This window comes from Ensifer sp. Root954 (genome assembly GCF_001429005.1).
GTDB lineage: Bacteria > Pseudomonadota > Alphaproteobacteria > Rhizobiales > Rhizobiaceae > Ensifer > Ensifer adhaerens.
In genome coordinates, this window is the sequence record NZ_LMJM01000004.1 from 1 (window position 1) to 43,719 (window position 43,719).

A 43,719-nucleotide genomic window follows, 5' to 3' on the forward strand; every position below is an offset into this window, starting at 1 on the left:
ATACAGCAACCCAAAACCGCTGGAGCAAACTCAAAACTGGATAAAACTTGGGGGCAAGGTCACCAGGGTTCTCTTCCGGTGCTGGCCGGAGAGAGACGTTCTCACTGTCGCCGAGTAGAGCCCGGGAGGAATGTTCAGCCCGTCAATGTGGACATCACTCTGCGCTATGAGGCCTACGATTTTTCCTCGCCTCGGCATTTATACTCCTCGCGGATTTCTTCGGAGCGGCGCTGCTCTTATTCCACGGCGCACCAGTCGCGAATATGCGAGATTGCAAACCGCATCTGAAGCCCGCGATATTCTACGACCAATTTGTCCGCTTCGCGGCGCATGAACTTGGCAACGTAGTTGCGAACCGCACCCGCCTCGTCGACCACTTCGAATACATACGTATCAGGTATCGATAGTGATGGGTTTGACGGCGCAAATCGCTAGATCCTGTATCCAGAGCCCCTCTAGGGCCGTCGGAAGAAACATTTTCGCCGACGTCCCCTTAAGCCCAACCCCTCGCATTGCCCGTGCAGAGCGACTGTGCTATAGGTAGAATATAGACATTTAGGAACCATGGTCGACAAGAATGGCGCTGAGCATCAAAGACCACGACACTGAACAGCTGGCCCGCACCCTTGCCGAACGGACCGGCGAAAGCATCACACTCGCAACCAAGCGCGCGCTCGAAGAGCGCCTGCGACGGCTTGGCTCTGACTTGCGCAAAGCCGCTCTCCTCGAGGACCTCGAAGCGATCCAGCGACGCTGGAACGCTCGGCCCGTTCTCGACAGCCGCACAGCCGACGAAATTCTCGGCTACGACGAGAACGGACTGCCATCCTGATGGTCATCGATACCTCCGTCCTTGCCGCCATCGCCTTCAATGAGCCGGAAGCGGCGGCTTTCCGCGAGCGCATTGCAGACGACCCCGTCAGGCTCATCTCCGCCGCGACCGTCCTAGAGGCTGCCATGGTGATCGAAACTCGACTTGGGGAGGCCGCAGGCGCCGATCTCGACCTCTGGCTCTACAAGGCAGAAGTCGAAATCGTCCCAGTTACAGCCGAACATTCCGATCGTGCGCGGCGCGCCTGGCGTCGCTATGGTAAGGGACGTCATCCGGCCAGCCTCAACTACGGCGACTGCTTTTCCTATGCTCTTGCGGCGCTTTCGGGAGAACCGCTCCTCTACAAAAGCAACGATTTTTCGCAAACCGACATCGAGGCGGCGTGAGGACGAATTCCTGGTGGCTCGAAGCGGCCCAGCAAAAGCGCCCACGGACGTGTCGGCGACCACACAAAGCGGCAAGCGGAGCCAGAGCGGAAAATCCTGCTTGATCGACGAGGTATGGCTGTGCGCCGTAGAAGGCATTCCGGGTTCGGAGCGCCGCGTGATGTCGGCACACGGCGATCTCTATATCAACGGCCTGCCGAAATGAGCGAACCCGCCTCAGAATCCGTCCTCAAACGCGCTGAAGAACTCAACGCGCTCGACGCCATCCTGCCCTTCGATCGCCGCGGTCGGCTTGCGGCCCTCCTAACCAACGACGATGTCGCCACGCTCAAGCATCTGGCCAGCGAGGGCGAAGTCATTTCGTTTCGAGCCCTGCTACTTGGACTTTTGGAGAGCGGGACGGCTCGGCCTCCCACCGAGCGCCGGAGATTTGCGAAGCGCTTCGTCGCCCCTCAAGCTTGGTTAATTCGTTCGCCGCCGTTGGAAGTAATCTGGCGGGACCTGTAGCTCGATGGTTAGAGGCCGCTCAATGGGTCGCAGGTTAGAGTCCTGCCGGGCTCACCATGCCCTTAGGATCGAAGTCCGCCGTCCATGCTTTTTGGGTCCCGCCCGATTGATCTCTCTTGGGCGTCAATCCGAAGTGCTGCAGTGTAGCCGCTTTGGGCCGAAAGAAGCCATCGCGCGCTATTGGCCGCTGATTTCAACCAGTCTCGGGTGCTGATAAATAGTAGGACGGCCAGCGTGATCTCGCGGCAGCAACGTGACGTCAATCGGTCGCCCGACCCCGTTCTAAAAATAACGGCGATCGCGTCCCTGAGGACTTTTGACAGGCCGGGGACATTTAGTCCACCCAGACTCTGCCCGACTAGCACGACTCTTTTGTTCGCCGGGTTTTGAGCTGGGGACCTTGTCGCCAAACCACTTCAGGATGGCGTGCACTGCGACTGACGCGCTGAGGCGCCAGTCGTAGAGGAATTGCAGGACCGAGCTTAAATATGGATGGCCTGCCCAACGGTCGGAGCCCCACCGCGATGAATGATCAAGTCCGTCGGCCTGATTGCACTGAAACCGCCTGATCCGTTGCCGCTGGTCATCAGGTCAAGCGGCCATCGAAATCAGTAAGCCGGTGCGGCAATGTCGGGTCCAGACAAGTTGGCGACATTTGAACATCCGCTATTCGCGGAGTATTCGAACGACGCTGCGAACGGACGCGTGGCAGGTGTTCACTTCCAACGCTTATGACGCTCAGACAAATGTAGGTACATTCTAATTTAACGTGCGACACGCCAATGATTTCAATGGTTTCCCCTTGGATATTTTGGCATGTCTCGACGCTATTCACAGCTGAATCTGGCCGATCGACGCCGCCTCTTCCACTTTGTCGAACGAAAAGGACAGCCATAGTCAGACCCTCGGAGGCGCCTTCATTGACCGCAATATAGTTCCAGTGCCTGCAAGTTTAACGCGGTCGACTGTCAACGTGGATTTCACCTTGACAACCGCGTCATGAGACATCACTCTCGCAACTAAGATATCAGTTTGCGGAATGATATGTCTCAAATTGTCGAAATTCCTGCCTTACCCCTTGAAGAATTGCTTCGTTCCTTTCCGAAGGAGGGACCGGGCAACACCACGGCCAAGGTCTATCGGCTGCTTCGACAATTGATCGTCGAAGTCAGGCTTCTGCCCGGACGGGCGTTGCCCGAAAAGGAAGTGGCCGCGATCCTCAACGTCTCCAAAACCCCGGTGCGTGAGGCGATCATCCGGCTATCCGAGGAGGGCTTGGTCAAGGTCGTGCCACAGGGCGGCACCTTTGTCGCGACGATCGAGGTGCAGCGCTACATCGAGGCCTGCTTCATTCGTTTTCGCCTCGAGTCGGGCGCAGCGGCAGAGGCCGCCAAGCGGCATACGCTGGAAGATCTTGGCCGATTGGAGCTCTCTCTCAACCAGCAGATCGCGGCTGTCGCAAACGAGGACTACACGCGTTTCTTCGAGCTGGACGAGGACTTTCACCGGGTGATCTTTTCGACGGCGCGGCTGAGCGGCGTCTGGGCCTTTGTCAATCAGGCCAAAGGCGAGATTGACCGGATGCGCCATCTGAAGATGGTGTTCGGCGTGCGCAGGACCGGCGAGGTCATCCACGAACACCGCGACATCATCGATGCGATAAGGGCCGCATCTCCGGATGAAGCGGTGGCCGCTATGACCCGGCATCTTGGCTCTCTCGAAGCCAAGATCACAGAGCTTTCACGCGATCCGAAACTGTGGAGCTACATCGAATCGATCAATGCAACCACAACAGAAAAACGGAAACCACGGCGCAGCCTGACCTGAGGTAGGCGCCGTCGGGAGGAAAACTGAAATGTCTGCAGTGGAATTGAACGACGTAGTGAAACGCTACGGCGCACTCGAAGTCGTGCACTCTGTAAACCTGAATGTCGAACGCGGGGAGTTCGTCGTTCTCGTCGGGCCGTCGGGATGCGGCAAGTCAACGACCTTGCGGATGGTGGCGGGCCTGGAGGAGATTTCCGGCGGAACGGTCTCGATCGGCGGGCGGCTCGTCAATCGGGTCGCGCCAAAGGACCGCGACGTAGCGATGGTGTTCCAGAACTACGCGCTTTATCCCCACCTCAATGTCGCTGAAAACATCGCCTTCGGCCTGCGCGTAAGGCGTGAAAAGAAGGACGCAATCGAAGCGGCCGTCAAGGAAGCGGCGGCTATCCTCGACCTCACGCCCTACCTTGCACGCAAGCCCGCGGACCTGTCGGGTGGCCAGCGGCAGCGCGTTGCCATGGGGCGGGCGATCGTCCGCAAGCCGCAAGTCTTCCTGTTCGACGAACCTTTGTCGAACCTCGATGCCAAGCTTCGCACCCAGATGCGCGCAGAGATCAAGCGGCTTCACAAACGCATGGGCGTCACCAGCATCTACGTCACCCACGACCAGATCGAGGCGATGACGCTGGCAGACCGCATCGTCGTCATGAACGGCGGCCGCGTCGAACAGGTCGGCACACCGATGGAGCTTTTCCTCAAGCCGGCCAATGCCTTCGTTGCAAGCTTTCTCGGTTCACCACCCATGAACCTCCTGCGCGCAACAGTCGTTTCCGTGGACGGTGAACTGCAGGCGCGCATAGACGCTGCCGACGCGGAAGCCGCCCTCCTCAGATTACCGATGGCAATCGTTACATCCCTGCGCGCCGATCAACGTATCCTGGTCGGCCTCCGGCCCGAGCACGTCGCGGTCGGCAAGCAAGCGAGCGGAGACGTCCAGGAAATCGCCGCGACAGTCGACCTCGTGGAGCCGCTTGGGTCCGAGGCTCTTCTGCACACCAGGATTTCCGGCCAGCCGATCGTCGCCAAGATCGAAACGCCCGCCGATGTCGAGGCGCTCTCGCAGATCGGCAAGCTGCAGATACCGGTGGGCCGTCTCCATGTTTTCGACGCCGAGAGCGGCAAAGCCGTCAACGGTCATGCGTGAGGCGAGGATGACATCGATGATCGCCGGATATTTCAAGCGCCTTGGCGAGGACCTCCGGAAAGACTGGCAGCTTTACCTGCTTATCCTTCCGATGCTCCTTTGGTTTATGCTCTTCCTCTACAAGCCCATGGAAGGGCTGCAGATTGCGTTCAAGGATTTCAGCCCGTTCCGCGGTATCGCCGGAAGTCCCTGGGTGGGTCTTGAGAACTTTCGCACCCTCCTTGGCGACCAGATCTTCATCCGCGCATTCGTCAATACGATCACCATCAGCGGCCTCGGGCTGATCTTCGCCTTCCCCGTACCTATCGTGCTCGCCATCATGTTCAACGAGCTCCAGAGCGAGTTGGGCCGCAGGTTTTCCCAGACCATCGTCTATCTGCCCCACTTCATCTCCGTGGTGATCGTCGCGGGCATTGTGATCAACCTGCTGTCTCCCACGACAGGCGTGGTCAACCTCATTCTGTCGAGCCTCGGCCTTGACCGGGTCTACTTCCTCACCCAGCCGGAATGGTTCCGTACCGTTTTCATCGGATCGAACATCTGGAAGGAAGCAGGCTTCGAATCGATCGTCTATCTCGCGGCGATCGCCGGCATCAGCCCGACGCTCTATGAATCGGCCCGGGTCGATGGCGCATCGCGCTGGCAGATGATGTGGCGCATCACGCTTCCGTGCATCCTTCCGACGATCATCATCATGCTGATCATCCGCATCGGCAACCTCGTCGAGGTCGGGTTCGAATACATCATCCTGCTCTACCAGCCGGCAACCTACCGCACCGCCGACGTCGTCTCGACCTACGTCTACCGGACGGGTCTGCAGGGTACGCAGTACGACCTTGCCACCGCCGCCGGCCTCTTCAATGCGGTCATCGCCTTCGCTCTCGTCTTCGCAGCCAACCGGATCAGCCGGAAGGTTTCGACAACCTCGCTCTGGTGATCGTCATGGCTAGCTTCAATCTCTATTCTCGCGGCGACCGGATCTTCGGATATGCGAACGCGACCCTGATCGGGCTCTTCGTCCTTTCGACGCTCTACCCGTTCATCTACATCCTGTCGGTATCGATCTCGTCGGGTGCCGCAGTCACCTCGGGTCAGGTCGTGCTGTTGCCGAAGGACCTGACACTTGCGGCCTACGAATTCGTTCTTTCGGATCGGCTCTTCTGGATCGCCTACGGCAATACCTTCATCTACACCTTCGGCGGCACGGCGGTCAGCCTCGCGATCATGATCCCTGGCGCCTATGCGCTGTCGCGTGCCCGCCTAAGGGGGCGCAAGATCCTCAACATGATGGTCGCGTTCACCCTGTGGTTCAACGCCGGCATGATCCCATTCTTCCTCAACATGCGGGATCTCGGGCTGCTCGACTCTCGGTTGGGCATCATCATCGGTTTTGCCTGCAACGCCTTCAACGTCATCTTGCTGCGCAACTTCTTCGAGGCCGTGCCGAAATCCTTCGAGGAGGCCGCCAAGATGGATGGCGCCAGCGAGTTCCAGCTGCTTTGGAAGGTTTTTATCCCCTTGTCCAAACCGGCGATCATCACGGTTGCGCTGTTCTGCATCGTTTCCAGGTGGAACAGCTACTTCTGGGCCATGGTGCTGTTGCGCGGCGAGGAGAAGATCCCGCTTCAACTCTACCTCAAGCGGATCATCGTCGATCTTACCGCCAACGACGAGTTCGCAAGCAGCCTGTTGACGTCTCGTTATTCGTTCGAGACCGTCACCGCGGCGATCATGATCGCTTCGATCATTCCAGTGCTGCTCATTTATCCAAGCATCCAGAAATACTTCAACAAGGGCATCACCCTTGGCGGCGTGAAGGAATAACGGCCGTCTCAGTCAGTTCTGTTTAAGGAGGAGAATGGAATGAGATATATTCGAGACACGTTGGCGCTGCTTGCCACCTGTGCGTTGCTGCAATCGGGCCCTGTCTATGCGCAAGACGCTTCGACGAAGATTACGGACGACCCGCTCGAGCTGACGATCCATTTCCATTTCCGTGACAAATACGTCTACACGGAAGACTGGCCCGTCGAGAAGAAGGCGGCCGAATGGACCGGGATCCACGTGAAGAATGTCGCCTCGCTTGCGACCAGCAGCAGCCGGGATGCGTTCAACTTGCTGATGGCCTCCGGCAACCTGCCGGACATCGTTGGCGGCGACGTCACCGGCGGGCTGAAGGACGACTTCATTCGCTATGGCATGGAGGGCGCCTTCATGCCCCTGGATGACCTGATCGAGGAGAACGCCCCCAACCTCAAGAAGTTCTTTGATGAGCATCCTATCGTGCGCCAGGCCATCAGCGCACCTGACGGTCACATCTACTTCATCCCCTACGTGCCCGAAGGCGAGTTCTCGCGTGCCTGGTTCATCCGCCGGGACTGGCTCGACAAACTGGGCCTGAAGGTTCCGGAAAACGTCGACGAACTCTATGCCGTTCTCAAGGCTTTCCGCGAGAAAGACCCGAACGGCAACGGCAAGAAGGATGAAGTTCCCTACTTCGCGCGCGAGCCGATCGAAGCAGTCCGACTGATCAACATGTGGGATGCCCGCGTGTCCGGCTCGGAACGCTACGGCGACTTCATGATCGAAGACGGCAAGGTCGTGCATCCCTGGACAACGCCGAACTATAGGACCGGCATTTCCAAAGTTGCGCAGTGGTTCAAGGAGGGCTTGATCGATACGGAGGTGTTCACGCGTGGAGCTCGGGTGCGTGAATACATGCTCGGCAACAATATCGGGGGCATGACGCACGACTGGTTCGCAAGCACGTCCAACTACACCGACGCTCTGAAGGACAGCGTTCCAGGCATCGACTTCGCGCCGATGCTGCCGCCGAAGACCGTGTCCGGGAGGCGCTTCGAGGACAGCCGGCGTGCGACCGTTCAGCCGGCAGGCTGGGCGATCTCCTATTCGAACCAGCACCCGGTCGAGACGATCAAGTACTTCGACTTCTGGTTCTCCGAAAAGGGCCGGATCCTGTCGAACTGGGGCATCGAGGGCGAGACCTATGACATGGTCGACGGCAAGCCCGTCTACAAGCAGACCGTCCTTCACAACCCCAAGCCGGTGAACGCCCAGATGTGGGAAATCGGCGCCGGCGTGCCGCGTGGCTATTGGGCCGCCTATGCCTCCGAGGAGCAATGGACGAACAAGATGGCTCTCGACGGGATCGCCATGTACGAGAAGGAACCAGGGCTTCTGCAGCCTGAGTTTACCGGCGTCTCGATGAACAGCGACGAGCGCGCCGTTTACGACAAGTACTGGCCGAGCCTTCTCACCTACATGATGGAAATGCAGCAGACCTGGGTCCTCGGAGCCCAGGATGTGGATGCCTCCTGGGACGGCTACGTCGCCCGCCTCGACCAACTCGGCTACGCCAAGGTCTCCGAGGTGATGCAGGCGGCCTATGACCGCCAATACGGAAAGAACTGATCCGATTATCGGGCGCGACCGGGTCGCGCCCGCCTCTATCACGTATTCAAAGGACGTCATTTCGATGCCCAAAACCGCTGAAGCACCCCGCCTGCAATATCTCGATGAGCCAAAACCGGGGACCCTGACGATCGGCTATCAGCCGGCCGGCGAAAGCTCTGTCGAAAATCCGCCCCGTTTCAGCTGGCTGCCGGCCCTGAACGACGATGCGCGCTATGTGGTGCGGATCTCGAGCGATGCGGGCTTTGCGCCCGAGCGGACGCTGGTCTTCGACAATATCGCCTGGAACTTCCTCACCCCGGATACAGCGCTCGAACCCGGTTCCTACTGCTGGTCATTTGCCCTTTGGAACGATGCCGAAAAGCGCGCGGCCTCCGATTGGAGCAGCGTGCGTGAATTTACGCTCAAGCCGGGCCTTCCCGAGACGGCCTTGCCGCGCGCGGCAAAGCGGCGCGACATCATGGATCTTCGCCATCCCCGCCTGTGGCTCAATCCGGATGGCATCACCAACTTCCGCGGCCGGTTGCAGGAGGATCCTGATTGCTGCGGCTGGAAGACCTTCTACGTGAACTCGGTGGAGCCGTGGCTCTCGCGGAGCCTGATCGCCGAACCGCAACGTTACCCGGATAATGTGCGCACCGCCAAGCTCTGGCGGCAGATGTATATCGACTGCCAGGAGGCGATCTACGCCATCCGGCACCTGGCGATTGCAGGTGTCATCCTGGATGACGCAGACATGATTGCGCGGGCCAAGGACTGGCTGCTGTCGGTCGCGACCTGGGATCCGCAGGGAGCAACGGCCCGCTCCTACAATGACGAGGCGGCATTCCGCGTAGTGACCGCGCTCGCCTGGGGCTACGATTGGCTATACGACCATCTCGATGACGGTGAGCGAGAGCGCGTGCGTCGTGTGCTCCTTGCGCGGACACGCGAAGTCGCAGACCACGTGATCTGGCGTGCGCGCATCCATGTTTTCCCCTATGACAGTCACGCGGTGCGCTCGCTTTCGGCGGCCCTCACGGCGGCTTGTATCGCGCTGGCCGGTGAGGAAACGGAAGCCGAGTGCTGGCTGGACTATACGGTCGAATTTCTTTTCACCCTCTATTCGCCCTGGGGCGACAGCGACGGCGGGTGGGCGGAGGGTCCACACTACTGGATGACCGGCATCGCCTATCTGACGGAAGCCGCCAATCTCATCCGAAACTTCCTCAAGGTCGATCTCTATCGGCGGCCGTTCTTCCAAAAAACAGGTGATTTTCCGCTCTACACGAAGGCGCCGGGTACGAGGCGGGCCTGCTTCGGAGACGACTCCACCCTCGGCGATCCGCCTGGTCTCAAGGTTGGCTACAATGTCCGCCAGTTTGCCGGCGTCACCGGCAACGCCCATTACCAGTGGTATTTCGAGCGGCTGAAGGCGGATGCCGCCGGTACCGCCATGGAATTCTATAACTACGGCTGGTGGGACCTCAATTTCGACGAGCTTGTCTATCGGCACGATTACCCGCAAGTCGAGGCAAAGGCGCCTGCCGACCTGCCGCCGGTCAAGTGGTTCAGGGAGATCGGCTGGGTTGCGATCCAGAAACACATGGACGATCCCGATCGCCACATCCAGTTCCTGTTCAAGAGCAGCCCCTTTGGTTCCTTGAGCCACAGTCACGGCGACCAGAACGCATTCCTGCTCTATGCCTTCGGCGAGGATCTGGCGATCCAGAGCGGTTACTATGTCGCCTTCAACTCGACCATGCATCGCAGCTGGCGCCGGCAGACCATATCCAAGAACGCCGTCCTCATAGGCGACAGCGGGCAATACGCCGAAGGCGACAAGGCGATCGGCAAGAAGGCGGGAGGTCGGATCACGGCGGTGCGCGAGGAGCCGACGCATGTCTTCATCAGCGGCGATGCCACGGCGGCCTATCGGGCGAACAATCCGCTGGTCCTCAGGGTCGAGCGAGACATCCATTTCGCCAGCAGCGACTTTCTCGTCATCGTCGATCGCGTCGAATGCATCGAACCACAGCCCCTCAAATGGCTAATGCACTCCGCCCATCAAATGGACGTGGGCAGCAACAGTTTTCGTCTGACCGGCGAACGGGCGGGGCTCTACGGGCAGTTCGTGTTTTCAACCGCAGGGCCGCCGCAGATACGCATGATCGAAGGTTTCGAAGGCGTCGATCCAACCGAAATCGAGGGCCTGGCCACCCAATATCACATCGAGGCAACGCTTCCAGCGTCCACCAAGCAGACCCTGGTGACGCTTCTCGTTCCCTATGCCCTTAGCGAACCCCGGCGGGTCTTTCACTTCGTCGATGACCAGGGCTTCAGCGCCGACCTCTATTTCACCGATGTCGACGACAACCAGTTGCGCATCATCATCCCCAAGAACTTCTGATCGGAAAGGAAATGTCATGAACGGACTGAAGGACAAGGTCATTTTAGTAACTGGCGGCGGCCGCGACATCGGCAAGGCCTGCGCCGAGAGGCTTGCCCGCGACGGCGCGAAGGTCGCAATCACCTACCTTGGCTCGGCGGCTGGCGCCGAGGAGTGCGTGACGGCGATAACGGCTTCCGGTGGCAAGGCGATCGCCATCAAGGCGGACATGACCGTGGCCGCCGATGCACAAGCGGCTGTCGACGGGGCAGTTGCCGCGTTCGGTCGGCTCGATGGGCTGGTGCATGTCGCCGGCGGACTTTTGGCGCGCAAGACCTTGCAGGACATGGACGAGGCGTTCTTCCGGCAGGTGATCGACGTCAATCTCACTTCACTCTTCAATGCATCCAAGGCGGCCGTTCCGGCGATGGCCGACGGTGGCGCGATCGTCACCTTTGCCTCACAGGCCGGCCGCGATGGCGGCGGCCCTGGTGCGTTGGCCTATGCCACCTCGAAGGGGGCGGTCATGACCTTCACGCGTGGTCTTGCAAAAGAACTCGGACCAAGGATCCGCGTCAATTCGGTTTGCCCGGGCATGATCTCTACGACCTTCCACGACACGTTCACCAAGCCGGAAGTGCGCGAGCGTGTCGCTGCCGCAACCCCGGTCAGGCGCGAGGGCCGATCGGACGAGGTCGCCAATCTGGTCGCCTTCCTTGTCTCCGATGAGGCGTCGTTCATCACCGGCGCCTGCTACGATGTAAACGGCGGCACGCTGCTTTCCTGATATGGTCATGACAGTGCGATTTCCGATCCATGGCAAGCGCGTCGCCCTCATCGGCACGTCGCTTGTCCAGCAGAACCACCACGCAGGCGACAGGCACATCCACTCCTGCGCCCGCGGGTGGGCGACATGGGCGGAGGTTCTCTCCGCCGGCCAGCTCGACATTACGGTGTTTCACGATCCGCGCGTATTTCCCGGCTGGGAGCCAAGCGGCAGGATCGGCGTCACCCGTGGCTTCGGCGGACTGAACGCCGGCGTTTCGGGGCAGAAGGCCCGGGACATCGCACAGCGTCTCGAGGAGGTCTTGAAGCTCGATTTTGACCTGATCGTCGTCGATGCCGGCACGAACGACATGATGGTTGAGACAAAGGAAGTCATCCAGTCTATCCGCGAAGCGGTCGTTGATCGACTGATAGCGGCTGGAAAGACGGTGATCCTGCTGCCAATCCTGGCGCGTGGCACGCAGAAATGGGTCGCCGGCGGATCGGAACGGGCAAAAGCACACTGGATCAACCAGAAGAGCCTCGCCTTTGCAGCCATGAGACCGCACTGCCACGTCTTCGACTGGAATTCCGTCTGGGTGGACCCTTACTCTGCCGATGGGGCGCCACACGATGATTTCTCCGACGACGGCACGCACTTTTCGGTTCCGGGCGGTTACGCGGTCGGCAAGGCGTTGGCAGCCTATCTTAGTGGCTTCCTCGCTCCACCCGCTCCTCGAATATGGGCGCAGGACGACCGTTTCGATGCAGTCAACAACCCGATCGGCAACATCCTGCCAAATCCTCTTCTTGCCGGGAACGGAGCGTTGGCCGAGGGATTGGCCGTTTCTCACGGTCGAACGACTGCAAGCCGGATCATCTGCCAGCCCGACCGCATGGCGAACTGGCAGGAGGTCGGTGTGGCGATCGACGGGTGCCGCGTGGATCTCCTGCCGGACGCTTTCGTTAATCCGCTGCCGGCGGGCACCTGGGTGCAGGCAAGCGTCCAGGTGGAAGTGCCCGCGCACGGTGACTGGCGGGACATTTCGCTGATCCTGGAAGATGGTGCGGCGGAGGGCCTGGTGTCGCAGGCGCTCGCTCCGTTCGATCTCGGTGATGGAAACCTCGCACCCTTTCCGAGGGAGGCGTGGTCGGGCGTGTTGAGGACACCTCCGATCAAATTGAAGACGCCGATGCAAGATCTCCGGCTTGGGCTCAACCTGCAGGTTGGTCCGACAAGACAACCATCAAGCATGCAGTTTTCAAGCCCCGAGTTGCGTCAGGTCATGCCTCCACAGAGCCAGCTGTTTTGACGTGAATGGCCATGGCTCGTCGCAACACGCGCTGAACGCGGCCCACAGAGGACCAAATCCGGAGGCGATACTCCAAAATCCCATGAGTTCCGATTTACGTGGCAGGGCTTTTGGCTTGGCCTGGAATGCGTTCTCGTGGTCTTTCTGCTAACCTCGACGACCAGAACGCGCAGAAACTCGCGCCCACGGCAAGCGCTGCAATGATCGCTCCAACCCACGGCAGGGCGTGGACTGAGAGGTTTGCAAGCGCGATCCCCCCAACTGCCGTCCCGAGCCCTACACCGATGTGCATTGTCGACAGGTTCAGGCTTATGCCGGTATCGGCCGTCTCCGGCCCGGCTGAGTTCAAGAAGCTTTGTACCACCGGCGAGATCATCCAGCTGATGCAGGCCCAGATCATCAGCACGCTGAACATCACCCATGAGCTGCCCTCGACCAACGGTATCGCGACAAGGGCGAGCAGGTAGGCCGTCGGCGTGAGCAAAAGGACGTTGCGCGGCGAAAACCGGTCGGCAAGCCAACCACCGAGATAGCCACCGCTCACGCCGGCAATACCAAGGACCGCAAAGGCTATCGCGATGTTTTCCGCGGCAACGCTGGCAATCTCAACGAGGTAGGGGCCAAGAAAGGCGAACAGCACGAAGTGCCCGCCAATCATCAGAATGGAGACAAACTGGCCCGCAACGAGAGGCGGCTTTCGCAGGTGGTCCAGATACCTTGGAAGCGCGGCTTTACGGCGAGCGGAGACCGGAACATGCCGCCAGCTTGCCAACCACACCAAGCCGGCAAGCAGGGACAGTGCGATGAAGACGCCCCGCCAGCCGATAAGTCCGCAGATGAAAATTCCCGCGGGAACGCCGAGCACCAGCGAGCCACTGATCCCCATGAAAATGATGCCGATGGCTCGACCTTTCATGTCTTTCGCGACCAGCTCGGTCGCCAACATCGTTGCCAGAAGGCAGACGGTCGCGCTCGCCATGGCCATGCCGATGCGGGCGACGACAAGCGTTGCGAAATTGGAGCTCGCTGCCGCACAGAGATTGCTAACGACGAACAGGCCCAGAGCACAAAGAAGAAGGCGCCTGCGCTCGATCTTCATCGTAAGGACGAGCGCCAAGGGCGCCGTCAAGGCAAACACGATCGAAAAAACGGCCGTCAACTGCCCGGCAAGCGCGATCGAAACGCCAAGCTCGCCGGCGACATCGGAGACGATGCCGACTATGATGTTTTCGGCGGTTCCTGTGGCAAATGTCGCAAATGCGAGCAAGACAACGATAGGGTTCATGCGCCCGTTCTCCCTGCATGATGACCCATGCGGGCACGAACCAGCGATCGCCCCGACATGGAATGGACATGTCGGGTTTCGAGGCAGAGCTTCGGTTATCCCTATGGCAGCTTGACTAGCACGTCGGTGCCCGAGCCGGAAGCCCCTCTCGGCCACCTATACGAGCACTGCGCCGTCAGCCACCCGCGTGCCGTCGCGGCCGATTGCACCGCAGAGGCCAGGTCACGACACCTCCCGCAAAGACAGCGACCCAGACGACGACCGGTTGCAGCGGCAGCCTGACGGCGTGATACAGCCACTGCCAAGGAGCGACTTCCGGCGCACTCAGGCTGTCCAGCGCATGCTTGATATTGGCCGGAAAGACGAGCACCGCATAAAGGGCGAGCGCAATGCCGGCATATTTGCGAAGAGCCGGGATCAGCAGACCGATCGCTCCTGCGATCTCGCAAAGTCCTGTCAGCAAGATCACCTCTGGCGCGTCAGGCACCCACGAAGGGGTGATGGCGACAAAGGGCGCTGGAAAGGCCACGTGCAGAACGCCCGCCGTTCCATAGAGCGCGACCATGCCTGCCCTGCACCTCAACCGCCAGAGATCAACGCTCGCCATCTGCCGCGATCCGCTCTTCGAGCGTCCTTGCCACGGCGCTCAGATCGACTTTCCGGCCACTGATCTTTTCGATCGCCGCGACGGCCAGATCGCTTGCGACATAGTCCGACTTGTGCCCGAGGTTGTGCACGACCATAAGCCTCGCGCCGCGGATATCCCGGGCCAGGTGCCGTGCATGCACATTGGGTGAGACAATCCTGTCGACATCGCCGGTGATGATGACCGTCGGCGCCTTGATCTTGCGGTATTTCCGACTTGCCGTCCGGGTCCAGTCGTTGAGTGCCGCCACTTCCTGGGCATTGTGCCGGAAGGCTGCGGGCCTGAGGGCCTGCAGTGTCCGGGCTTCACGCAGATAGTTTTTCGGCATTTTGTTCGGCGCAAATGTCGCGCGGGTCGCGCTGCCGATCGCAAGAAGGCCGATTGGCGGGGCGATCAGAGTGCTGAAGAGCGCACCCGACACAGGAACGGCTGCTGCGTCATAATACCAGGCGACGCCGCCGTTCCAGGGGTAGACGGCTGGCGACAGGAAGACGAGACCGACAACCCTTTCGGGATGACGCACGGCAAGGGCCGCTGCGATCGCGCCGCCAAAGGAGTGGCTGACAATGATCGCCTTCGGAATCCCGCGCCTTGCCATAAGACTTGCGATGGCGTCCGCCTGTCCGTCAGGCAGTATGTTTTCAGGTCCGCCGACATCCGAGCCGCCATGTCCCGGCCGATCGACGAACAAAAGTGTCGCTCTTCCTTCGAGCTTCCCGCGAAAGGCATACATCGGGTCGTAAAGACTGGCGCTGGCACCGTGGATGAAAACGATCGGTGGCAGGCTCGTCTGCTTGCCGGGTTTAAGAAGTACGCTGTTCAGACTGAAGCCGCCGACATCGATGCGAACCGGCCGCGCCTCGTCCGCGATCGCCCTGAGCGGCTCGAAAATGGTCCCGATCAAAATCAGCAGGCTTAGGACTACCTGAAATCTTGCGCGCGCTTTCATGTTGCTCCTGAAGAATAGCGACCTTCAGGAATATACGTGTGAGAAGCGCAATCGGTTTTGGTCTCTAATCCGGTGTGGTTCGCGACAGCATCGAACACTATCCAACCGTCTATGCGGCGGAACTCCGTCGCATCGCCGAGAGCAGCGTCAAGGTGCGATGCCGAGTGACGTGTCGCGAGCCCGCATTCCTACCGGCTCGCCGGCGCGCGACCATAGAGCAGAAGCATCAGGATAATCACCACACCGTAGATGATCTGGCGCCCGGCTTCGGGCATCTGCGTAACGGAAAGGATCGATTGCAGGAGCGTGATCAGAATGACGCCCGCCACCGTACCGAGATAGGATCCCTTCCCGCCGAGGATTGACGTTCCTCCAAGGACGACCGCCGCAATGGCCGGAAGAAGATAGGCATCACCCATGGATTGCGCGGCCTTAGAGGCATAGCCCGCGAGCAGCACCCCGCCAAGGGCCGAAAGCCCGCCCGAGGCGGCAAAGGCAATCATGACGATGCGGCGGGTGTTGATGCCGGAGAGATAGGCCGCACGCTCGCGATTGCCGATGCCGTAGACCGCGCGCCCGAAGCCCGTCCGGCGCAGAAGAAAGACCATTGCCGCGCCGATCAGCGCCCAGATGAAAACCACGTTCGGAATACCGGGAACCAGAGCACCGGTGGCGAGATAGCGCATGGCTGCGGTGGCGGAATCCTGTGGCGAGAAACCGCCCGTGTAAACCACCATCACGCCTTGGGCGACGGCATTGGTCGCCAGCGTCACGATCATCGAGGGGATGCGCAGATAGGCAACCCCGACGCCGTTGATGAGCCCGATGCCGATGCCGCACAGGACGCCGAAGGGAATGGCAAGCGCTGTCCCGACCGGACCGTAGGCCGCGGCGGCACAGGCCATCATCGCGCCCGTGGCAACAGTCCACGGCACCGAAAGATCGATCTGGCCGAGCAGGATGACGAGCATCATGCCGGTGGCGATGATGCCGAGGAAGGACGCCACCTTCAATTGTTGCAGCAGATACTCCGGCGACAGGAAGCTGCGCGAATAGAGGCTGCCGAGCACAAGCAGCAGCAGGATGCAGCCGAACGCAGTGACCACCGCCGGGTCGAGATTGCGTATGAAGGTCGATTTGCGTCCGGTTGCGCCAGTCATTGCCGTCTCGCTCACAGGAACCACTCCAATCTATTGCGCACCCTGAAGAGCGCAAGGGCCCCGAGGCTGATGGCCGCCAGCAGGATCAATCCCTGGAACAGCGGTTGCCAGAGCGGATCGAGATCGAAAACGAACAACAGGTCGCCGATCGTGCGGAATGCCAGCGCACCGAAGACCGCGCCGATGGCGCTGCCCTTGCCGCCGAACAGCGAAACGCCTCCCAGCACCACGGCTGCGATCGAAAACAGCGTGTAGGCGTTGCCGCTGGCGAGTGCTGCGTCGCCGGTATAGGTAAAAAAGGTGAGAAACAGCCCCCCGAGAGCGGCGACCAGACCCGCAAGCGTGTAGGCGAGCAACTTGCCGCGGCGGATCGGCATGCCGGACATGTAGGCGGCCGTCTCGGAGGAGCCCACGGCATAGGCTGCACGCCCATAGACCGACCGGCTGAAGGGCACCCATATCACGACGACTACCGCTGCAAGCGCGACGAGGCTCGCCGGCACAACTGCGAAAATCCGGCCGGTCAGGGCATCCGCGAGCCCCTCGTTGACGGATCCGCCGGGAAAAGGCCGCAGCAACAGGGCAAAGCCGAAATAGACCGCCCCCGTTGCGATCGTCGCCACGATCGGCTGCAGCCGCCCATAGATGACAATGGCGCCATTGATCGCGCCGCAGGAGGCCCCAACACTCAGGACGACGAAGACGCCGAAGGCCGTCTCAAGCGGCGAGCCAACGACCAGCCACGAGGCCAGGCAGTTGGTGAGAAGGAAGATCATGCCGACCGAGAGGTCGATGCCGGCGGTGATCACCACCATGGTTTGAGCCATCGCGACAAAGGCAAGCAGCACGCCTTTGTTGGCGGCCGTCTGGATAACGTTGGCGGTGAAGCCGGCCGGATGGTTCGATGTGTAGATGATGAACATCACCACGAAGATCGCAACCGCCGCCAGCGTGCCCCGATACTCCGTCAGTCGGTACCGCCAGTCGTTCATTGGATGGGCTCCCGGTGGCTTGGGTCTGCGGACGGAATGTTGAGTGCGCTCGCAATCAGCGCGCGCTCCGTTATCTCAGGGCCCGCCAACTCCCGTTTTACCGCCCCGTCATAGAGCACGAGGACCCGGTCGCAGCAGCCGATGAGTTCGGCATAGTCGGTCGAATAAAAGAGGATAGCCGCGCCTTCGTCCGCCAGACGCCGCAAGAGCTGGTAGATCTCCTGCTTGGTGCCGACGTCAATGCCGCGCGTGGGGTCGTTGAGAAGGACGATGCGCGGCTGCCGCATCAGCCATTTCGCAATGACGACCTTCTGCTGGTTGCCGCCCGAAAGCGCCCCGACCGGCGCGTCAATGTTGCCCGCCTTGATGGACAGCAACGTCATCATCCGGTCGATAGCGCTCTCTTCTTTGGCGCGATCGATGATCCCGCCGCGCGTCAGCCGGTCGAGAGAGGCGAGCGAGAGATTGTCACGCACCGTCATCGGCAGCATCAGCCCCTCGGTCTTGCGGTCCTCGGGAATGAGCGCCATGCCGATGCCGTGCCGGCGCGCCTGCGCAGGGCTGCCGATGCTGATCGCTCTGCCGTCGACGAGAACCGTGCCGCGCAGCCCGCGCAAGACCCCGAACAGCGCCAGGAGGAGGTCGCGCTGTCCCTGCCCGTCCAGCCCGCCGAGACCGACGATTTCGCCTGCACGCAATGAAAACGAGATGTCGTGAAGACGGTTCGCCCAGGACAGATTTCGCGTCTCAAGGACGGGTGCCGCTGGTGCAAGCGGGCCCGGCTTGGGTGGATAGACGCTATGATATTCACGACCGATCATCATCTCGATGACCTCGCTGTCGCTCCTTGTCCCTGCCGCGTAGCTTGCAACCTTGCTGCCGTTTCGAAACACGGTGCAATCGTCTGCCAGTTCCGCAATCTCGTTCATCCGGTGCGAGATGTAGACAAGCGCCAGCCCTTCAGAGCGCAGCCGCTTCAACACGGCAAAGACCTTGGAAACATCGGCCGCCGTGAGCGCCGACGTCGCCTCGTCGAGAATGAGGATGCGTGGCTTGCGCGCGAGCGCCTTGGCGATCTCGACGATCTGCTGGCGCGACAGCGGCAGGTCCTTGACCAGCGCCAGAGGGTGGATGTCTGCCGCACCGGCACGCGCCAGCGCCTCTTCTGCCAGACGCCGCTGGGCCTTGCGGTCGATCATGCCGAACCGGGTCGGCGGATTGAAAATGACGATGTTGTCGGCAACGCTGAGTTCCGGGATCAGCGACAGCTCCTGGAAGACGCAGGCGATGCCGGCGGCGTTGGCGGCGGCCGGTGACGCAAACGTCACGGGCTGTCCATCGAGCGTCATCTGCCCCTCGTCGGCGGCCACAACGCCCGCCATGATCTTGATGAGCGTCGACTTTCCGGCACCGTTCTCGCCGAGAACGGCGTGAATGGCGCCGGTCCTGACGGACAGTTCGGCATTTTCAAGCGCCCGCACCCCGCCATAGCGTTTCGATATGCCTTCCATGCGAAAGAGCGGTGCGCCGCTTTCCATTGCGCTCTCCGGAAAACCGTTGTTGACGACAGGGCACTGCACAGCTGTGCGGTGCCCTGATCCTGATCGAACTACTGGTTATCCTTGCTCTGCTTCATGATCTCCTGGGCGGAGAAATTGATCCCGCAGGTGGGGAACGAATTGCCGACGAAGAAATTGTCGGACTCCGCCTGGAAATAATCCTGGCCTTCCTTGAAGTTCGGATCTTCGACGATGGCCAAGGGCAATTTGACCGACTGCGGCACCACCTGACCCTCGAGCGCGGCAATCGCCGTCTTGATGGCGACGGCCACTTGCGCGGGTCCGGTTCCAGCCGACGAGCATTTCAGGCCGTCGGCGGCATGTGCCGCACAGAACTTGCGAAATCCGTTTTCGGTTTCGCCGCCGAAAGGCACGAAGGGGTGCTTTGCGTCGATCATCGCCTGAACGATGCCGGTGTCGCCGCCCTGCCCGGTAATGCCGTCGAAGGGGCCGCTGGTTGCGATTGCGTCCGCAGTCACCTTCTGGGCGACGCCGTCGTCCCATTTGCCCATGACCTCGACGACCTCGAACTTCTTGCCCGACGCCTGGAGCTTCTCATGGATGCCGTCGTGCCTGTCGGTATCGACAGACGTGCCGGCGACACCGCGCACCTCAAGCACCTTGCCGCCATCAGGCAGATGTTTGACGAGCCAGTCGCCCCACAATTGCCCGAGCCCCTTCTGGTCGACATTGACGTTGATGGCGTCCTCGGTGTCGAGGATGTTGTCGAAGGCGACCAGCACCACGCCAGCTTCCTTCGCCCGCTTGATGACCGGCGCAAACGCCGTCGGATTCTGGGCATTGACGACGATCGCGTCATAGCCGGAGTCGATGAAGTTGTTGATCGCCGAGATCTGGGCCGGCACATCCTCGCCCGTCGAAACGACCTTGAACTCCTTCAGTTTGGCTGCGACGTCGGGTTGAGCGGCATAGGCCTTGGCGGTCTGCACCATCTGGATACGCCAGGTGTTGGCGATGTAGCCGTTGGCAAGTGCTATGCGATACGGGCCGTCCTTTTTCGGGAACTTGAAGAATTTCGTGTCCGCCGACCACGGCGCGAAACATTCCGGCTCGGCTGCAGGCCCTGAAACGATTTCCGGATCTGCATAGGCAGCAGATCCCAGCATGAAAAAGGCAGTGGCGGCAACGATGCCGCCAGCGAGTGACTTCACCATCGACATTTCCTCCCATTGGCGCGCCACTTGTTTGTTCTCCAGCCCGGGGATGAAACTCACCCTCGAGCGGCACGAACTCCTGCGGCACCGGCACGCTGGATGCCTGCGTTCACCATTGACGAGGCGCTCTGGTCTCCTCCCGAAAACACCGCTGTCTCTTAATTAGGTAGCGCTACCACATGCGATTGTAAAGTAACATTTGCGGATTACGGAGGACCGAATATCACTGGTTTAAGATCGAAATCAGCCTGATTTCGACGTCTCGAAAGGAAGCCTATTTCCTTCCGCGATGATAGCGCTATCATATCGCGACGCTTAAGAATACGCATGAGGGACCCCATGGCCGAGGATTTCGAGATCGTAGACCCGCGCTTTGCCCGGCTGGTCAACCACAGCGCCCGCGTGGAGCAACTTTATACGGGGTGTCGCTGGACCGAGGGGCCGGCCTATTTCGCCGCCGGGCGCTATCTCGTCTGGTCGGACATCCCCAACGACCGGATGCTGCGCTATGACGAAACCGATGGGCATGTGAGCGTCTTCCGGCAGCCGTCGAACTTTTCAAACGGCAACACCACCGACCGACAGGGCCGCCTGGTAACCTGCGAGCACGGCGGCCGCCGCGTGACCCGCACGAACCATGACGGCAGCATCACAACCATCGCCGATCGCTGGAACGGCAAGCGGCTCAACTCACCGAACGATGTCGTCGTGCGCTCCGACGGGTCGATCTGGTTTACCGATCCTGCCTACGGCATCGAGAGCGATTACGAAGGCCACAAGGCGGAAAGCGAAATCGGCGCCTGCCATGTCTATCGCGTCGACCCGGCGACGGGCGCGGTCACTGCCGTCATTAAAGACATGGTGCGGCCGAACGGCCTTGCCTTCACCCTTGACGAAAGACGGCTCTACGTCGTCGACACCGGCCGGACGCACGGCCCTGACCTTCCGGCGCATATGCGTGTCTTTAATGTTGATGAAGCGGGCTCCGTGTCGGGCGGCGAGGTCTTTGCCGATTGCACCGCCGGGCTGTTTGACGGCTTCCGTCTGGATGACGAGGGCCGGATCTGGACAAGTGCCCGCGACGGCATCCACTGCTATCACCCGGACGGCACTCTGCTCGGCAAGGTCAGAGTGCCTGAAAACACCGCCAACTGCGTGTTCGGCGGGCCGAAGCGAAACATCCTCTACATCTGCGCAACCAGTTCGCTTTATGCCGTTCGGCTGATGGTCAACGGCGCACGTCTCTACTGAGGCAGGAGGTCAATCATGCCGTTCGGGCGGATCACCATCGTACGAGAGGTCCTCGGCGACGATCCTTCGGTCAAGAAAGCTGCGATCGCAAGCAAGGTCGTAACGGCGATTGCCGAAGCGACCGGGCTTGCCGAGCGTGAAATTTCCGTCGTCTTCGATGAGGTCGACGCAAGGAACTGGTATGTCGGCAACACCGATGTGGAGACCTTGCGCGCGCGCAACCGGCAGGGATCGACGTGACGGACGACATCGTCTCCAGAGACCAGGGGCGCAAGGCAAGCCGGCGCGGCAGTGGCAGGCCGACGATCGCCGACGTCGCCAAACTGGCCGGCGTCGCGGCGATCACCGTCTCGCGCGCGCTGCGCGACCCATCGCTCGTTTCGGCCGAACTGCGCGCCGAGATCGATACGGCGGTGATCCAGCTTGGCTATGCGCCCGATCCCAATGCTCGCGCGCTCGCGTCCGCGCGAGCCGATGTGATCGGCGTTCTCGTGCCGTCGCTGACGAACATCGTCTTCGCCGACACCCTTCGAGGCATCTATGACGGGCTCGGCGACGGCCCGCTGCAGATCCAGATGGGCAACACCCACTACTCTCCACGGGAAGAGGAACGGCTGATCCGGATGTTTTTGGGCCAGCGGCCATCGGCGTTGATCGTGTCCGGTATCGACCAGACCGAAACGACCCGCAAACTGCTCGAGAGCGCGGATTGCCCCATCGTGCAGATCATGGAATATGGCGAGGATCCGGTCGATATGCTGGTCGGCTTCTCCCACTTCGATGGCGGCAAGGTGGCCACCAATCATCTGATCGAGGCGGGATATCGCCGCATCGGCTTCATCGGCGCCCGAATGGATCCACGCTCGCAGCGCCGCCTCGCCGGCTACCGCTCGGCGCTCGAGGCCGCACAGTCCTTTGATCCCAAGCTGGTGACAACCACGTTGACGCCGTCTCGCGTCTCGCTCGGCGGGCAGCTCCTGGCCGACGCATTGGCAAAGGTCGCCGATCTCGACGCCGTCTTCTGCAACAATGATGACTTGGCCATGGGCGTGCTGTTTGAATGCCAAAGGGCAGGCATCGCCGTGCCGCACCGCATGGCAATTTGCGGCTTCAACGACCTCGACATGATGCACGTCGCCTATCCGTCGCTCACCAGCATCCGCACGCCGCGCTATCAAATCGGCCGACAGGCTGTACAGATGGTGCTTGATCGACTGGCTGGCCTGCCAATCGCATCGCCAATCGTTGACCTGGGCTTCGAGCTCAAGGTACGTGAAAGTACGATGCAATGACAACGCACCGCGCTGGAACCGAGCGGATCGGAACATCCGGAAACTTGCCGCAGACACCTCATCGCCTCGTCAATACCTCTGCTTCGAAGGCTGAGGCCTTGGTGGTATCGTCGGGCGGCTAGCTACCGCCCACTGAAGCGTCCGCAAATTGCCACCATGAACTGAGCTTTAGTGCCGATGTGCGGAATGTTCACCGAGCACGGCTACGGCAACGTCGAGTTCGGCCTAACTGCGCTTTGTTCGCGACAATGATTGTCGAGGATGGGTGGTGCTGAAGCCGAGCGCGACGATCAGGCAATTGATTAAGCGGCCCGTTCGTCTGGATTTCATCCTAGCCGGCTAAGGATCTTCACCGCGGCTCGATGGAGGTCGGCGTTTGCAGCCATCAACACGGTGTCGTACCGTGTCGCATCCGCAAGAGGCTGCCCATCCCAGTCGGTCACGATGCCGCCTGCAGCCAGAATAATGGGCATCTGTGGCAGGATGTCGTAGTCGAAAACATTGCTTTCGACGAGTAGGTCGATGCCGCCCAGCGCCAGCAGCCCGGCCGCGTAGCAATCGTGAGATATGCGGGTGAAGCGTACCTTGGCAGTCAAGGCATCGAAGCGCTCGTGGCGCGCGCGGTCGAACTGCTCAAGGGCCGAGGTGTAGAGGATCGCCTCGCCGAGCGCGGTCTTTTCGCTGGTGCGGATCGGCTCCTCATTAAGGGTCGCGGAGGAGCCTATGCCGAACCATCGTTCGCCGGTGATCGGCTGATTGATCATGCCGAGGACAGGTTTGCCGCGATGGAGCAATGCGATCTGTGTGCCGAAGGCGAGCGAGCCGGAGATGAAGGACTTCGTGCCGTCGATCGGGTCGAGCACCCACACCCATTCGGCATCCGTTCGGCATGCGCCGAATTCTTCGCCCCTGATCCCGTGGTTGGGAAACTGCGCCTCGATCATGCGCCGCATCGTGGCCTCGGCGTCGCGGTCGGCAATGGTGACGGGGCTGGAGTCTGCCTTGGCGTCGACGACAACACGCTTGCGGAAGTGCGGACGGATGACGCTGGCAGCGGCATCGGCCATGGCGTGCGCAAGTGCCATGTAGGGCGGTGGGCAGTCAGGCTCATGGGTCATCGTTCTATCCTCAAAGCTTCGGCAGCAATCTGATTGAGCATGGTTCTTACGGTTTCGAGCTGCCGATGAGCGGCGATGGCCTCTTGGCGCAGCCGCGCGCCAAGGTCGGTGGTCCCGATGTCCGTGAAACTCGCGGAGCGAGCCGCGATGAACGGGTCGCTTTCCTCCGAGGGGAAGCGCAGGGCGGGCGCGAAATAGCCCTCCTCTTCCTCGAGCCCGAAGCTTAAGACCTGCGCACGGTCCTGGCCAAGCAGAAGCAGGTCCACGAACATCGCATGCAGCGGCAGATGGCCGGTGCCAGTTTGGCAGGCGAGGTGCGCCCAGCCGTCGCGATCTTGCTGGACGAGGCAGTCTTTGACATGCACTTCGGTCACATAGGGTGCCTGTGCGGCAAGCGCCGGCAACGGCAGCTCATAGGCATTGATCATGTTGCCGAAGTCGAACAGCAGGCCAAGGCGCGGATTGGCGACAGCCTTTACGATGCCGATCAGCTCCTCCGACTTCAGGTCCTCGTGCTGTTCGAGCGTGTAGCGAAGCCGCCCCTCGGGATCGAAGGTCTCCAATCGTCGCAGATCAGCAATCGTTTGTGAGACAATTTCCGAGACGCGTCCCTCGTAGCGCGGATAGCAACGCAGCGACGTCGCGCCAGTGGCAAGCGCGATACGTACCGCATCAAAGAGACCTGTCTCCTGCGTCGTGCTGGTCTCGATATGGAGCTCCAGTCCGAACTGCTCGACTGCGGCACCATATTCAGAAAGCGCTGCGTCTGACATACCGGCGAGACTGGCTGCCTCGCCGTCCTCGACATGGACCTTGAGGCCGACGAGCCGCTGCTCATAGGCGAATTCGGCAAGCTGCAGCGGTGTCACTCCGCCAAAACGCATGTTGAGATGAAAGGCATAGGCGTGCGCAAACAGCGGCGCGTTGCGCGCCCGCTCCGCCAGCCGGGCGCGGGCCGGGCCGGAAAGGGTGGCAATTTTTGCGCGCCAGTCCGGCGACGCCAGATCGTCAAACGTCGTTTCGGTCAAAGAGCCGGCTCCTTCACAGGCGACTTCAAAGCTGAGGGAACATCAGGCGGCAAGCACCAGAAGATCGCGATGCGGCAGGCTGACCTCTACGGTGGTGCCAACCGAGGGCGGCGGCCTGTCGGGCTGGTTGAACGTATCGAGCGAAACGAACTGGCCCCCGACCGCCACTTTGATGCGGATCACTGAACCGAGAAAATGCACTGCTGCAATTTCGCCGGAAAGGACGACGCGATCGCAGTCGCTGCGCCCCAGTTCGACCGATTCTGGACGCATCGCCAGGCTGATGCGCTCGCCGGGCCGACCATTAAGCGGCTGGTCCAGCGCCACCGGGACACCACCAAGCCGCACCTTGCCGGTGGTCGCATCCAACACGTCGGCGTCGAGAAGATTGAGCGTACCGACGAATTGCGCAACGAAGCGCGTCGCCGGCCGGTTGTAGATCTCGAACGGCGTGCCGACCTGGTCGGCGACGCCCTGGTGCATGACCACGACGCGATCCGAAATGGACAGCGCCTCCTCCTGGTCATGCGTCACGAAAATGGCGGTGATGCCGAGATCGCGCTGGATTCGACGGATCTCGTCACGCAGGCTAATGCGAACCTTCGCGTCCAGAGCCGATAGCGGCTCATCGAGCAGCAGCACTTGCGGGCGCGGCGCCAGTGCGCGCGCAAGCGCCACACGCTGCTGCTGGCCGCCGGAGAGCTGGAACGGATAGCGCCCCCCGAGTTGAGGCAGGCCAATCAGATCCAGCATTTCACCGACGCGCCGTGCAATGGCCGCCTTGCCCTCACCCGCGACCTTGAGGCCGAAGCCTATGTTTTCCGCCACCGTCAAATTTGGGAAAAGTGCATAGGACTGGAACACCATGCCGATATTGCGCCGGTTGGCGGCAAGCCCTGTCACCTCCCGTCCGTCGATGCTGATCGCGCCTGATGTCGGCGTCTCGAAGCCGGCGACCATGCGCAATACCGTGGTCTTGCCGCAGCCAGACGGGCCGAGGAAGGAGACGAACTCCCCTTTTTCGATGTCGAGGTTGAAATCCTTGACGACACGGGTCGGGCCAAAGGATTTTTCCAGGTGATGGATATCTAGAAAAGCCATGGTCAACGCCTCACGGTGGAGAATTTGGAGAAATGGGTGACAAGCTGGATCAGGGCCATACAGGCCCAGGTGATGGCGAAAGCGACAACGGCGAGCGCCGAGGGTTCGTAGGCGCGGTTGCCACCCATCCAGACCATGTAAGGGCCGAACGAGCCGACGTTGAGCAAGGCGGCAAAGACATATTCGCCGATGACGATCGCGAAGGTCAGGAAGGCGCCGGATAGAACCGAGACAAAGACGTTTGGCAGGATGACGACGGCAAGGATCCGCGTCCAGCCGGACCCCAGGCTCTGGGCCGCCTCCGTCAGGCTGCCGACATCGATGGTGCGCAGGCCCGTGTCGACGGAGCGATACATGTAGGGCAGCGACAGTGTCGCATAGCCGAACAGAAGGAGGAGATTGGTACCCCACCAGCTTCCTGTGAGCGGCAGGACGGAGGATGTATTGTAGATGCGGATGTAGCCGAAGACGATGACGATCGGCGGAATGACCAGTGGCAGCAGCGTCAGGAACTCGACGACCGGGCGCAACCCGGGAAACCGCAGCCGGACAAAATAGGCCGTCGGCACGATGAGCAGGATTCCAAGAACGATCGTGAGCAAGGCCAGAACGACGGAGTAGCCGAAGGTTTGCTGGAACTGCGGATCGGCCAGCACGACGCGGTAAGCTTCGAAGCTGTAGCCATCGCGCTGCATGCGCATGGAGAAGTCAAACATGCCGACGAGCGGAAGGAGGAAATAGAGCCCACCCAAAGCGACGGCGAGCCAGGACCAGACGCGCCTTTCCCTCATTTGACCCACCTTTCCGCGCGCATGCGCAGGAGGATATAGATTGCGTTGGCAATGGCGGTGAGAAGGATCATGGCAAAGGCGATCGCATAACCCAGATGCGGATCATTGAGCACGTCACCGCGGATCTGGGCGAACAGGACGATCGGCGCGATCGAGAGCGATGAGCCGGTCAGCGCAATGGCGGTCGCAACTGCTCCAAAGGCATTGGCGAAAAGCAAAGCCAGCGTGCCGAGAAGCGAGGGCCAGAGCACTGGCAACGCCACCAGGCGCCAGTACTGAAAACCGTTGGCGCCGAGACTTTCGGCCGCCTCTCGCCATTCGCGGCGCAGCCCCTCCAGTGCCGGCGTGATGATCAGCACCATCAGCGGGATCTGAAAATAGAGGTAGGTAAGGGCCAGTCCGAGGAAGGAGACGATGTTGAAGCCGGCGCCATAAAGATTGATGCCGAACCAGTGGCGCAGCAGCATCGTCACGAAACCAAGGCGGCCGAGGGTTGCGATGAAGGCGAAGGCGAGCGGCACGCCGGCGAAATTCGAAGCGACGCCTGAGAAGGTCAGGATGGCATTGCGAAGGGGTCGCGGAAGGCCGCCGAGCGTGATGGCAGCGGCAATGAGGAAGCCGAACAGACACCCGAGCGCCGCTGTCAGCAGGCTGAGCTCGATCGAGATCCAGAAGGCCGATCGTATGGATGGCGCAAGAAGCTTACCGAGGTTCTCCAGCGTCATCTGTCCCTCAGCGTTGCGGAACGCGCCGAGCACGATGTTGAGCGTGGGCAGGATGAGGAACAGCGTGGCGAAGACGAAGAAGGGGGCGACCCCGAACCAGCTGAGAACCTGTCGTGGCCGGAAGACGGCCGGCAGGGATGCGACGCTTGTCGTCATCGGATTTGTCCCTGGGAAAATTGCGCCAAAGGGGGGCGAGAGGCTTCACGACCGGTGAAACCTCTCTCTCAAGCGGAGGATTACTTCACGTTGGCGCCGACCACCTTGTCCCAACCCTCGACGATCGCCGTCTTGTTGGCGGAAAGCTCGTCGACCGTCGGGAAGATCGCCTTTTCATAGGCTTCGGCAGGCGGCAGCTTGTCGAGCAGCTCCTGCGGGAACTTGCCAGCCTTCAACATGGCATTGAAGCGCGCCGGGTGGCAGTAGCCCTTCAGCCAACCGGTCTGGCCTTCGTCGGAATAGAGATATTCCATCCAGAGCTTGGCGGCGTTCGGGTGTGGCGCGTAGGCCGAGATTGCCTGAACATAGACCCCGGCGACCACACCGCTTGCCGGTACGACGACGTCCATCGGCGGGTTGCCCTTCAACGCGTCACGCCAGGCCAACAGATTGTAGTCCCAGGCGGCGACGATCGGGGTCTGCCCCTGCGCGATCGTGCCGGCCTTGCCGAGCACAGGCACGAAATTGCCGGATTTGTTCAGTTCCGCAAAGAGCTCCAGGCCCTTGCCGCCCGATTCCGTTCCAGGCTTGGCGCCCCGCGAGATGCCTGCCGACATCAGCGCCAGGATGGCCTGTGCCGAAGACCGTGGATCGCCGGTGAGTGCGACAGCCCCGGAGTACTCCGACTTCGACAGATCCGACCAGTCGGCCGGTACAGTATCAAGCAGGTCCTTGTTCACACCGAAGGCCATGACGCCGTAGTAGTCGCCGTACCAATAGCCTTGCTCGTCCTTGATGTTTTGAGGAATTTCGTCCCAGGTCGCCACCTTGTAGGGTTGAAGGAGGCCCTCCTTGGCGGCAGCCGGCGCAAAAGCCAGGCCCAGATCGACGACGTCAGGCGCCTGCGAACCCGTGTTGCCCTTGTTCGCGCGGATGGCTTCGAGCTCGTCGGCGGTACCGGCGTCGGGGTTCAGTTCGTTGACTTCGATGCCCGGATACTTCGCCTTGAAGCCGGCAATGACGTCTCCGTAGTTGCACCAGTCGTGCGGAAGCGCAATGACGGTCAACATGCCTTCCTCCGTTGCGGCAGCGACCAGCTCTTGCGATGCCTCAGCCTGGGCAAGACCCGGCAGGGCCGCCGCCAGGGCGAGTGTGGAGACGAAGGCGCGACTGGTTGCACGCGATAGAAGCTTGTTCATGAATTCCTCCTGTTGACCGTCGACGACGGATCGTGGGCGATGGCTGCTTTTTGTCCTTGCATCCGGTCGTCGGCACCGCCGCCTTTCCCGGTTCCCCCGCACCTTGTCTGCGTCCTGCGAAGGGCTGCATCGGTGCGTTTTCGTGTAGGGACAGGATGTAACAATTGGACGACGAAGAAACGTCCATTATGGTGCATTCTACTGTACCAATTTTTGGAGGCGCACCGGTGGTCAAACAGCTTGAAGGGCCAATCCTGCCTTTCCTTCGCCTCGACGCGGCAGTCGCCCTGCCGAAATTCCGCCAGGTGCAGGACCAATTGCGCATGGCGATCCTGAAAGGGCACCTGCGCGCCGGAACACGGCTCCCTGCAAGCCGAATCCTTGCCGAGGAGTTGGGACTGTCGCGCCAGACGCTGGTGCGGGTGCTCGATAACTTGAAGGCGGAGGGCTATCTGGAGGCACGACAGGGTGCCGGTACTTTCGTCTCGGCCGCCTTGCCGCGCCAACCGGCAAAGCCGCTGTCGAGGCCGACCCGCCACGATGTCGCCGACCGCGCGCCGCCGCGGCTATCGCGAATTGGCGACCTGTCATGCCGGATGTCGGCCGATATCGGCCAAATGGAAGACAGGCCTTTCCTCCCCAACCGTCCGGCGCTCGACCGGTTTCCCTTCGCTGTGTGGAGGAAATGCTGGAACGCCGTGACGCGCGGCGGCAAGGCCGTGGCCATGGGCTATGGCGACGTCGCAGGCGAACTGGTGCTTCGCCAGAGGATCGCCGAATATCTGGCCCTGCACCGGCGCGACCCTTGCGATCCCGAACAGATCGTCATCACGCCCGGGGGGCACGCCGCCTTCACGCTTTCGGCTTTGGCGCTTGCCGATCCTGGCGACGGGATCTGGTTCGAAGATCCGGGGCCGGTGACCACCAGCAACCTGTTTCGCACGCTCGGGCTGCAGCTGTGTCCGGCCGATGTCGATGCAGACGGCATGGATGTCGAGGCTGCGATGGCTCGCTATCCCGACGCGCGCCTCGCCTTCGTCATGCCGTCGCGCCACCACCCGCTCGGCATCACCCTATCGCTTCCACGCCGGCTTGCCCTGCTCGAATGGGCGCGCGCGAGCGACGCCTGGATCATCGAGGACGACTACGACAGCGAATTCCGCTACGACGGCGCGCCTTTGCCTTCGATGCGCTCCATCGACAGCGACGACCGGGTGATCTACGCGGGCAGTTTTAGCAAGGCGCTCTATCCGGGCATCCGCGTTGGCTTTCTCGTCCTGCCACCCCAACTCGTCGGGACATTTCGCACGCTCTCGGGGCTGATCCACCGCAGCGTCCCGGTGGAAACCCAGCTCGCACTCGCCGAGTTTATCGGCGGCGGTCACTTTGCCAGCCATCTGCGCCGGATGCGGGGCCTTTACGCCGAGCGCCGCGAGGCTTTCATGTCAGCCGGACGAGATGCGCTTGCCGGACTTGCCCGCATCGACTGCTCCGAAAGCGGGCTCAATGCACTCGCCTGGCTGGAGGGCGGCCGGGAAGACCAGGCCTCCCACCGCGCCGTGCTCGATGCCGGACTGCAATGCTATCCCCTGTCCGACTACACGATCGCGACACCTCAGCCGGCTGCGCTCATTCTGGGCTATGCCGGCGTTCCGGCGGATCGAATGAGGCCTCTTCTTTTCCGGCTGGCCGATGCGATCGCCCGATCGCAAGGCCGCATCGGGCGATCAGGCGATTGAGGAGCCTTTCGACCGCCATGGCCCAATCCTCCGGATCCTCGTCATCGCCGCGAAGCCGCCGGGCGACCACGTAGCCGATACCGCGCAACATGACGCACCGCCCTTTCCAAGGATCATTATTGCCGGACGGCGCGAAGCGGCTTTCCACTGCGCTGGGTGACGCCAACGCCGGGGGCGACGCCGACTGCGGCGTTAGAAGCCGCAAGCAGTGGCTTGCCGCGCACCATGTCGGAGGCGCGTTCCGCCAGCATGATCGTCGGCGCATTGAGGTTGGCGTTCGGCTCTGACGGAAAGACGGAACTGTCGATCACCCTCAGCCCGTTGATGCCGCGGACCTTGAGCTCGCTGTCGACGACTGCCATTCCGTCCTCACCCATACGGCAGGAGCCGCAAGGATGGTAAGTGCTTTCCATTGTCTCGCGCACCCAGGCGTCGATCTCGTCGTTGCTTCGAACATCCTTGCCCGGCGCCATTTCCTCGCCGCGGAAGCGGTCGAAGGCCGGCTGGGCGATGATTTCGCGCGTCAGCCGCAGGCAGCGGCGGAAGCCCTCGCGGTCCTCCTCGCGGTCGAGATAGTTGAAGAGGATATCGGGCTGTTCATGGGCCTCCGGAGAGCGAAGCCGGACATAGCCGCGGCTCTTCGGCTTGTTCGGTCCGGTCAGGACCATGAAACCGTGGCCGTCGAGCGGCTTCTTGCCGTCGTAGCGCATGGCGGCCGGCAGGAAGTGGAACTGGATATCCGGCCACTGCAGCGACGCGTCGGAGCGAATGAAGCCGCCGCTTTCGAAGTGGTTGGAGACCGACAGCCCCTTCTTGAACAAGAGCCATTCGGCCCCGATCAAAGCCTTGCTGAAGAGCCCCATCTTGCCGTTGAGCGTGATCGGCTCCTTGCAGGCATACTGGATGTAGACCTCGGAATGATCCTGCAGGTTCTCGCCGACCCCTGGCAGATCGTGCAGCACGGGAACACCGGCCTTCTGCAGCACAGCGGCTGGCCCGATACCGGAGCGCTGCAACAGGTGCGGCGATCCGATCGGTCCGGAGGAAATCAGCACCTCGCGGTTGGCGCGCGCGACATGACGCTCGCCGCCGAGCTCGTATTCGACGCCAACGGCGCGCTTGCCTTCGACAAGCACGCGCCGCGTCATCGCATGGGTGATGACCGTGAGGTTCGGCCTCCCCATCGCCGGCTTCAGATAGGCGTTGGCCGTCGACCAGCGCACCCCGTCCTTGACGGTCATGTGCATCGGGCCGAAGCCCTCCTGCATGTGCCCGTTCGGGTCGTCTGTGGTGATGTAACCCGCCTCGCGGCCGGCATCGACGAAGGCGCCATAGAGCGGATTCTTCATCCCGTTGCCGGCATTGGTCGCAAGCGGACCTGAGGCGCCGCGATAGCTGTCGCCTCCGTCCTGCCAGCTTTCGGCGCGCTGGAAATAGGGCAGGCAGTTGGCGTAGCGCCAGCCGCGCGCGCCAAGTTCCTCCCACTCGTCGAAATCGCTGGCGTGGCCGCGCATGTAGACGAGCCCGTTGATCGAGGACGAGCCGCCGATGACCTTGCCGCGCGGGCAATGCACGCGCCGGCCGTCGAGACCGGGCTCCGGCAGGGTCATGTATTTCCAATTGTACTTCGTTCCGTTCATCGGGATCGAAAGCGCCGTCGGCATCTGGATGAAGATCGACTTGTCGCTGCCGCCGAATTCAAGAACCAGCAACCTGGTCGACGGGTCCTCCGAAAGGCGGTTGGCGAGCACGCAGCCGGCCGATCCTGCGCCGATGATGATGTAGTCGTAGGTGTCGCTCATGGCGGTCTTCTCCAGGCGTTACGGGTATTGGCCCCAACCACGGCCACGGGCAAAAAGCCGCGTGAGCACGTAGTGGGTGGCGCCTGCGGCAAGGCAGGACGGCACGGAGGCGGTCAGGTATTTGAAGGCCGGCAGGCTTGCCAGCGTCTGCGGATTGAAGACGGCGACATAGACGATGAAGCCGACCGCAAGGGCAAAGAGCCCGATGGGGTTGAAGCCCGCCCAGAACCGATAGGGTCCGTTTTCCTGCGGTCCGTGCAGGCTGCGCATGTCGAGCTTCTGGCCACGCAGGAAGAAGTAGTCGGCGATCCCGATACCGGCGAGCGCGGAATTCAGCGCCGAAGTCCAGACGAGGAAGATGAAGAAGCCGTCATACATCTGCGGGTAGAAGACCACGAGCCCGAACGGGATGAGGCAGAAGAGGAACAGGATTGCGCCCCAGGAAATGGCGCGAACCGATGCGGTTCCGACCTGCCTGAGGCCGACGATCGACGTGTAGAGGATGTTTGCCATCGAGGTCATGTTGGCGAAGGCGACGAAAAGCAGCGCGACGATGCCGATCATCGGACCGGCGATCTTCGTCATCCAGATCGTCGGATCGCTTTCGCCGAGTGCGACTGCTGCAAGCAGGCCGACAATTTCGCCGAGTGCTGCCGCCCCGAAGATACCGAGAACATTGGGCCAGAAGGCGGTGCGCTCGTTCTTCGTCAGCCGCGCCAGATTGCCGATATAAGGCCACCAGGAGAAGCCGGCTGCCAGATTGACCTCGACCGCGACGATGAAGTTCAGCGTCTTGTCCTCGAAAGGCGGCGCAAGGGCCGGCAAGGCCAGAAGCTCGCCGATCGAATGATGGCTGAGAATGAGGTAGAGCATCGCCACCATCAAGAGGACCAGCGCCGGCGACACGACCATGTTGAAGAACTTGATCGAGGTCGGCCCCTTGGCGACGATGAACCAGGTGAGCAGGATTGCGCCGATCGCGGCGATGATCATCTTCGCGCCCGTCGGATTGGCGGCCTCACCGGCGCTCAGCGCCATCAGCCCGTCGATCGAGCGACCGAACATCATCGCGAGAGCCGCAAGCCACCCCATGGTGAGAATGACGACGGCGAGCACATAGACGACGCGGCTGCCGTTGTAGCCAAACTGGCTGCGCAGCGCCACGAACTGCTCAACGCCGTAGCGGCCGGTCATGGTGGTGGTGGCGAGCGCCGTCAGCACGACGCCGACGATGTTGCCGATGATAATGGCGGCGATACCCTCCTTCGGCCCGACGAAGAGGCCGACAGAGCCGCCGATCAGAAAGGCCCAGGTGGCAATCGCCAGTGCCGAATTGGCATAGGTGAACTCCCAGAAGCCCCAGAGCCGTTCAGACGGCAAGAGGGGCGCATCGCCGCGCTCGGCGGCAGCACGATTACGGGCGGCCTCTTCCTGTTCCGTCTTCAAAGTGGAGATATGTTCGAGTGCGACATGATCGGTCATCTCAAGCCCCCCAGAGCCAGAAGCCGACGACCAGCACGAGCGTCAATACCGTCATGCCGGTGTAGTCGAGCGCAGTCATCGTGCCCTCGAAGCGGTCGCCCGCCTCGATATCTTCATAGATGCGGGCGCGCCGCGCCAGTTCGCTCTGCCAGGCGATATCGTTGTTTTCCATCGTCGTTCCCCTTTTCGCGTCGCGCCTTCTGGCGTCTTTCCGCGAAGTCCATTGCGGCTCCATCAGCCGCCGATCTTCGGAAGCGGATAAACCCGCTGCCGGCTACCGAACCGTGACGGGCTCGGAATAGAAGGGCAGTCGGTCAATCCTCGGCGACCAGCTGCCGTTTTCGACAACACGCCGCACATGGGCGGCAATCTCCTCCATCGGCGCGAACCAGACGTCACCGCGCGTGAGAACCTGTTCGAGGAAGCGATGCACCACCTCCCAGCGGGCAAGCCGGCCGGTGGCAAAGGGATGCACGACCGGCACCCAGAGCGCGCCGTGGCGATAGGCCGCCTCGAACTCCTGCGAAAAGGCGGCAAAGCCCTGCTCCGGCGCGCGGATTGGCATCATGTAGTCGAGGTCCATCGACTGGACATATTGCGGCCAATCGTCGAGGCCCCAGTGCGACGGCAGCTCGACGAGGGCGCCGGCGTCGCATTCAAGCAGATAGGGAATGTCGTCACCCATCAACGAAGCGTCGTAGGCAAAGCCCCGCGACACCAGGAGGTCAGCGGACCGGTGGGAAAAATTGTAAAGCGGCGCCCGCCAGCCACGCGGTCGCTTGCCGCTCGCCTTCACGATCACCTCGATGCCGCGGTCGAGCCAGTGCGCCTCTTGCTCGTCCGAAAGTTCGCGGGGGTGCTCGTGCAGGAAGCCGTGATGCGCCAGCTCGTGGCCGCCTTCCAGAATGGCCTCGATCGCCTGCGGATATTGCTCGATGCACCAGGCCGGCACGAAGAAGGTCTGCTTGATGCCCAGTTGCCGATAGCTCTCGACAATGCGCGGGATCGCGACCTTCGGCCCGTATTGCAGCATCGAGATCGCCGATACGCGGCTGTGGCCATCCTTTGGATGGGCGATATGGACGAGGCTGTCGGCATCCATGTCGAAGGTGATGGAGGCGGCGCATTTGGCGCCGTTCGGCCAGGGAATGGGATTGGCGATCATGGCATGATGCTCCCGCCGTTGCTGCCGATCCCCTGGCCGGTGAAGTAGCGCCCGCCGGAGCCGGCGAGAAACCGTGCGAGTTCGGCGATCTCCTCGGGCTTGCCGAAGCGCGCAAGCGGTATCGCCAGTTCCCTGGCACGCCATTCGGCGCTCATGTTCGCCGCCCCAAGCATCTCGGTATCGATCGGACCGGGGCAGATCGCATTGACCAGCACGCGCGGCGCAAATTCCTTTGCCCAGGAACGCACCAGACCGAGCACGCCGTGCTTGGACGCGACATAGGGCGAAAAGGTCTCGCGGCCGTAATAGGCCATGTCGGAGGCAATCATGATCAGCCGCGCGGGCTCCTCAGCCGTTCCCCCCATCAGCCCCAATGCCATCTTGCCGACGAGGAAGCTGCCACGCAGGTTGATGGCGATGACCCGGTCGAAATCCGCAACGGGTGTTTCAAGCAAGGGCGCTTCATGAATGACGCCGGCGCAGTGGACGACGATATCCAGTCCGCCGAACGTCCGTTGCACCACCTCGCCGATGGCGGCGACCGAACCCTCGTCTGAGACATCGCAGGCAAGCGTCAGGGTTTCCGTAGCCCCTGCCTGTACGGCCGAAATCGCCGTCTCGTCCGGTATGCGAATATCGGCAAGCGCAACCCGAGCTCCTGTCGCTGCGAATGCCAGGGCGCAAGCAGCCCCAATACCGCGATAGGCGCCGGTGACAAGAACGCGCGCACTCATGCCATCACCTCGCCGCGGTCGAGCATCAGCGCCTGGCCCGTCATGTCCCTTGCGCCATCGGAAGCGAGGAAGAGATAGGGTGCAGCGAGGTCTTCCGGTTCCAGGAGGCCCGGCAGAACCTGGGCTCCCACGATCTCGTCCAGCAGGTCCTCCTCGCTGCGCCCGGTGCGCAGCGACATGTTCTTCAGCGACAGCATCGCCGCCTCGGTGCGCACCCAGCCGGGGCAGACGGCATTGACACGAATGCATCGTCCCCCAAGTTCCTTGGCCATCACCCGGGTGAAGCCGAGATTGGCATGCTTGGAGGCGATATAGGCGGAGAACTCCGGCACCGCGACACGGCTCCAGATCGACGCGGTGACGACGATGCGGCCCCCCTCGCGCATGTGAGGCAGCGCGTGGCGGGTCACATAAAAGGTGCCGTTGGTGTTGATGTCGGTGATGCGTCGGAACTTGTCTTCGACACCGTCGTCTTCGTCGGTCACCGGCGTAATGCGCTCGAGCCCGGCATTGTTGACGAGCACATCGATGGGACCCAGCGGCGCGAGTGTCGCCTTAACGGCAGCACTGTCGGTGATATCGCATTCGAGGGCCTCGATCCTGCGACCGAAGCGTTCAGACATCTCGCGGGCGGCCTCGTGAATTCCACGGCCGGAGGAAAGAATGGTGACCTCTGCCCCGGCGGCGGCAAAACCTTCCGCGACCGCGCGGCCGATGCCGCGGCTGGCGCCCGTCACCAGCACGTGTTCGCCGGAAAAATCGTAAGCGATACGACCCATGGTCTCAGCCTCTCTTGGCGTGCATGACGCGGCCGATGAGGTTCATCAGCACCTGGGCGGCGAGGATCGAGGTCGAGCCTGAGTGGTCGTAATCCGGCGCAACCTCGACCAGGTCGATGCCGACGATGGTGCCGCGCCTGGCGAGTATCGAGAGGATCTCCAGCACCTCGTAATAGATGAAGCCGCCATGGGACGGCGTGCCGGTGCCCGGCGCAATCGAGGGATCGAAGCCGTCGATATCGATCGTGACGTAGTAGCGGGCTCCGGCCGGCACGCGCGAAGCAACCTTCTCCGTGCCGAGCGCGCGGATCTGGCGCACGGACAGGATATCCGAGCCCATTAACCGCGCATCCTCGTAGCCTTCCTTGGCCGTCGAGGAAACGTTGCGGATGCCGAACTGCGAGAGCCCGGAGACATAGGGCTTCTCGGCGGCCCGGCGCATGGGATTGCCGTGGCCGTAGCGAACCCCGTGCCGCTCGTCGACGAAGTCGAGATGCGCGTCGATCTGGACGATATGGATCGGGCCGTGTTCAGCACAGTCGTCTTCAAACGCGTTGATGCAGGGGATGTTGACCGAATGGTCACCGCCGAGCACCACCGGAAGCGCGCCGGCGGCCAGGATCTTGCGCACGCCGAATTCGATGTTGGCATGGCTCTTCATCGTGTCGGTGTGGACGATGTCGGCGTCACCAATATCGACGATCGAAACCTTGTCGCTCGGCAGGTAGGTGACGTCGTCCTCGTGATCGTAGGCGCCCCCATGGCCGAAGGAAAACAGCGTCGATGCCTCGCGGATGGCCCGCGGCCCGAAGCGGGTGCCGGCGCGCCATTGCGTGCCGCAGTCAAACGGCGCGCCGAGGATCGCCACATCCGCATCGATCGCATCCCAGTCCGGCTGGTAGGGATATTTGCCGAAGGTGCAGATGCCGACGAACGGCAGGTTCAGCCGCCCGGTTTCATAGGAATTACCCGCCATGTCTCTCCTCCTCAGGATGAAGGGAGTGTGTGGAAGGTCGATACGCTTAAAAATATCTATGATTGGATGTTTAGTTGTGGCTTAATCAATGAATGATCAACAAGGTTCGCCATCGCATCCTCAATCTGTCGCTCGGCGATGCAGAGTTGAGATTGTTGCGTGTCTTTGCCTCCGTCGTGCAGCATGGGGGGTTTTCCGCCGCGCAATCATCACTAGGGATGACGCAGGCGACCATCTCCACCCATATGCGCCACCTTGAGGAGCGGCTGGGCTTACGCCTCTGCAGCCGCGGGCGCAGCGGTTTCCTTCTGACCGACGAGGGACGCCTCGTTTATGAGGCGACGCTGGATCTTTTCGGCTCGCTGGAAAAGTTCCAGAGCCGTGTCGGCGAGGCGCAAGGGGAACTGACCGGCAGCCTGACGTTCGGCACGGTCGACGCGATGATCACCAACCGGGATCTCGATCTCCAGGGGGCACTCGCCGCCTTCCACCGACAGGCGCCGCGTGTGCATCTGGAGATCGACGTCGCCGCGCCGCAGGTGCTGCATCAGGGCCTTCTAAATGGTGGTTATCAGATCGTGCTGATGCCGACGGTCGGCAGCGCGACGCCGCATTTGCGCACGCAGCCCGTTTTTTCCGAGGTGCAGAAACTCTATTGCGCGCAGGGTCACCCGCTATTCGACCTGCCCGACGATGCGCTCACCGACGCAGTTCTGGAAGCGCAGTCCTTTGCTGGTCGCACCTACATGCTTACCGAGACGATCTGTGGGGTAAACTTCCAATGGGCGGCGGCCACGCCGCACATGGAGGGCACGCTGCTATTGCTCCTCTCCGGCGCCTATATCGGCTTCTTGCCCGACCACTACGCCGACGAATGGGTACGCAACGGTCGCCTGCGGCTGCTTGCCCCCGAGCGCATGACGTTCGAGGACATGTTCCACATCGCCCATCCCCGCAACAAGCCCTCGCGTGCCGCCGAGACGCTTGCCCAGGCGATCCTCGCAAGCGCGCGCCCCGGCTAGACTCGATGGCGATTTCGGGGTGATCCTCGACACGCTCTACGAGTTGGGTATTTCCGACGACACCATCGTGGTTTTTCTGGTTACAACGGCACGGAAGAACTGGGACCTTGACGCCGCCACCCCGGCGACTTTGACGGCTCTTACTTCACCGGAACGGAGGGATCGCTGCGGCCCCCTCCCTTATCCAACAAGGTGATTATATCACCGACATGTCTGCAAGGTTGCTCAGCTGGGCAGGCGCTGGGTCGCCCTGTGTTGGTGGAGAAAGCCATTCAGCCTGTCGACGGAATGAGGTCGACGCGATCTTAGAGATCGACGTGCCCGATACCTTAGCCACCGCATCCGTTCGACCTTAGTGTGCGCGGGATGCGTCAGTTCGACAACAGGGAGGCCTTGGCGGCTTCGTAACCGTCAGCGCCACCGCGGGTCGTAACGCCTTCAAGCCACTGCTTCAACAAATCCGGCCGTGTGGCGATCAGCTTTTGGGCCGCGGCGGTGACCTCTTCCCCATCGGTCATGATGGCGTTCATGCCGAGGTTCTCGTAGTCGAGATCGAACTTCAGGTTTTCAAGAAGCTTGGTGACGTTCGGGCACTCTTTGGCATAGCCCGGCCGCGTGATCGTTCGAACCGTGGCTCCGCCGAAGTTCGGGCCATATTCGGCGTCACCGCCGCTCAGATATGTCAGCTTGTATTTGAGGTTCATCGGATGCGGCTCCCAGCCGAGGAAGACAATCCAATCGTTGCTCTTGGTCATCTTGCCGACCTGGGTGAGCATGGCTGTCTCACTCGACTCCACGACATTCCAGTCTTTCAGGCCATGCCGGCCAGCAGCGATCATGTCGAGGAGAGGTTGGTTGGAGCCCGCCTCAATGCCATAGATCGTTGAGGCAAACTTGTCGGCGTGCTTAGCCAGGTCGTCGTAGGATTTGACACCGGCTTCGGCGACATAGGTCGGCACGGCGAGCGTGAACTTGGCGCCTCTCAGATTGGTCGTGATGACCTCTACCTCGCCCTTGTCGAAGTAGGATTTGAACTGCTCATCCTGAATAGGCCGCCAGTTTCCGAGGAAGACGTCGATCTGGTTGGTCTTGAGCATTTCATAGGTGACGTTCAGCCCAAGCAAGGTTTGCTCGGTCTCGTAGCCAAGCGACTTGAGGATCAGTGACGCGGTGGCGTTGGTGAGGGTCAGGTCCGTCCACCCGAGGTCGGAGAGACGGACTTTGGCACAGCTTTCGGCCTCGGCGGCCGAGGCGGCGGCGGCCGATGTGAGGAGCAAGAGAGAGACGCTGGCATAAAGGATACGGGAGTTCATGGCACTTCCCCTTTTTTATTGCACACGCCAACAACAATATCTTTTTTGTTGGCGCGTGCAATAAAAAATGTAAACTGGCCACCAACAACACGGAGGCCACGCATGCCAAAGGTCGGGATGCAACCGGTTCGGCAGAAGCAGATCATCGCCGCTGCCATCGACACGATCCACGAACTCGGGATCGAGCAGAGCTCTATCCGGCAAATTGGCATGAGGGCCGGGATCTCGCCGAGCCTGATCACCCACTACTTCGGCAGCCGCGACGAACTTTACACCCTTGTCCTGCGTCACCTGAACCGTGAGCTCTCCCGCGCGACCGTCGAGGGCTTGCGCCATGCGAACACGCCGATGGAACGGTTGCTTGCCATTGCCGCCGCACAGTTCGATCCCGCGCAGTTCCAGCCCGCCGTCGCCTCCACCTGGTTTGCGCTTTGGGCCGGCCTCAGCGGCAACGCTGAAATGATGCGCTTTCAGACGATCTATGAGCGGCGCCTGACCAGCAATATCGCGCATTGCCTGCGCTCCCTCGTGCCAGTAAATCAAGTGGAATTCGGCGTGAACTGCCTGCTCGCAATGATCGATGGCCTTTGGGTGAAGGCTGCTCAGCCGACCAGCAGGATCACCACGACGAACGCCTTCCCGATCTTCAGAGATTACGTCGTCCAGCTGGTTGCCCAGTTGTCTCGCAGAGAAGACGGCAAATGAAATCGACAGAATATGTTGCATTCGACGGTGTAGGTGTCGCCGAGCTAATCAAGCGTCGAGAAGTATCGAAGCGTGAGGTAGCGGAAGCCGCAATCCGTGTGATCGAAGAACGCAACGGCGATCTCAACGCCGTTATCTGCAAGAACTTCGACGCATTGGAGACCATCTCAGGGTCAGAAAGCTCGAGCCCGCTGGATGGCGTGCCGTTTCTTCTGAAGGACGCCAATCTCTTTTCCTCGGACATGCCGACGACGTTCGGATCGGCGTTTTTTAAACGCACCGCCGCGCAACCCGACAGCATCATGGTGGATCGGTGGCGCAAGGCCGGGCTCGTCATCCTGGGAAAGACCAACACGCCGGAATTCGCCGCCGAGTTTGTTACTGAACCACAGGCCTATGGCGTGACCCAAAATCCCGCGGCGCCTGGCCTGACGGTCGGCGGCAGCAGTGGCGGTGCAGCGTCAGCGGTCGCCGCCGGCATGGTGCCTATCGCACATGCGACCGACCTTGGGGGGTCGATCCGCATACCCGCAGCATGCTGTGGCGTGTTCGGGTTCAAACCGACATCAGGTCTCAATCCGGTCGGGCCGTATTTCAAGAAAATCGCAGGCGGTTTGAATTCGGACCACGTGATCACACGAACGGTGCGCGACAGCGCAGCGTCCCTCGACGTCACCGCCAATGAACGGCCGAAGACAGGATCTTTCCTCTCGGCACTCCACGCACCGATTGGAAGCTTGCGCATCGGCGTTTCAGAGAGAGACCCGTCGGGCAGGATCGTTGGCCCGGATCAAAGGTTGGCCGTCAACCAGACAGCAAAAATGCTCGAAGAGATGGGGCATAGCGTATCGACTTACGCCTATCCTGACGACCTGTCGGCCGAGTGGTTCGATTATCTCTGGATTTTCGACATTGTCGATCTCGTCGAGCAGCGGACGGATCAGCTGGGCCGAAAGCCGGAAGAAGCGGAGCTGGAACCGCTGACTTGGCATCTCCTGGAAAAGGCCCGATCAGCTGGACGACACGCATATGATGAAGCGCAAGAGGCGAAAGCTTTCTACACCAGTCGCTATCTCGCCTCGATGCAGCACATAGACATTCTCTTGACGCCAACTCTGGCGGAAGATCCCCCAGAGACGGGTGCACTTTCGTTCAAGGCCTTCGGCGATGTCGAACGCTGGAACAGTGCCGGGTACGGCTTTGCACCGTTTTCGACGCCGTCGAACCTATCGGGGCAACCTTCGGCCTCGTGCCCATGGCTGAAGAATGCATCCGGCCTGTCGATCGGCGTACAGATCAGCGGCAAGCCCGGAGCGGACATATTGGTTCTGCAGTTGGCTGCGCAGTTGGAGCGCGCTCATCAGGAGTTGGCCTAGCTGAGACCTGACCAGAGCCCCGCTGGGCCCGTCTCTCGGGCCGAATCCCGCAAAGGCTCTGGTCAGCTCGGTGCGCAAAGAGTGGCCGAATTGGTCGTAAGCAGCATCAGCACGTCTGGAGCAGTTTTCCTTGCCGGGAGCAGCCGCCTTAAGAGCCCGTTATCTTGCTGAAGCCCAGAGGTGCCTACCATGTCCGATTCAGCAAACTTGGCCCTTCTTGCAAATGACATCGAAGCCGGGCTTGCGGCTGATCGAAGCGTTAGCATCCGCTCCGAAGCAACCGGCATAGCCGGTTCCCGACGATACATCATGCGATCATTTTGGCCCTCCCGAGCGTGAACATACGCGCAACAAGCCTTTGTACAGGGTTGATCTGCTCTTCGGCTTGACCGTTGCTTCACGGAAGTTCGATGCATTTTTCTACGGCATCAATATCCCAGCGCAAGATGCTGCCGAGATGGGTTCCCGTCTTTTCCGGAACGCCACGCGATGCGCCATTTTGCAGAAATCGCCGGAACAAATCGCGCTTAGGAGCTACGCGGGGTCGCCTGATGTCTTTGGCTGCGCGCCAGCCCGACAAAGCGACGCTTCACCTCTTCGAACAGGGCCGGAGGCAACGGGCCGTGGTAGCCGCTATCCGTGTCGAGCGGCCGGACGTCCGGCCCTGGCCAGGCAAAGCGGTTGCTTTCCGTCAAGACAATCCAGGAGCGTTCGTCATCCAGTCCCAAACGACGTTTTGTCGCCGGCGGGATCTCGACTGCCTCGGCTGGATCGGACGGCGGGGTATGCGTGATCGGAAGGACGCGGACCACCGGCGTTCCATCTTCCAAGGTGGCAACGATGGCAAGAACGAGCGCCGGGCGATCCTTGTCACCCTCTTCTCGTCCCTCCAAATGCTGCCAGTGCCAAAGATAGGAATACCGGAAGACCCAGCCGACCTTTGGCTCAGTCGGTAGCATTCTTGTCCTTCGTCAATTCGGCATTGAGATGGTCAAGTCCAGGATCCATCGTGGATGTTTCGACTGCAGCGAGGTCGTCCGCATCCAACGCGCTCGTCAGTTCGACTCGGCGCTCGCGCCGCATCAAGCGAAGATAGTCCTCATAGGCGATCAAAACCGTGCGCGGTCGGCCGTTCTTGGTGATAATCAACGGCTCGCGCACGGCTGCGTCCTGGTAGGCTCCAAAGTTCTTGGAGACCGCAGCAGCGGTGACGGTGGATGTCATCATGCATCTCCATTTTTCCGTAAAATACGTACTTTACGGAATTTTACAAGACGCCAACGTCACAAGAGATTAAATACGCCGCTGCGGCCAGCGATGTCGGAAGCGAATACGAAGGCAATCATAGGCATTCACCTGAGGGTGAAAGCAACGATGTCCAACCGTGACTGTAACCACAAGGCGTATCGACGCCAGTCTTGATGTCAGGGCACCGTCCTATAAGTCCATCAAGCGGCATTCTGCGAAGAAATCTCTTGTCTCGCTCCCGGCCCTGTCCACGCAGGCCATGCCGCCCGCCTCCCGAACTCACATGTTCGGATAGACCGGGCCTTCACCGCCTTGGCACCCAGTTGATGTTCTGGTTCGGGTCCTTGATGTCGCAGGTCTTGCAGTGCACGCAGTTC

The 43,719-nt window shown here is 61.3% G+C and carries 41 protein-coding genes and 1 pseudogene; 18 read left to right on the forward strand and 24 right to left on the reverse strand.

Annotation, left to right across the window (positions count from 1 at the left end; genetic code table 11):
* Positions 1–577: 577 nt before the first annotated feature.
* The 11 genes from ASE71_RS04580 (at position 578) to ASE71_RS04635 (ending at position 12,574) form a co-directional block, all read left to right on the forward strand.
* Positions 578–832 carry a type II toxin-antitoxin system VapB family antitoxin gene (locus ASE71_RS04580; RefSeq protein WP_034798574.1) on the forward strand — a complete coding sequence of 85 codons (255 nt, stop codon included), beginning with the start codon at positions 578–580 and terminating at the stop codon, positions 830–832.
* Positions 832–1,218, forward strand: coding sequence for a type II toxin-antitoxin system VapC family toxin (locus ASE71_RS04585; RefSeq protein WP_060520810.1), 387 nt, complete (start codon positions 832–834; stop codon positions 1,216–1,218). Before ASE71_RS04580 ends, ASE71_RS04585 begins: the two co-directional genes overlap by 1 nt.
* Before the next feature lie 201 nt (positions 1,219–1,419).
* Positions 1,420–1,725, forward strand: coding sequence for a hypothetical protein (locus ASE71_RS37570; protein ID WP_060520811.1), 306 nt, complete (start codon positions 1,420–1,422; stop codon positions 1,723–1,725).
* A gap of 1,044 nt (positions 1,726–2,769) precedes the next feature.
* Positions 2,770–3,552, forward strand: a complete 783-nt coding sequence (locus ASE71_RS04600) for a GntR family transcriptional regulator (RefSeq protein WP_060520812.1) — start codon at positions 2,770–2,772, stop codon at positions 3,550–3,552.
* 28 nt (positions 3,553–3,580) lie between these two features.
* Positions 3,581–4,696 carry an ABC transporter ATP-binding protein gene (locus tag ASE71_RS04605; protein WP_060520813.1) on the forward strand — a complete coding sequence of 372 codons (1,116 nt, stop codon included), beginning with the start codon at positions 3,581–3,583 and terminating at the stop codon, positions 4,694–4,696.
* A 7-nt stretch (positions 4,697–4,703) separates the two neighbouring features.
* Positions 4,704–5,633, forward strand: a complete 930-nt coding sequence (locus ASE71_RS04610; RefSeq protein ID WP_244496934.1) for an ABC transporter permease — start codon at positions 4,704–4,706, stop codon at positions 5,631–5,633.
* A 5-nt stretch (positions 5,634–5,638) separates the two neighbouring features.
* Positions 5,639–6,520: a carbohydrate ABC transporter permease gene (locus ASE71_RS04615; RefSeq protein ID WP_060520845.1), complete on the forward strand. Its 882-nt coding sequence runs from the start codon at positions 5,639–5,641 to the stop codon at positions 6,518–6,520.
* A 39-nt stretch (positions 6,521–6,559) separates the two neighbouring features.
* Positions 6,560–8,128 carry an extracellular solute-binding protein gene (locus tag ASE71_RS04620; RefSeq protein ID WP_060520815.1) on the forward strand — a complete coding sequence of 523 codons (1,569 nt, stop codon included), beginning with the start codon at positions 6,560–6,562 and terminating at the stop codon, positions 8,126–8,128.
* A gap of 64 nt (positions 8,129–8,192) precedes the next feature.
* Positions 8,193–10,517 carry a DUF4962 domain-containing protein gene (locus tag ASE71_RS04625; protein ID WP_060520846.1) on the forward strand — a complete coding sequence of 775 codons (2,325 nt, stop codon included), beginning with the start codon at positions 8,193–8,195 and terminating at the stop codon, positions 10,515–10,517.
* Between the two features lie 16 nt (positions 10,518–10,533).
* A complete protein-coding gene (locus ASE71_RS04630) occupies positions 10,534–11,283 on the forward strand; it encodes an SDR family NAD(P)-dependent oxidoreductase (protein WP_060520816.1) in 750 nt (249 codons plus the stop codon).
* A 7-nt stretch (positions 11,284–11,290) separates the two neighbouring features.
* Positions 11,291–12,574, forward strand: a complete 1,284-nt coding sequence (locus ASE71_RS04635) for an SGNH/GDSL hydrolase family protein (RefSeq protein ID WP_063891244.1) — start codon at positions 11,291–11,293, stop codon at positions 12,572–12,574.
* Positions 12,575–12,668: 94 nt separating this feature from the next.
* Here the strand turns inward: ASE71_RS04635 and ASE71_RS04640 are convergent, their stop codons facing one another.
* The 7 genes from ASE71_RS04640 to ASE71_RS04670 all read right to left on the reverse strand — a co-directional run bounded on the left by ASE71_RS04640 (position 12,669) and on the right by ASE71_RS04670 (position 20,340).
* Positions 12,669–13,859: an MFS transporter gene (locus tag ASE71_RS04640; protein ID WP_060520818.1), complete on the reverse strand. Its 1,191-nt coding sequence runs from the start codon at positions 13,857–13,859 to the stop codon at positions 12,669–12,671.
* A gap of 175 nt (positions 13,860–14,034) precedes the next feature.
* Entirely contained in the window at positions 14,035–14,466 is a 432-nt protein-coding gene (locus ASE71_RS04645) for a hypothetical protein (protein WP_060520819.1), read from the reverse strand.
* Positions 14,453–15,454 carry an alpha/beta fold hydrolase gene (locus ASE71_RS04650; protein WP_060520820.1) on the reverse strand — a complete coding sequence of 334 codons (1,002 nt, stop codon included), beginning with the start codon at positions 15,452–15,454 and terminating at the stop codon, positions 14,453–14,455. Before ASE71_RS04650 ends, ASE71_RS04645 begins: the two co-directional genes overlap by 14 nt.
* A gap of 188 nt (positions 15,455–15,642) precedes the next feature.
* On the reverse strand, positions 15,643–16,614 hold the full coding sequence (locus ASE71_RS04655) for an ABC transporter permease (protein ID WP_110819009.1): 972 nt from the start codon (positions 16,612–16,614) through the stop codon (positions 15,643–15,645).
* Positions 16,615–16,625: 11 nt separating this feature from the next.
* Positions 16,626–17,606, reverse strand: a complete 981-nt coding sequence (locus ASE71_RS04660; protein ID WP_060520822.1) for an ABC transporter permease — start codon at positions 17,604–17,606, stop codon at positions 16,626–16,628.
* Complete coding sequence (locus tag ASE71_RS04665) at positions 17,603–19,144, reverse strand: sugar ABC transporter ATP-binding protein (RefSeq protein ID WP_060520823.1); 1,542 nt, start codon at positions 19,142–19,144, stop codon at positions 17,603–17,605. Before ASE71_RS04665 ends, ASE71_RS04660 begins: the two co-directional genes overlap by 4 nt.
* Before the next feature lie 71 nt (positions 19,145–19,215).
* Positions 19,216–20,340, reverse strand: coding sequence for a sugar ABC transporter substrate-binding protein (locus ASE71_RS04670; RefSeq protein WP_034798635.1), 1,125 nt, complete (start codon positions 20,338–20,340; stop codon positions 19,216–19,218).
* Positions 20,341–20,679: 339 nt separating this feature from the next.
* Here ASE71_RS04670 and ASE71_RS04675 point away from each other — a divergent pair, with 339 nt between their 5' ends.
* The 3 genes from ASE71_RS04675 to ASE71_RS04685 are packed head-to-tail and all read left to right on the forward strand — an operon-like array spanning position 20,680 to position 22,883.
* Positions 20,680–21,591 (forward strand): SMP-30/gluconolactonase/LRE family protein, encoded by a 912-nt coding sequence (locus ASE71_RS04675; RefSeq protein WP_060520824.1) that lies wholly within the window; start codon positions 20,680–20,682, stop codon positions 21,589–21,591.
* A 15-nt stretch (positions 21,592–21,606) separates the two neighbouring features.
* A complete protein-coding gene (locus ASE71_RS04680; RefSeq protein ID WP_060520825.1) occupies positions 21,607–21,831 on the forward strand; it encodes a tautomerase family protein in 225 nt (74 codons plus the stop codon).
* Positions 21,828–22,883, forward strand: coding sequence for a LacI family DNA-binding transcriptional regulator (locus ASE71_RS04685; RefSeq protein ID WP_244496935.1), 1,056 nt, complete (start codon positions 21,828–21,830; stop codon positions 22,881–22,883). Before ASE71_RS04680 ends, ASE71_RS04685 begins: the two co-directional genes overlap by 4 nt.
* Positions 22,884–23,209: 326 nt before the next feature.
* On the opposite strand, the gene ASE71_RS04690 is transcribed toward ASE71_RS04685, so the two are convergent.
* The 6 genes from ASE71_RS04690 to ASE71_RS04715 form a co-directional block, all read right to left on the reverse strand.
* Positions 23,210–24,001: an inositol monophosphatase family protein gene (locus ASE71_RS04690; RefSeq protein ID WP_060520826.1), complete on the reverse strand. Its 792-nt coding sequence runs from the start codon at positions 23,999–24,001 to the stop codon at positions 23,210–23,212.
* Entirely contained in the window at positions 23,998–25,029 is a 1,032-nt protein-coding gene (locus tag ASE71_RS04695) for a sugar phosphate isomerase/epimerase family protein (protein ID WP_060520827.1), read from the reverse strand. The genes ASE71_RS04690 and ASE71_RS04695 overlap by 4 nt, the downstream gene beginning before the upstream one ends.
* Positions 25,030–25,071: 42 nt before the next feature.
* Complete coding sequence (locus ASE71_RS04700) at positions 25,072–26,130, reverse strand: ABC transporter ATP-binding protein (RefSeq protein WP_060520828.1); 1,059 nt, start codon at positions 26,128–26,130, stop codon at positions 25,072–25,074.
* 2 nt (positions 26,131–26,132) lie between these two features.
* Positions 26,133–26,921, reverse strand: coding sequence for an ABC transporter permease (locus ASE71_RS04705; RefSeq protein ID WP_060520829.1), 789 nt, complete (start codon positions 26,919–26,921; stop codon positions 26,133–26,135).
* Positions 26,918–27,802, reverse strand: coding sequence for an ABC transporter permease (locus tag ASE71_RS04710; protein WP_060520830.1), 885 nt, complete (start codon positions 27,800–27,802; stop codon positions 26,918–26,920). The genes ASE71_RS04705 and ASE71_RS04710 overlap by 4 nt, the downstream gene beginning before the upstream one ends.
* Positions 27,803–27,882: 80 nt before the next feature.
* Positions 27,883–29,001 carry an ABC transporter substrate-binding protein gene (locus tag ASE71_RS04715; protein WP_060520831.1) on the reverse strand — a complete coding sequence of 373 codons (1,119 nt, stop codon included), beginning with the start codon at positions 28,999–29,001 and terminating at the stop codon, positions 27,883–27,885.
* A 227-nt stretch (positions 29,002–29,228) separates the two neighbouring features.
* On the opposite strand from ASE71_RS04715, the gene ASE71_RS04720 reads away from it, so the two are divergent.
* Positions 29,229–30,740, forward strand: a complete 1,512-nt coding sequence (locus ASE71_RS04720; protein WP_060520832.1) for a PLP-dependent aminotransferase family protein — start codon at positions 29,229–29,231, stop codon at positions 30,738–30,740.
* A 116-nt stretch (positions 30,741–30,856) separates the two neighbouring features.
* On the opposite strand, the gene betA is transcribed toward ASE71_RS04720, so the two are convergent.
* The 7 genes from betA to speB form a co-directional block, all read right to left on the reverse strand.
* A complete protein-coding gene (gene betA, locus ASE71_RS04725; protein ID WP_060520833.1) occupies positions 30,857–32,542 on the reverse strand; it encodes a choline dehydrogenase in 1,686 nt (561 codons plus the stop codon).
* Positions 32,543–32,560: 18 nt separating this feature from the next.
* Positions 32,561–34,024, reverse strand: a complete 1,464-nt coding sequence (locus ASE71_RS04730; RefSeq protein ID WP_060520834.1) for a cytosine permease — start codon at positions 34,022–34,024, stop codon at positions 32,561–32,563.
* Between the two features lies 1 nt (position 34,025).
* Positions 34,026–34,196, reverse strand: a complete 171-nt coding sequence (locus ASE71_RS36350; RefSeq protein ID WP_089046047.1) for a hypothetical protein — start codon at positions 34,194–34,196, stop codon at positions 34,026–34,028.
* Between the two features lie 102 nt (positions 34,197–34,298).
* A complete protein-coding gene (locus ASE71_RS04735; protein ID WP_060520835.1) occupies positions 34,299–35,189 on the reverse strand; it encodes a polysaccharide deacetylase family protein in 891 nt (296 codons plus the stop codon).
* Positions 35,186–35,923, reverse strand: a complete 738-nt coding sequence (locus ASE71_RS04740) for an SDR family NAD(P)-dependent oxidoreductase (protein ID WP_060520836.1) — start codon at positions 35,921–35,923, stop codon at positions 35,186–35,188. The genes ASE71_RS04735 and ASE71_RS04740 overlap by 4 nt, the downstream gene beginning before the upstream one ends.
* On the reverse strand, positions 35,920–36,702 hold the full coding sequence (locus ASE71_RS04745; RefSeq protein ID WP_060520837.1) for an SDR family NAD(P)-dependent oxidoreductase: 783 nt from the start codon (positions 36,700–36,702) through the stop codon (positions 35,920–35,922). The genes ASE71_RS04740 and ASE71_RS04745 overlap by 4 nt, the downstream gene beginning before the upstream one ends.
* A gap of 4 nt (positions 36,703–36,706) precedes the next feature.
* Positions 36,707–37,678, reverse strand: coding sequence for an agmatinase (speB, locus tag ASE71_RS04750; RefSeq protein WP_060520838.1), 972 nt, complete (start codon positions 37,676–37,678; stop codon positions 36,707–36,709).
* 92 nt (positions 37,679–37,770) lie between these two features.
* On the opposite strand from speB, the gene ASE71_RS04755 reads away from it, so the two are divergent.
* Entirely contained in the window at positions 37,771–38,700 is a 930-nt protein-coding gene (locus ASE71_RS04755) for a LysR family transcriptional regulator (protein ID WP_060520839.1), read from the forward strand.
* 371 nt (positions 38,701–39,071) lie between these two features.
* Here the strand turns inward: ASE71_RS04755 and choX are convergent, their stop codons facing one another.
* Positions 39,072–40,013 (reverse strand): choline ABC transporter substrate-binding protein, encoded by a 942-nt coding sequence (gene choX, locus ASE71_RS04760; protein WP_060520840.1) that lies wholly within the window; start codon positions 40,011–40,013, stop codon positions 39,072–39,074.
* A 102-nt stretch (positions 40,014–40,115) separates the two neighbouring features.
* Between choX and betI the strand changes: the two genes are divergently transcribed.
* Positions 40,116–40,718 carry a transcriptional regulator BetI gene (gene betI, locus ASE71_RS04765; protein ID WP_060520841.1) on the forward strand — a complete coding sequence of 201 codons (603 nt, stop codon included), beginning with the start codon at positions 40,116–40,118 and terminating at the stop codon, positions 40,716–40,718.
* Positions 40,715–42,094 (forward strand): amidase, encoded by a 1,380-nt coding sequence (locus ASE71_RS04770; protein ID WP_060520842.1) that lies wholly within the window; start codon positions 40,715–40,717, stop codon positions 42,092–42,094. Before betI ends, ASE71_RS04770 begins: the two co-directional genes overlap by 4 nt.
* A gap of 527 nt (positions 42,095–42,621) precedes the next feature.
* On the opposite strand, the gene ASE71_RS04775 is transcribed toward ASE71_RS04770, so the two are convergent.
* The 3 genes and pseudogenes from ASE71_RS04775 to ASE71_RS36690 all read right to left on the reverse strand — a co-directional run.
* Positions 42,622–43,053 carry a hypothetical protein gene (locus tag ASE71_RS04775; protein ID WP_060520843.1) on the reverse strand — a complete coding sequence of 144 codons (432 nt, stop codon included), beginning with the start codon at positions 43,051–43,053 and terminating at the stop codon, positions 42,622–42,624.
* On the reverse strand, positions 43,040–43,318 hold the full coding sequence (locus ASE71_RS04780; RefSeq protein WP_060520848.1) for a type II toxin-antitoxin system Phd/YefM family antitoxin: 279 nt from the start codon (positions 43,316–43,318) through the stop codon (positions 43,040–43,042). Before ASE71_RS04780 ends, ASE71_RS04775 begins: the two co-directional genes overlap by 14 nt.
* Positions 43,319–43,621: 303 nt before the next feature.
* Positions 43,622–43,719 (reverse strand): annotated as a pseudogene (locus tag ASE71_RS36690) (4Fe-4S dicluster domain-containing protein); the annotation flags it as partial.

Coding starts and splice junctions, on each gene's coding strand:
- ASE71_RS04580 (WP_034798574.1), top strand. CDS start 578: ATGGCGCTGAGCATCAAAGACCACGACACTGAACAGCTGGCCCGCACC.
- ASE71_RS04585 (WP_060520810.1), top strand. CDS start 832: ATGGTCATCGATACCTCCGTCCTTGCCGCCATCGCCTTCAATGAGCCG.
- ASE71_RS37570 (WP_060520811.1), top strand. CDS start 1,420: ATGAGCGAACCCGCCTCAGAATCCGTCCTCAAACGCGCTGAAGAACTC.
- ASE71_RS04600 (WP_060520812.1), top strand. CDS start 2,770: ATGTCTCAAATTGTCGAAATTCCTGCCTTACCCCTTGAAGAATTGCTT.
- ASE71_RS04605 (WP_060520813.1), top strand. CDS start 3,581: ATGTCTGCAGTGGAATTGAACGACGTAGTGAAACGCTACGGCGCACTC.
- ASE71_RS04610 (WP_244496934.1), top strand. CDS start 4,704: ATGACATCGATGATCGCCGGATATTTCAAGCGCCTTGGCGAGGACCTC.
- ASE71_RS04615 (WP_060520845.1), top strand. CDS start 5,639: ATGGCTAGCTTCAATCTCTATTCTCGCGGCGACCGGATCTTCGGATAT.
- ASE71_RS04620 (WP_060520815.1), top strand. CDS start 6,560: ATGAGATATATTCGAGACACGTTGGCGCTGCTTGCCACCTGTGCGTTG.
- ASE71_RS04625 (WP_060520846.1), top strand. CDS start 8,193: ATGCCCAAAACCGCTGAAGCACCCCGCCTGCAATATCTCGATGAGCCA.
- ASE71_RS04630 (WP_060520816.1), top strand. CDS start 10,534: ATGAACGGACTGAAGGACAAGGTCATTTTAGTAACTGGCGGCGGCCGC.
- ASE71_RS04635 (WP_063891244.1), top strand. CDS start 11,291: ATGACAGTGCGATTTCCGATCCATGGCAAGCGCGTCGCCCTCATCGGC.
- ASE71_RS04640 (WP_060520818.1), bottom strand. CDS start 13,859: ATGAACCCTATCGTTGTCTTGCTCGCATTTGCGACATTTGCCACAGGA.
- ASE71_RS04645 (WP_060520819.1), bottom strand. CDS start 14,466: ATGGCGAGCGTTGATCTCTGGCGGTTGAGGTGCAGGGCAGGCATGGTC.
- ASE71_RS04650 (WP_060520820.1), bottom strand. CDS start 15,454: ATGAAAGCGCGCGCAAGATTTCAGGTAGTCCTAAGCCTGCTGATTTTG.
- ASE71_RS04655 (WP_110819009.1), bottom strand. CDS start 16,614: ATGACTGGCGCAACCGGACGCAAATCGACCTTCATACGCAATCTCGAC.
- ASE71_RS04660 (WP_060520822.1), bottom strand. CDS start 17,606: ATGAACGACTGGCGGTACCGACTGACGGAGTATCGGGGCACGCTGGCG.
- ASE71_RS04665 (WP_060520823.1), bottom strand. CDS start 19,144: ATGGAAAGCGGCGCACCGCTCTTTCGCATGGAAGGCATATCGAAACGC.
- ASE71_RS04670 (WP_034798635.1), bottom strand. CDS start 20,340: ATGGTGAAGTCACTCGCTGGCGGCATCGTTGCCGCCACTGCCTTTTTC.
- ASE71_RS04675 (WP_060520824.1), top strand. CDS start 20,680: ATGGCCGAGGATTTCGAGATCGTAGACCCGCGCTTTGCCCGGCTGGTC.
- ASE71_RS04680 (WP_060520825.1), top strand. CDS start 21,607: ATGCCGTTCGGGCGGATCACCATCGTACGAGAGGTCCTCGGCGACGAT.
- ASE71_RS04690 (WP_060520826.1), bottom strand. CDS start 24,001: ATGACCCATGAGCCTGACTGCCCACCGCCCTACATGGCACTTGCGCAC.
- ASE71_RS04700 (WP_060520828.1), bottom strand. CDS start 26,130: ATGGCTTTTCTAGATATCCATCACCTGGAAAAATCCTTTGGCCCGACC.
- ASE71_RS04705 (WP_060520829.1), bottom strand. CDS start 26,921: ATGAGGGAAAGGCGCGTCTGGTCCTGGCTCGCCGTCGCTTTGGGTGGG.
- ASE71_RS04710 (WP_060520830.1), bottom strand. CDS start 27,802: ATGACGACAAGCGTCGCATCCCTGCCGGCCGTCTTCCGGCCACGACAG.
- ASE71_RS04715 (WP_060520831.1), bottom strand. CDS start 29,001: ATGAACAAGCTTCTATCGCGTGCAACCAGTCGCGCCTTCGTCTCCACA.
- betA (WP_060520833.1), bottom strand. CDS start 32,542: ATGAGCGACACCTACGACTACATCATCATCGGCGCAGGATCGGCCGGC.
- ASE71_RS04730 (WP_060520834.1), bottom strand. CDS start 34,024: ATGACCGATCATGTCGCACTCGAACATATCTCCACTTTGAAGACGGAA.
- ASE71_RS36350 (WP_089046047.1), bottom strand. CDS start 34,196: ATGGAAAACAACGATATCGCCTGGCAGAGCGAACTGGCGCGGCGCGCC.
- ASE71_RS04735 (WP_060520835.1), bottom strand. CDS start 35,189: ATGATCGCCAATCCCATTCCCTGGCCGAACGGCGCCAAATGCGCCGCC.
- ASE71_RS04740 (WP_060520836.1), bottom strand. CDS start 35,923: ATGAGTGCGCGCGTTCTTGTCACCGGCGCCTATCGCGGTATTGGGGCT.
- ASE71_RS04745 (WP_060520837.1), bottom strand. CDS start 36,702: ATGGGTCGTATCGCTTACGATTTTTCCGGCGAACACGTGCTGGTGACG.
- speB (WP_060520838.1), bottom strand. CDS start 37,678: ATGGCGGGTAATTCCTATGAAACCGGGCGGCTGAACCTGCCGTTCGTC.
- ASE71_RS04755 (WP_060520839.1), top strand. CDS start 37,771: ATGATCAACAAGGTTCGCCATCGCATCCTCAATCTGTCGCTCGGCGAT.
- choX (WP_060520840.1), bottom strand. CDS start 40,013: ATGAACTCCCGTATCCTTTATGCCAGCGTCTCTCTCTTGCTCCTCACA.
- betI (WP_060520841.1), top strand. CDS start 40,116: ATGCCAAAGGTCGGGATGCAACCGGTTCGGCAGAAGCAGATCATCGCC.
- ASE71_RS04770 (WP_060520842.1), top strand. CDS start 40,715: ATGAAATCGACAGAATATGTTGCATTCGACGGTGTAGGTGTCGCCGAG.
- ASE71_RS04775 (WP_060520843.1), bottom strand. CDS start 43,053: ATGCTACCGACTGAGCCAAAGGTCGGCTGGGTCTTCCGGTATTCCTAT.
- ASE71_RS04780 (WP_060520848.1), bottom strand. CDS start 43,318: ATGACATCCACCGTCACCGCTGCTGCGGTCTCCAAGAACTTTGGAGCC.